A 56,127-nucleotide genomic window follows, 5' to 3' on the forward strand; every position below is an offset into this window, starting at 1 on the left:
GTCCATGTAAGCTCGGTCGCCGCATCCATGCGGCTCACGCCCCCGCAACCGGACCCACCCCGCCTTCGACAGTTTTCTGAGATCTGTCGGAACGGCAAGGCCTGCCCTTGGTGGGTGTCGACCTTGGTCGACACGGATCTGACTCCAGAATTTCATTCGATATCTGACAGATTTCATCCACGCATGGCGTGGATCTACTGGCCACCGGCCAACTGTCAGAGGTGGGGCGGTGTCGGATTGCGGGGTGTCAGCCGCATTGATGCGGCTGCCAAGCCCCCATGGATGGGTTCACGGCGTCCCCGCAATCCGACACCGCCCCGCCATCCCACGGAATGCCGCTGTTGCTGTTGCTTCGGCCGTTGCCGTTGTTCGGCAGGTGCAGGGCGCAGCCCTGCCGAAAAACCCTTACTTCACTCGACGACCGGAACGATCGATGCGGAACCACTCGCCGCCTTCCATCGGCGTATGCCCGTCGCCATCGGGCGTGCCGCGGCGGCAGCCGTTGCAGACCTCGGCCACGCCATCCTGGAACGGCCAGGCAAAATCGAACGTGGCCGCAATCACCTGCTCGAAGGCAGCGTTGAAATAACCCACGCGATCGCCGATGCGGCCGCGGAACAGGCCTTCCTGCAGGGGGTCTGCGCCGTTGTCCCAGGCGATCACCGCCTGGCTGCGGCCGCGACGGTCGACGTAGTGGAAGCCATCGGCGGTCTGTACCAGCGCCAGGCCATCGCCGTCGTAGGGGAGATCCTGCAGGGTCTCCGCGCTGATCTGCGGCTTGTCATCGACGACCTCGCAGCCGGGCAGCATCCACAACCCGTGCTCTTCGGTCATGACCTTGCAGGCCGGGCCCTGCGCCGACGCCCAGGGGCTGGCCAGCACGCCCAGCAGGGCCAGCCAGCGCGCACGGCGGAGGCTGCCCAGCGCAGAGCGTGCCGGCCGCGCCATCACTTGGCCTCGGCCTTGCGTTCGAAGGTGGCCGGTGCCGGCAGTTCCACCGGTACGCCCTTGTCGTCGCAGGTGCCGGCCTGGCACAGGCGATCGCGCAGGGCCGGGGTGGCCTGCACGATCATGTGGTAGATCGCGTTCTGCTCCAGGGTGCCGCGGATCGCCTTGCTGCCCGGGCCGCGTGCCCAGATGCCGACGTCCTCGCCACCATGCGATTCGGACTTCATCGGTACCAGCGCTTCCTGCATGTAGTCGGGATGCTCGGTATCGACGTCGTGCAGGTTCGGGCGGCCGTTGGCCGGCTCGAAGCTGCTGGGGTTGTGCGGGTAACGCTTCGGACCGGCCGGTTGCTGGTTGCTGGTGCCGGTATGGCCGGGGCCGTTGGCGTAGCTCAGGGTGGTGTACGGCTGGCCGTTGCCATCCAGCGCGTAGTCGAGCTTGCCGGCACCATCTTCGCCACCCTTGTCCTTCACCTTGCCCAGGATCGGATTGCCGCGGGCCGGGTAGCCGACGAAATTCAGGGTGTGCGAATGATCGGCAGTGACGATGATCAGGGTGTCATCGGCCGAGGTCAGCTCGTTGGCCACGCGCACGGCATCGGACAGGGCCACGGTTTCGGTCAGCGCACGGTAGGCGTTGCCGCTGTGGTTGGCGTGGTCGATGCGCGCGCCTTCGATCATCAGCACGTAGCCTTCCTGATGGCGCGACAGGTTCTTGATCGCCGCAGCGGTCAGCTCGGCCAGGCTCGGCTCACCGGCCGGGTCCTGCGGACGTTCGTACTCGTAGCGCATGTGGTCAGGCTCGAACAGGCCGAGGATCGCCGGAGCGTTGGCGGCGGCCTGCAGCTGCTTGCTGTTCCAGACGTAGGCGCCCTGCGGGTGCGCCTGCTGCCATTCCTGCACCAGGCTGCGGCCGTCCAGGCGCTGGCCGACCTTGTCGTCGTACTCGGGGTCGCGCTCTTCCACGGTGGTGAACTCACCGCGACCACCGCCCAGGGCGACCAGCGGGCCGCGGCCGTAACGCGAGGTCGACAGCAGCTGCTGGGCGATGTCCTTGCAGCCGGCGGCCTTGGCCGCCTCGGTCAGGTCGGTGTCGTTTTCCCAGTTGCGCTCAGGCGAGTGCGCATAGGTCGCGGCCGGCGTGGCGTGGGTCAGGCGCGCAGTGGAGACCACGCCAGTGGCCAGGCCGGCGCTGTCGGCCAGCTGCAGCCAGGTCAGCAGGCCCTTGGACAGGCTGTCGGCGCAGTCGGTGCGGCTGCCGGCACTGACGCCGATCGCACCCATGTGGGTCTTCACGCCGGTGGTGATGGCGGTCATGGTGCCGGCCGAATCCGGGGTCTGCGAATCGGTGTTGTAGGTCTTGCTGAACGCGGTGGCGGGGAAGCGTTCCCACGACAGCAGGTTCTCTTCGCCCGAGCCGCCCTTCTGCTGGCCTTCGTAGATGCGCGAGGCGGCGACGGTGGTCAGGCTCATGCCGTCACCGAGGAACAGGATGACGTTTCTGGCCTTGCCAGCCATCGCGCCGTTCGCCGCTGCCTGCGCAGCGCCGCTGCGGTACCACCACTGCGGGGTTTCACCGGCCGGGTGGGCGACGGGGGCAACGGTGACCTTCAGGCCGGCCGGGGCGGACGCGGGAGCGGTGCTGGCGCAGGCGCCGAGCAGCAGGGTCGTGGCGCAGGCGGCCAACAGGGAGACGGAACGGCGCATGGACGCTGGGATCTCACAAAGTGTAACGGGACGTTCATTATGCCCGGCCTCGCAAGGCACGCCGATGACACACTGATTTGCCACGCGGGCGGTCGTTCTGCGGGCCGCCTTGGGCTATCGTGCCAGCATCCCTTCCTACCCCCTTGGATTGCCTATGAAGCTGGTCTCTGCCTGGCTGCGGATTCCATTCTGGCAGCGCGTGGTCGGTGGCTTCGTGCTCGGTGCGCTGGCCGGCTGGGCGCTTGGCCCGGCTGCTGAAACCTGGTTCGGCCCGCTCGGCGAGCTGTACGTCACGCTGATCAAGATGATCGCGGTGCCGCTGGTGTTCTTCGCGGTCATCAACGCGATCTCTTCGCTGCACGGCCAGAAATCGGTCGCCGCGCTCAGCGGGCGCACGTTCCTGTGGTTCGTGATCACTGCCGCGCTGGCGGTATGCGTGGGTCTGGGCGTGGGTACGGTGCTGCAGCCCGGCGCCGGTGGCCTGCAGCTGTCGATGGCCAGCAACTATGTGCCGCGCGAAGTGCCCAGCGTGGTGCAGGTGCTGCTGGATGTGGTGCCGTCCAACGTGTTCTACGCGCTGTCGGGTATCGGCACCAAGGTCAACGCCGCCGGCGAGACCGTGCTGGCGGCGGGCCGTGGTTCGATCCTGCCGGTGATCTTCTTCGCTGGCCTGGTCGGCTTTGCCATCGTCAAGCTTGGCGAGAAGGTGACCGAGGCGCGCAAGCTGGTCGGGCAGATGAGCGACATCATGATCCAGGTGACCCGCTTCGTGCTGGAAGTCACCCCGATCGGCACCTTCGGCCTGATTGCCGGCCTGGTCGGCAGCTACGGCTTCGAGAAGCTGCTGCCGCTGGGCCACTTCGTGCTGGCGCTGTACGTGGCCTGCGCGCTGCACATCGTGGTGGTGTACAGCGCGCTGCTGCTGGCGCATGGCCTGAACCCGCTGAAGTTCTTCCGTGGCGCGGCGCCGGGCATGCAGGTGGCCTTCGTCAGTTCCTCCAGCTTCGCGGCGATGCCGGTCGCGCTGCGCTCGATCACCCACAACCTGGGCGTGAACAAGGACTACGGTTCGTTCGCGGTGCCGCTGGGCGCGAGCATCAAGATGGACGGCTGCGGTGCGATCTATCCGGCGCTGTGCGCGGTGTTCATCGCCCAGTACAGCGGTGTGCCGCTGACGCCGGAGCAGTACGTGGTGGTGCTGATCGCTTCGGTGCTGGGCAGCTTCGGCACCGCCGGCGTGCCGGGTACGGCGGTGATCATGGCAACGGTGGTGCTGAGCGCGGCCAACCTGCCGCTGGAAACCATCGGTTACCTGTATGCGATCGACCGCATCCTGGACATGATGCGCACGATGACCAACGTGACCGGACAGATGCTGGTGCCGGTGCTGGTGGCCAAGGAAACCGGCCTGCTCGACCAGACGGTGTACGACAACCCGTCCACCAACGTCGGCATCGATGATCCCGACCCGAGTCCGCCGCGCGCCTGAAGCGGCACTGCAACGGGCTGTATCAGTACCTGTAACACTACTGATACAGCCCCGATGGCGCCTTGCGCAGTGGTGTTTCCTGCGCGTTAAGGCGAACGGAATCCGAACGAAGTTGTAACACTGTGGCGTCATGCCGCCGCGGTGTTACCCGTCAAACCCCCGCTGCGACGGACTTCCGGTGTTGGCACGAAAGCTGCTCTCTCCCTGCGCATATGCAACGGGAGAGCGGCATGGACGGCAGCACCACCCTTTTCACTGTTTCTGGCCGGCGGCTTGCGCTGCTGCTGGTGCTGGCCGTTCCGCTGGCGGCTGCGGCTTCGGGTGCCCGTCAAGGGGTGAAGGCGCAGCCGGGTGAGATCGTCCTGCTGCGCGACGTGTCTACGCGCCCGGCCTACCGCATGGCGCCGCCCGGCGTGGCGTTGATCGCCGATCCGAAACCGCAGCATGAGATCGCCGCCGCACTCGGCAGCAGCGGCGCTGCCAGCGGCATGGATGAACTCAGCGATGACGACTACGCCGGCCTCGGCGCTGGCCAGACCGGCAGCGTGCGCGCGCACGGCGTCACCACTGTCGAGCGGGTGACGCAGCAGGCCCTGGGCGGAACCCTTGGACGCTCGGGCGAGGGGATGATGAGCGGCAGCAGCCTCAGCGGTGCGATGAGCGGCCCGCTGGGGGCGGTCGGCAATACCACGCGCGGCATCGGCGATACCGTGCGTGGCGCACTGTCGCAGTTCCCGCTGGGCGCTCCGGCGCAGGCGGGTGGCAAGTGAAGCGCGCAGTGCTGCTGGCGGCCTGGCTGGCATTGCCCGCCACAGCGCTGGCCGACGACTACAGCGGGATGCTGGCCTACCTCGACGTAACCCGCATCGACGGTCGCGCGCTGGCCGGTGCCAGTGGTGCCATCGCCATCAACCAGGCGGCGGGCGATCTCAACATCCAGGCCAATCTGCATGGCATGGCCAGCGGCGACCGCGCCGACGTGGCCATCGCTGCGCGCCAGCAGCACAGCAACGACGTCGTGCTTTCGGCACCACTGGAAGCCAGCGCGCACATCGCCGGACAGGCATTGGCAGGCGCCAGCGGCATTGCATCGATCAACCAGGCCAGCGGCATCGCCAACACGACGCTCAACGTCGTCAGCGCGACGCTGGCCCGGCAAGGAATACGCGAGTCCGATGACACGGCGTTGGCCGCCTCGGACATCGCGTCAGCAGGGGGGCAGGGCGATACCGGTGACGGTGTTGCGGCGGGTATCCGCAGTGTCGGCGTTTCGTCGACGGCACTGCGGGGCTTCGACGGTGTCCTGCAACTCAATCAGATCGCGGGAGCGCGAAACGATACGGCCAATGTTCTGGGCCTGGTCGTGCAGGGCAACCCGTGAGTACCACCCACCCGAACCAATCACCTGATGAGAGAGAGGGCACCATGAAAGCGACTGTCAAAAAGACCGTACTCGCCATGGCAATTGCCACTGCCTCGACCGCTGCTGCGGCCAATGGCTGGGACAACCAGAATGCCAATGCGAACATCAACCACAACCATGTCGTGACCGAAACCCGCAACGACACGCACAACCATACCGACAACGAAGTCCGCAACTGGACCCGCACCAACACCACGGTACGCAACAACACCGACACCTCGAACGTGAGCCGTACCCGTACGGTGAACGTCAACGAGCAGGTGCAGAAGAACAGCAACATCCAGGCCGACGAGCGCAAGGAAAAGAACAACCACGGCGTCGACGTGAACCTGGAGAAGGATCTGCGGCTGAGCTCGGACATCAACTTCTCCGGCGATCCGACCATCACCGGTGACATCGACCTGGATTCGGCAGCCATCGCCGTGATCGACAACCGCCAGTCGATCAGCAACAACCTCACCGGCAACAGCCTGGTCACCAACAGTGCATCGATCGCCGATGATGTCGGTGCGGGTGCCTCCGGCAACCTCGGCTTCAACGTGGTGGCCGGCGACAACAACGCGCAGGACAATGCTGCGTCGCTGTCCGCTGCGGATGCTTCCTTCAGCTTCGGCATGGCCGACGCCGAGGTGTTCGTCAACCAGGCCGGCTTCGGCAACACCACCATGAACTCCGGCGTCACCAACGCCGCCGGCCTCGGTGGCAATGCCTTCGGCGGTGCCTCGGGCAACATCGGCGTGAACATCGCCTCGGGCAACAACAACGAGCAGAAGAACGCGCTCGCAGCCTCGGTGGCAACCAGTGCGATGGCACAGTCGAGCATCAGCTCCAACCAGGTGTCCACCGGCAACACCGTGTCCAACGCCGGCTTCGTGCAGTCCTACACCGATACGGTGCAGGTCGGCCTGAGCGGTCGCGTGGCAGGCGGTACCCTGGCCGTGGGTGCCGGTACCTATCGCGGCACCGGCAATGCCTACCAGATGGCCAACTACTACCTCGATTCGTGGAGTGGCGATCTGCCGCATCCGGGTGGCAATGCGACCGGGCACATCGATCTGGACAACGAGATCCAGAATGCAACGATGAACCCGAACCGGCCGGGAGTGGGTGGCCTGGGCTTCGATACGCGTGAAAGCGGCACCAGCCAGTTCGTCGAGCTGGGCGTGGCCGACCTGTATGCCAGCCTCAGCGGCACGGTCAGCACCACCCGCTGGGTGAACGTCAATGCGACCAACACCTCGGCACTGTCCGGCAGCGCGTTCTCCGGCGCGTCCGGCAACATCGGCGTGAACGTGGCATCGGGTACCGGCAACCTGCAGGCCAACAGCCTGGCATTGGCCGTGGCGCAGCCGAGCACCGGCGGTGGGACCGGCGGCGGCGAGTGATCCACGGTGTGACCGCTTTCGCAGCGAACCTGCGTTGAGCGCAACAAGCCCGGCCATCCGCCAATGGCCGGGTTCCCCCGGGGGCCCCTGTCCCTCCTCCCCCTTGGGGCAGGGGCTCCTTCCTTCTCGTGGAGAACGGCATGGCCGGTCATCGCTGGTGGTTGCGTCTGCTGCCCTGCCTGCTGCTGCTGACCAGCGCATGTGGCTGGGCAGGCGAGGTGGTGTTCAGCGGGGTGCTGCCCAATGGCGCGCTGCTGCAGCAGAAGGTGGAAAGCATGCAGGAGCGCCGTTATCGCAACCTGGTGCGGCAGCACACCGACTACAGCTGCGGGGCGGCCGCTCTGGCCACCATCCTGCGTTATGCCTACCACCTGGACACCACCGAGGCGACGGTGATCGAGGGAATGATGGGGGTATCGGATCCACAGCTGGTCAAGGAACGCGGTTTTTCACTGCTGGACATCAAACGCTATGTCGAATCGCTGGGCATGCGTGGACGTGGTTATCGCATCGATGAATCGCGCCTGCGCACGTTGCGGGTTCCTGGACTGGTGCTGATGGATGTACGCGGCTTCCGGCATTTCGTCGTGCTCAAGCAGGTGCGCGACGGGGTGGTGGAAGTGGCCGATCCGATCCTGGGCAACCGCAGCCTGTCACTGGCCGAGTTCAGTGCCGCCTGGCCGTCACGCGCCGTTTTCGTCGTGATCGGCAGCGACTTCGATCGCAATACGGTGCTGCTGCAACCCAGCGAACGGCCCAGTGCCCGCGCGTTGTATGCGCGGCAGGGACCGATCACCGATGCCGAACTGGTCGACTTCGGCTTCAGCCACGCCGACCTGTTCTGAAGGAGGCACGATCATGCAATGCCAACGTGTAGTACTCGCTCTGCTGCTGATGTTGCCGGTGTCGCCGTTGATGGCGGCAGACGGTGCACCGGGGCGAGGCCTGAAGGAAATACCCGATCCCGAACTGAACCTGATGCGCGGCCGCTACACCGTTGGCGGCAACAACGTGGCCTGGTTCGGGGTGACGATGATTTCGCAGTGGCAGGGACCCAACGGTGCAGTGGTGCAGGGCGCGCTGACCCTGGGCATGGATTTCCGCAATGGCGGCACCCCCAAGCTGAGCTTCCAGCCGAGCGTGCAGGTTACCGCCGCTGACGCACCGTTGCCGGCAACGGCAGGGCGCAGCATCGACAGTACCGGCCTGGCCAATGCCAGCGGACTGGTGCAGAGCGTGCAGGTGGCCGGCGATGGCAACACCGCACGCAACGTGACCACCCTGACCGTGCGTGACGGCGCGGTGCCGACCGCACTGGGCGATGACGGCAGCCGCATGGCACAGGCACAGCAGGGCGGGGCTACTGCCACCGCCATGCTCGATGGCAACCAGGCGCGCCTGCTGCTGCAGGTTGATGGGCAGAGCCTGGTACAGCAGTGGATCCGCAATGGCAGCGTGGGGCAGGGCATTGCCCTGGCCGGCGATGGACAGACCGCCAGCAACCGGCTGCAGCTGGAGCTGGTACGCAATACCGCGGCCAACAACCTGCCCTTGAGCCAGAACGTGGCCCAGGCGATCGGGATGAACCGCGGCATGGGCCCAGGCCAGTAACACGGCCTGGTCGGGGGGAACCGACGTACAACGCAGGTCACCGACATGCACACTTTCTACCGGCTTACTCCGCTGGCGCTGGCGGCGCTGGCGGCCACTGCCTTCGCCCAGCAGCCTGCGCCCAGTGATGGCGCCGACATGCAGGCATTGATCGCGCAACTGGAACAGCTCAAGGCCAATTACGCACAGGAGGTACGACGCCTGCGCGAACTGGACATGCAGGTGCAGGCGATGCAGGCGCGGCTGAGTGGTCGCGCAGGCCCCGGTGCGACGCCCGCTGCGCCGTTGGCGCCGGCTGCGGCATCCGCGGTACCGCCCAGCAGCGAAGGCTATGCCAGCAGCGCGGCCGAGGCACAGCAGGCCAAGCAGGAGGCCCGGCGCAGCGTGGATGACGTCAAGCAGCAGCAGGCGGCATTGTTCTCGCGCCGGTTCACCATCGAGAACGGCCTGACCTATGCGCGCTACGACCGCAAGCAGCTCACGCTCAACGGGTTCCTCGCCCTGGATGCGATCTTCCTTGGCAACATCGCGATCGAGAACGTCGAATCCGATTCGTTGACCTACAACCTGGCCGCGCGCTGGGGCGTCAGCCCCAATCTCACCTTGAACATGGACGTGCCATACCTGGCACGGCGCACGGTCTACCAGAAAGGCGGTGCCGGCGGTGCCGCGGCGGCGATCGCGCAGGAAGAAACCAACGGCAGCGGCATCGGCGATGTCAGCCTGAGTGCCAACTACCGGTTGTTCGCCGAACGCGGCTGGCGCCCGGAGACGGTGCTGACCGGTGGCGTTACCGCACCAACGGGCCGCGCGCCCTATGGGCTGGACTGGAAAGTAATCGAGCGCGATGACGATGACTACATCCGCTTCGCGGTGCCGCAGGAACAGCCGACCGGCAACGGCGTGTGGCAGGCCAACCTGGGCGTATCGATGGTGAAGACCGCCGATCCGGCGATCCTGTTCGCCAACGCCGGCTACATCCATTCGTTCCCGCGCGGTTTCAGCGATATCGACAGCAACCCGGATACGGTCAATCCCGGCGATGTGAAACTGGGCGGTTCGGTGTACTTCGGTGCCGGCGTGGCCTTCGCGTTCAATGAGCGCACCAGCCTGAGCATTTCCTTCAGCGACAAGATCAGCACGCGCGCCTCGACCCGGTTCAAGGGCGGTGAATGGGTGAAGGTGATCGGCAGCGATGCCAATGCGGCCTCGCTCAATCTCGGCGTGACCTACGCGTTGAACCAGCACACCACGCTGGTGACGCTGCTGGGGATCGGCCTTACCCCGGATGCGCCGGACTTCACGCTGGCATTCAAGGTGCCGTACATGTTGTAAGCGCGGCAGCCCGGCATGGCGCGGCGCTGCATGGCCGCGCTTTGCCGGTGTCGGTGCATGCCCGGCTGCGCAGGGGCCTGCGTTGTCAGCGCTGCGCCGGCAGTTCCAGATGATGCTTGCGGCACAACCGGTATATCGTGACCCGCGAGATCTGCATGTGCCGCGCACACGCCGACACGTTGTAGCCATGCTGGCGCAGGGCCTGCAGCAGTACATCGCGCTCCACCTGGCCACGCGCATCCTGCAGCAGCGCGCGCCGCGCAGGGGCGTCCGGCTCTGCCAGGTCCAGGTCAGCGGCGTTGATCAGCTCGCCTTCGGCCACGATCGCTGCCCGCTGCACGCGGTTCAACAACTCACGTACGTTGCCGGGCCAGTCGAACCCGCGCATGGCCTGGCGTGCGCCGGGATCAAACCCGCGTGCGCGGCCGGGGTGGCGTTGGCGGAAACCACGCAGGAAGTGCTCGGCCAACAGCAGGACATCGCTGCCGCGTTCGCGTAGCGCGGGCATCGGCAAGCGCAGGACATTGAGGCGGTAGTAAAGGTCCCGGCGGAAGTGGCCCTGGGCCACCGCCTGTTCCAGTTCGACGTGGGTGGCTGCCAGTACGCGCACGTCCACACGCAGCGGCTGGTTGCTGCCGACCCGTTCCAGCGTCCCCTCCTGCAGCACCCGCAGCAGGCTGGTCTGTGCGTCGGCGGGCAGGTCGCCGACTTCATCGAGGAACACGGTGCCGCCGTGGGCACTTTCAAACAGTCCGATGCGGCGTTGGGCGGCACCGGTGAAGGCCCCACGCTCGTGGCCGAACAGTTCGGACTGCACCAGATTGGCAGGGATCGCGCCGCAGTTGATCGCCAGGAACGGTTTGCCGGCTCGGCCGGACAAGGCATGCAGCGCCTGTGCGGCCAGCTCCTTGCCGGTGCCGGTCTCGCCGGTGACCAGCACCGGCAGGTCGACCGGAGCGAATTTATGCAGGGAGGCGCGCACCGACAGCAGGGCGGTGCTGTCGCCGATCAGCGCCGGCAGGTTGCCGGACTCGCGGACCATGTGCGGCAACGCGTCGTCGCCCTCGGATTGCCGCTGCATTGCCGACAGCAGATCGTGCAGTTCCAGCGGCAGCGCGAACTGGTCGCGGCACGCGCGCAGCAGCGGTCCCCACGCGGGCGGAGCGCTGCCCAGTCCAGGGGGCAGCACGGCGAGCCAGGGCAGGTGGTGATGCCGCTCGATCCACGGCAGCAGCAGCTGCACGGCGTCGGCATCAAGGTGACGCAGATCGACGATGGCCACCAAGTGGTCGCGGCTGCGCAGGCCGATGGCCATGGCAGGGGCAGGGCTGACGCAGCGCAGTTGCCAACCGGCCGCCGCCAGCGCACCCCGCTCGGCTGCCTGCGGTTGGCCGAACCAGATTGCGCAACGTGATGGAATCTCCAGGCTTGCCGCCATTCCTTTCCCCCAGGCAACACGGGCGGCCCAGCCGGGCACCCGGCGCGCCGCCCCGCGCCGGGATGCTGTGGCCGAACACGGTCGGCCTGTCGCGGTCACTGCAACCTTGACATCAAGGACCAACGCAGCAAGCGGCGGCCAGCGGCCAGCGGCCCCGGTTACGGCCAGCCGCCCAATGAAAAAGCCGCTGCAGGGCAGCGGCTTTTCAGGCAATGCGCAGATGACCCCGGATCAGAGGTCGACCCGGCGGGCCTGCATGAACTTGTTGCCCCAGTAGCCACTGAGCAGGGTGTCGACGCGGACGTCCTTGCCGGTGCTCGGAGCGTGCAGGAAGCGGCCATCGCCCACATAGATGCCGACGTGGTCGACCCGGCCCTTGCGGCCGAAGAACACCAGATCGCCTGCAGCCAGGGCGGCGCGGTCGTTGATCAGTTCGGCATTGGCGTCATGCGCCATTTCGCGCGAGACGCGCGGCAGCTCGATGCCCAGGGCCGAGCGGAACACGTAACCGACCAGGCCACTGCAGTCGAAGCCGCTGTCCGGATTGCTGCCGCCCCAACGGTACGGGGTGCCGAGCAGGGTCATGGCCCGGCGCAGCAACGACTGTACCTTGCCGTTGTCGGCAGCGTTGCCGACCACGACGCTGCCATTGGCGGCGCTGCTGGTGTCGTAATTGGCGAGGAGGCGGCTGAGGTCACCGGCCACCATGGCCGAGCGGTCCATCAGGGGAATGGTGTCATTGGCGGCCAGGTGCGGCAGCAGGGCGGCCAGGGTGGCGCTGGCGGCGGCATCGGCGCGGCTGCGCTGCGGAGCGGTGGCGTCGGCCTTGGCGGCTGCGCGGGGGGCGGTCTCGGCGGTGGCAGCCGGGGTCGCATCGGTACGGGTGGGAGCGGACTGCGACCAGGCGGGAAGGCTGGTCAGACACAATGCCAGGCCCAGCAGAAGCGGGCGGACACTACGCGAAGAAGCGGCGGTCTGGCCTTGGCACGTCGGGTCGTTTGTCGTCACGCGTCGGTCACAAGGAAAAAAACGATGGGGCATCATGCCCTGTAAAAGCAGTAATAAGTTAAAAATTCCGTTAATAAATCGTTAGTTCCGCCGTGATGATTGTCACAGTTTTAAACATATCGCCTGTTCATTTTAGCGAAGGACGCGTTTCGCCCCTGTGTAGTGGTCCTTCCAATAGGGGCCACTGAGGGAATCCAGGCGGACCGTTCCGCCGGTGCTCGGGGCGTGCACGAATCGACCTTCGCCCACGTAGATACCGACGTGGCTGACACTGCCGCGACTGCCAAAAAAGACCAGATCGCCGGTTGCCAGGCGCTTCGGGTCGATCTTCGGCCCCTGTACCGTCGCCAGGTCGCGTGAGGTCCGCGGCAGCTTCAGGTCCAGCATTTCACGGTAGACGTAAGCGACCAGGCCGCTGCAGTCGAAGCCGGATTCGGGCGTGTTGCCGCCGTAGCGATAGGGCGTGCCGACCAGGCTGATGGCGCGCATCAGCACTGAATTGGCGGCCTCCGGGTTGTCCGGCGTGGTGCTGGGCCAGCTTGCCGCAGGCGGCGGCGGTGCGGAACGGACGGCCTTGCCGCCGCCGCAGGCGGTCAGCAGCAGGGGCAGGGCCAGCAGCAGGGCGGGCGCGAGGAGCCGGCGCGTGCCGGACGAAACTGGCGTGATGTGCATGTTCTCCGGATAATGCGCGACCTTGGATTGGCCGTCATGATGGCGGCGTCCCCGCCGGGCGACAACCCGCCCCAACCCGCCTGCCTCCGGCAGATCCAGACAGAGTTGCGCATGAAGATCGAAAAAGACCGCGTTGTCCGCTTCCACTACACCGTCTCCGAGGCCGGCCAGGAGCCGATCGAATCGTCCAAGGACCGCGGCGAGCCGCTGGCGATCCTGATCGGCCACGGCAACATCATTCCGGGCCTGGAAAACGCCATGATGGACAAGGAAGCCGGCGCGACCTTCGACGTCGACGTCAAGGCGGCCGATGCCTACGGCGAGCGCCGTGATGGCCTGTCCCAGCGCGTGCCGAAGAAGCACTTCGGTACCGCCAAGCTGGTCCCGGGCCAGCAGGTCGTGCTGCAGACCAACTTCGGCCCGCGTGCCGTGACCGTGCAGAAGGTCGGCATGAGCGTGGTCGACGTCGACCTGAACCATCCGATGGCCGGCAAGGACCTGCATTTCGACGTCGAGATCGTCGACGTGCGCGAAGCCGGCAAGGAAGAGCTCGAACACGGCCACGTCCACGGTGACGGTGGTCACCAGCACTGATCGCACCGCGATCGTGATGGCAGCAACGGCCCGCTTCGGCGGGCCGTTGCGTATCTGGAACAGGGCGGGGTCGTCCATGGCCCGCAGGCCGGCGGCATAATGACGGACCTGCACGCCGGATGCCCCGTGAACACCGCTTCCCCTTCCCTGCAACCGGTGGCTTCCGGCGAACGCATCGCCGTGCTGGACATACTGCGTGGCTTCGCCCTGCTGGGCATCCTGCTGATGAACATAGAGGCCCTCAGTGGGCCGCTGGACCTGGCCTTTACGGGCATCGACGCGCATTGGCAGGGCATCGACTACTGGGCCGATGCCTTCGTCTATGTGTTCGTGCAGGGAAAATTCTTCACCCTGTTCTCGCTGCTGTTCGGGGCGGGCTTTGCGGTGATGGCCCAGCGCGCCGAGGCAGCGGGCCGCCAGTTCACTCCGTTCTACCTGCGCCGCAGCGCCGGGCTGCTGCTGATCGGCCTGTGCCATGCACTGCTGGTCTGGTCGGGTGACATCCTGGTGCTGTATGCGCTGGCCTCGCTGCCATTGCTGGCCTGCCGTGAGGCACCGCGCAGCTGGCTGCCCTGGATGGGGTTGCTGGTGTATGCGCTGGGTGTTGCGCTGATGCTGCTGGTCGGCGCGATGGTGTCAATGGCCACCCCGCAGGACCTGCAGAAGATGCTGGTCGACGCGCAGCAGGGCATCGACCAGCAACGCCTTGTGTACGGCCAGGGTGACTGGATGCAGGCCAACGTGCAGCGCCTGCATGAGTTCGGCGCGTCGCTGGGTGGCATGTTCATTTCCGGGCCCGAAGTGCTGGGCATGTTCCTGCTGGGTGCCTGGTTCGCCGGCAGCGGCGCATTGACCGCGCCGGAGCGTTTCCCGCGGTTGTATGCCGGCCTGCGCTGGATCGCATTGCCGCTGGGCCTGCTGGCCACCCTGGCAGGTGTGTTGTGGAAGCCGTATCTGGCGCCGGGTGTCTATGACCTGCCGACCACCACGGCAATGGCACTGGTGGCCGTGGGCGGTGTGCCGATGTGCCTGGGCTACCTGGCCTGGATCGTGCACTGGCGCGCGCGCATGGGGTGGCTGGCGCCGGTCGGTCGGATGGCGTTGACCCACTACCTTGCCCAATCGGTAGTCTGCACGCTGCTGTTCTATCACTACGGGCTGGGATGGTTCGACGTGCTGCCGCGTGCCTGGCAGCTGCTGTTGGCACTGCTGCTGTTTGCAGCGCAGGTGATCTTCAGCCATCTGTGGCTGCGCTGTTTCCGCTTTGGTCCGATGGAATGGCTGTGGCGTGCGATGACGTACCGGCAGTGGCCAGCACTGCGCCGTGGGGCCGGGCAGGCGTGATCGATGCCGGCCGCGCGCGTTTCGACCTGCGTGGCTGCATGCCCTCACGTCTGGCCTGCAGCGGGCCGTGGCATGCTCGCAGCAGCATGGGTGACGGCGCCAACCCGCTGCCTGCCGATCTTCGTTGCGGGCGCTCGCCCGCCATCTTCCCTGTCGACTCGAGCGATTGCGATGAATACTCCCTCTTATGATTACGATCTGATCGTCCTTGGCGGCGGTTCCGCTGGCCTGGCCGGTGCCATCCGCGCTGCGCAGCATGGCAAGCGGGTTGCCCTGCTGGAGCCGGGTGAACTGGGGGGCACCTGCGTGAATGTCGGGTGCGTGCCGAAGAAGGCGATGTGGCTGGCCGCCGATCTGGCAGAGCGCATCGGCCTGGCCAGCGCGATGGGCTTCGACGTGGCGCCGCGTCCGGCGCTGTCGTGGAAGGAACTGGTGATCCATCGCCAGGCCTACATCAGCAACATCCACACCAGCTATCACAAGCGCCTGGATGAAACCGGCGTGGTGCGCATCCCGGCCCGCGGCCATCTGCTGGACGCGCACACGGTGGCGTGCAGTGATGGCGTGCGTTACAGCGCTGCGCAGATCCTCATCGCCACCGGCGCCCATCCGCAGCGGCCGGACATTCCCGGCGCCGAACTGGGCCTGGTATCCGACGATTTCTTCGACCTGCGTGCGGCACCGGCCGAGGTCGCCATCATCGGCGGCGGCTACATCGCCGTGGAACTTGCCGGGCTGTTGCAGGCGCTGGGCAGCAAGGTGAGCCTGCTGGTACGTGGCAGCCGCCTGCTGGAGCGCTTCGACTACGAGCTGACCGCGCAGCTGGCCGAGAACCTGCGCCAGCAGGGCGTGCGCATCCACTTCGATTACCGTCTGCGTGAGTTGAAGCGCGACGGCGAACGCGTGCGCGCGTTCGGCCATGACGGCCCGATCGACAGTGTGTTCGACGCGGTGTTCTTCGCTACCGGCCGGCGCGGCAACAGCAAGGATCTCGGCCTGGAAGCACTGGGCATCGGCATCGGCGAACACCAGCAGGTGGAGGTGGACGAGTGGCAGACCACGGCGGTGCCAAGCGTGCATGCGGTCGGTGACATCGCAGGCAAGGTCGGCCTGACGCCGGTCGCCGTGGCTGCAGCGCGACGCCTGATGGATCGTCTGTTTGGTGGTCGCCCGGATGCGAAGATGGATTACGACAACGTGGCCAGCGTGGTGTTCTCGCACCCGCCGCTGGGCGCGGTAGGCATGAGCGAGGAAGATGCACGTGCGCGCTTCGAGCAGGTGACCGTGTACCACAGCCGGTTCCGGCCGATGCTGCAGGCGCTGGCCAACGGCACCCAGCGCAGCCTGTTCAAGATGGTCTGCGCTGGTCCGGAGGAGCGTGTGGTGGGTGTGCATCTGCTCGGTGAAGCGGCCGACGAGATCCTGCAGGGTTTCGCGGTGGCGGTGAAGATGGGTGCGACCAAGGCCCAGTTCGACGACACGGTGGCGATTCACCCGACGTCTGCTGAAGAAGTTGTGTTGATGCGCTGAGCCGACACTCACGGTAGTGCCGGCCGCTGGCCGGCAACCTCGACAGCAACGGCAACGGCAACGGCAACAGCAACAGCAACAGCAACAGCAACAGCAACAGCAACAGCAACAGCAACGGCAACAGCAAAAAGCTGGGTTCTTGTGGGATGGCGGGGTGGGTGTCGACCTTGGTCGACACGTAGATCCACGCCATGCGTGGATCAGGAGTTGCAATGAGCATGAACGGACATCGGATCGTTCGCCCGGAAATGCCATGAGACAATTGAAAGCAATCCGGCTGCTTCCAGCCGCCCATGCGCCCCGTTTTTTTCCTGATGTCCACTTCTTCCCCCCGTATCGCCACCACGTCCCCGCGCATCGCTCTGGGCGGCATCGGCCTGGCTGCGATCGGCGCCATCGCCGCCTCTGGCAAGGCGATCATCGTCAAGCTGGGGCTGCGCCATGGCGTGGACGCGACCACGCTGCTGGCGCTGCGCATGCTGATGGCGCTGCCGCTGTTCGCGTTGATGGCGGTGTGGGCCTCGCACCGTGCCGAGCGACTGTCCTGGGCCGACCGCGCGCGCGTGCTGTGGCTTGGCTTCACCGGTTACTACCTGTCCAGCCTGCTGGATTTCCAGGGCCTGCAGTACATCAGCGTGACCCTGGAACGGTTGATCCTGTACTTGAACCCGACCCTGGTGCTGCTGATCAACGTGCTGCTGGCGCGGCAGCGGCCGGGTCGGTGGCAGGTCGGCGCGCTGGTGCTCAGCTATCTCGGCGTGCTGATCGCGTTCGGCCATGACCTGCAGCGGGAGGGTGGGCAGATCATCCTCGGCAGCCTGCTGGTGCTGGGCAGTGCGCTCAGCTATGCGCTGTATCTGTTCGGCAGCGGCCAGGTGGTCGCCCGTATCGGCGCGGTGCGTCTGACCGCCTACGCCAGCTGCGTGGCCAGCGTACTGGTGCTGCTGCATTTCACCATTACCCATCCGCTGCCGTTGCTGTGGCAGGCCCCCGCTGCCGTGCAGTGGCTGTCGCTGATCAACGCGACGGTCTGCACCGTGCTGCCGGTGCTGGCGATCATGCTGGCGGTGCAGCGCGTCGGCTCGTCGCTGGCTGCGCAGGTGGGTATGCTGGGCCCGGTTTCCACCATCGTGATGAGCCTATGGCTGCTCGACGAACCGATGGGGCCGGCGCAGATCGCCGGCACCGTGCTGGTCCTGATCGGCGTGCTGCTGGTGACGCGGCTGCGCCGCTGACGCCGGAGCAGGCGCGTGCCCGCATCCTGGCGGTGATCCATGCGATCCCGCCAGGGCAGGTGATGGGCTACGGGCAGGTCGCGATGCGCGCCGGCCTGCCCGGACGCGCCCGGCTGACCGCACGCATCCTCGGCCAGAATGACGATCCCTCGCTGCCCTGGCACCGGGTGCTGCGCTCGGATGGGCGCATCGCCATGGCTGAAGGTTCGGCCGGCTGGCGCGAACAATCGCAGCGGCTGCGCGCCGAGGGTGTCATCGTCGAAAACGGCCGGGTGCGGATGCCCGCGACCGACCCGGCGGCGGCGCTGGATGCGGCCGTATGGGGGCCGGGCTGATCGCTGCCTGCGACTGAACGGGCGACCGTCCGCTCTGGTCAAAAAGGGCCGGTGCTGCGGCTATGATGGAGGCCGTTCCATGCCGGTGTCCCCATGTTCCCGCGACTGCCAACCGTCACCAAGGCCCTGTTGATCGCCAACGCGATCCTGTTCCTGCTGCAGCAGCCGTTCCTGCTCGGCATGCAGACCTTCGAGCCGTTCATGCTGCAGCCGCTGCAGCAGGGCTTCGATGCGTTCTCGCCGGGCGGCAATTTCCAGCCCTGGCAGCTGCTGACCTACGGCTTCCTGCATGGCAGTTTCTTCCATCTGTTCTTCAACATGCTGGCCGTCTTCATGTTCGGCGCGCCGCTGGAACAGACCTGGGGTGAGAAGCGCTTCCTGACCTATTACCTGGTGTGCGTGGTCGGCGCCGGCCTGTGCCAGTTGCTGGTCGGTACGATGCTCGACAATCCGGCCACGGTGCTGGGTGCGTCCGGTGGTGTGTTCGGCCTGCTGCTGGCCTACGGCATGCTGTTCCCCAACCAGCGGGTGATGCTGCTGTTCCCGCCGATTCCGATGAAGGCGCGTACGTTCGTGATCCTGTTCGGCGTGGGCGAGCTGGTGCTGGGCATGACCGGCTGGCAGCCGGGCGTGGCCCATTTCGCGCACCTGGGCGGCATGCTGTTCGGCTGGCTGCTGATCCGTTACTGGCGTGGCCAACCGCCGTTCAACAAGCGTCGTCCCCCGGGCCCGCCGAAGCGCCCGAACCACCTGCGCAGCGTGAAGTGAGGCGCAGGTGGGTGCCGACCGTTGGTCGGCACACCTTGTCCCACGCAGGTAGATGCCAATCTTGATTGGCACGCCTTGACGCCGGTAGGTGCCAACCTTGGTTGGCACGCATTTCATGCATCGGCCAGCACCACCTGCGCCGCGTTGTGCCCGGGCGCGCCGGTGACCCCGCCGCCCGGATGCGTACCCGCACCGCACAGGTACAGGCCGGGCAGGGCGCCGCGATAGCCGGCCTGGCCGACCATCGGCCGCGCCGAGAACAGCTGGTTGGCGCTGAGCGCACCGTGGAAGATGTCGCCACCGATCAGCCCGAACGTCCGCTCCAGATCCAAGGGTGACAGTGCCTGTCGACCAAGCACGCTGTCGGCGAAGCCGGGGGCGAAGTGATCGACGGTGGCGATCATCAGGTCGGCGACGGTATCGTGGTGATCATCCCAGTGTCGGCCATCGGGCAATTCCGGCGCCACGTGCTGGCAGAACAGGCTGGCCACATGCTGCCCGGGTGGCGCCAGCGAATCATCCAGCGTGCTCGGAATCAGCATCTCCACGATCGGCTCGCGCGACCAGCCCTCGCGACGTGCATCCAGCCAGGCACGGTCCATGTAATCCAGGCTGGGCGCCATGATGATGCCGGCACTGAGGTGATCGCCGGGGCCGGGCAGGGCACGGAAATCCGGCAGCCGCGACAGCGCCACGTTCATCCGGAACGTGCCCGAGCCGCAGCGCCAGTTCGCCATGCGTTCACGGGTGGTGGCGGGAATCTGGGCGGGCTGCAGCAGTTGTTCGTACAGCAGCTTCGGGTTGACGTTGGCCACCACGGCACGTGCGCGCAGGCTCTCGCCGCCGGACAGCGCGACGCCGACCACGCGCCCGTCCTCAACCAGCAGGCGCTGCACGCCGGCATCGACGCGCAGCTCGGCGCCGGCCGCACGCGCGGAGGCGGCGATGGCCTGGCTGATCGCGCCCATGCCACCGATGGCGTGGCCCCACGCGCCCTTGACCCCGTTGCACTGGCCGAACACGTGATGCAGCAGTACGTAGGCGCTGCCTGGCGTGTACGGGCTGGCGTAGTTGCCAACAATGCCATCGAAACCAAACAGGGCCTTGATCGGCTCGCTTTCGAACCAGCGATCCAGGTACTCGGCGGCCGACAGCGTGAACAGGTCCAGCAGTTCCTGGCGCAGTGCAGGGTCGAGTGCGGCCAGCTCCCGTCCCAACCGGCCCATCTGCCACAACGCCGGCAACGCACGCCAGCCGGCCATCACCCCGAGGTCGGGCGGCGGACGCAGCGCCCAGTCGCGCAGCACATCGGCAAATACCTCCAGGCGCGCTTCATAGGCGGGCAGCGCCTGCGCATCGCGTTCGGAGAACTTCGCCACCTCGGCTTGGGTGCGGCCAGGTGCGGACAGCAGGTAGCGGCCATCAGGCAATGGCAGGAAGTTGTTGGCTGGCCGCGCGACGATGCGCAGCCCGTGCGCATGCAACTGCAGCTCCTCGATCACCTTCGGCTGCAGCAGCGACACCGTGTACGAGGCCACCGAGTTGCGGAAGCCCGGGTGGAACTCCTCGGTGACAGCCGCACCGCCAAGGATGCCGCGACGCTCCAGCACCAGCACCCGTTGCCCCGCGCGCGCCAGATACGCCGCGCACACCAGCCCGTTGTGGCCGCCGCCAACGATGATCGTGTCCAACGTCGTCATGCGTTGCGGATCGCCGCTTCGATGGTGGCGATGTCGATCTTCTTCATCGGCATCATCGCGTTGAAGGCGCGCTTGGCCAGGGCCTTGTCCTTGCTGGTCACCGCTTCGATCAGCATGCGCGGGCTGATCTGCCAGGACACGCCCCATCGGTCCTTGCACCAGCCGCATTGGCTTTCCTGGCCACCGTTGCCGACGATGGCATTCCACAGGCGATCGGTCTCGGCCTGGTCCTCGGTGGAAATCTGGAACGAGAACGCTTCGCTGTGCTTGAAGGTCGGGCCACCATTGAGACCGACGCAGGGAATGCCGCAGACCGTGAATTCGACGGTGAGCACGTCCCCCTGTTTGCCGTCGGGGAAGTCGCCGGGCGCGTGATGCACAGCGGTTACTTCGCTGTCGGGAAAGGTCTTCGCATAGAACGTGGCGGCCTCGAGCGCGCCGTTGTCATACCAGACGCAGATCGTGTTCTTGTGAGCCATGGCGGGGCTCCGCAGTGGACGAAGGCGCAGCGATAGCATGGGCGGTGTTAATGCCGGATCGTGCTGCACTGCGGGAGCTGTCGGCGCCGCGCTACCATGGCCGGACGACACGACAGGGATGAAGCGTGAAGATCCTGATTCTGGGTGGATATGGGGTGTTCGGGGGGCGTCTGGTCCGCTTGCTGGCCGACCTGCCGATGCTGGAACTGCTGATCGGTGGCCGCAACCTGGCGGCGGCACAGGCCTTCTGCGCAAGCTATGTGGGGCAATCGACGCTGCGTCCACTGCAGGTCGACCGGCAACGGCTGGCCACGGCCCTGCAGGCCGAGCGACCGGACCTGGTGGTGGATGCCTCCGGTCCTTTCCAGGACTATGGCGAACACCGCTATGGCGCGATCGAAGCCTGTATCGCCGCCGGCATTGATTATCTGGACTTCGCCGACGCGGCAGACTTCGTATTCGGCGTTTCGCAGTACGACGCGCAGGCCAGGGCGGCTGGCATCTACGCACTGTCAGGCGTCAGCAGTTTCCCGGTATTGACCGCGGCAGTGCTGCGCGAGATGGCCACGCACATGGACATCGTCAGCGTGGAAGGCGGCATCGCGCCATCGCCGTATGCCGGCATCGGCCTGAACGTGATGCGGGCGGTGGTCGGCTATGCCGGTGCGCCGGTGAAGCTGCGCCGCAACGGTCGCGATGGGCACGGCATCGGCCTGGCCGAGAGTCGCCGCTTCACCGTCGCGGTGCCGGGGCGGCTGCCGCTGCGCAACCTGCATTTCTCGCTGGTGGATGTGCCCGATCTGCAGGTGCTGCCACCCGAACATCCGACGATGACCGACATCTGGATGGGGGCTGGCCCGGTGCCGGAGATCCTGCATCGCGTGCTCAATCTGCTGGCCAAGGCGCGCCTGCACCTGAAACTGCCATCGCTGGAGCCATGCTCGCGGTTGTTCTATACCGTGTTGAACCTGATGAAGTTCGGCGAGCATCGCGGCGGCATGATCGTGCGCGCCGTGGGCACCCGCGATGGTGAGCGTATGGAACAGAGCTGGCACCTGCTGGCCGAGGCCGATGACGGCCCGTACATCCCGTCGATGGCGATCGAAGCGGTGATCCGCAAGCAGCTGGCCGGTGATCGGCCGTCACCGGGTGCACGCCCGGCCACGCATGCGCTGGAACTGTCCGACTACGACCGGCTGTTCGACGGACGCACGATCCATACCGGTTTCCGCCGCGACATGCCCGGTGCCAGCCTGTACCAGCGCCTGCTGGGCAGCGCGTACGCGCAGCTGCCGGCCAGCGTGCAGGCGTTGCATGCACCGTCCGCCGCCAAGCGCTGGAGCGGGACGGCATCGGTCGAACGCGGTGGTGGGGTGTTGTCGCGGTTGCTGGGGAACGTGTTCGGTTTTCCGGCAGCGGGCGAGGCAGTGCCGGTCAGCGTGGAGTTCACCGCAGAGGCGGGTGGTGAGCGCTGGACACGGACCTTTGCCGGCCGTCGTTTCTCTTCGTTGCAGACGCAGGGGCAGGGGCGCAACGAAGCGCTGCTGGTCGAACGGTTCGGTGCGGTATCGGTAGCGTTGGCACTTCTGGTCAACAACGGGCGGCTGCAACTGGTGCCGCGACGCTGGTCGATCCTGGGCCTGCCGTTGCCGCAGTGGCTGTTGCCCGGGGAGAACAGTTTCGAGGGTGATGAGGATGGGCGCTTCGTCTTCGACGTGGAGATCGGCGCGCCGGTGGTGGGGCGGATCGTGCATTACCGGGGAACGTTGAAGCCCGCGTGATGTCCACCGACGAAAAAGGGCGCCACGAAGGCGCCCTTTCCGTTACCGCTGTTGCATGAACCTCAGCGCCAGACCTTGATCTGCTCGCCGTCGGTGCGCTGCATCGGCTGGCCCGGCTTGCAGCTGAAGCTGGCGCCGAACGCCGGCAGGTTCGACAGCGGGCCGTTGGTGCGCCAGCGGCCCGGTGCACGGATGTCGGCGGTCAGGCGGCGTGCGGCCTCGTTCGGCGACAGCTGCTGCGGCCACAGCGCAGCCCAGGCGCGGAAGAAGCCCTGCTGCTGTGCCGGCTTGGCCTTCGGCTCCTGCGCGGTGTACGCGGCCCAGGCCAGCTCCAGACCGGCGATGTCGGCCAGGTTCTCTTCCTGGGTCAGCGTGCCGTTGACCTTGGCCCCCTTCACGCCAGGGAACTCGTAGGCGCCGTACTGGCTGGCGACACGGGTGCCGAGCAGGGTCCAGGCGGTCTTGTCGGCCGGGGTCCACCAGCTGCGCAGTTCGCCCTTGGCATCGACCAGCGCACCCTTGGCATCGATCGCACGGGTCAGCTCGTGGCCGACCAGGCCGCCGAAGCTGCCGAACTTGTCGGCGGCATCGGCCTTGGCGTTGAACACCGGACCCTGCAGGATCGCCGCAGTGACGATCAGCCGGTTCTGCGCAAGGTCATAGGCCAGCGACGGCTGCTGCGGCAGCACGTCCCAGCGGCGGTCGGCGTTGCCCTTGCCGATGCGCTTCATTTCCTCGCGGTGGCGCCAGGTGGACGCGATCAGCATGTTGCCGCCGAACGAACCACGGCCCATCGGCTGCACGCTGTAGTCCAGGTCACGCAGCGGGGTGCCGATCTCGATCTTCAGCGCGGCCAGCTTGGCCTGCGCTTCGGTCTTGGCCTCGGCGCTCATCCAGCTGTTGTTCTTGACCGCTTCGATCTGCACTTCACGCACCTTGTCGACGATCCACGCCGCCTGGCGGCGGTCTTCGGCGGACAGGTAACGGGCTGCGTATTCGCGGCCGACCATCGGGCCAGCGGCCACGTTGATCGCGTCCAGCACGCTTTCCCAGCGCTGCGGCGGCAGGGTTTCACCACGCAGCACGCGGCCACGGAATTCGAACTCCGCATCGCGGTACGCCTTGGACAGGTACGGCGCCATCGAGTCGCCCACGCGCCAGCGCAGGTAGGCCTTCCACTGGTCCGGCTTGAGCTTGGTGACCATGCCGTCGAGCTGCTTGAACAGCGCCGGATCGGCCAGCGACACCAGGTCATCGTTGACGCCCTGCGCCTTCAGGAACGCATCCAGCTGCAGGTTGCGGTAGCGGCTGTTGAGGTCCTTGGTGGAGATCGGCGCGTAGTTGTTGAACGGGTTGTTGATGCCCGCCAGCGACTGCGCATTGCGGGCCAGTTCGGTTTCCAGCGCGATCACCGCCTGCGACTCGGCGTCCAGCTTGGCCGCCGGGGTGCCGGTCAGTGCGAGGATCTGCTTGACGTAGTTGCGGTAGCGGCCCATCAACGCGACGGTGTCGGCGTCGGTGCGGGTATAGAAGGCCGGATCAGGCAGGCCCATGCCGCCCTGCATGAAGTAACCGATGTGGCGGTCCAGCGCCTTCAGGTCCACGTCCGGACCGAAGTTGAAGGCCACCGGGATGCCGACCTGGTGCAGCGCGGCGATCGAGGCCGGGACATCCTTGGCCTTCTTGATCGCGTTGATGCGGGTCAGCAGCGGTGCGATCGGGTTGGAGCCGTCGGCTTCCACGGCCGCTTCGTCCAGGCCGCTGGCCCAGAAGTCGCCCAGCAGCTTCTGCACGTTGCCCTGCGGCGCCTTCATCGAGGCGTCCAGCAGTTCACGCTGTTGCTGCCGGCTGCGGTCGACCAGCTGGCCCAGTGCGGTGGCGGCGCCGGTCTGCGGCACCGGGTTGGCCTTCAGCCAGCCTGCGTTGGTGGCGTCGTAGAAATCGCTGCACTGCGCACTGACGGCCGGGGCGCGTGCGGCCTTCTTCTTGGCGGCGAACGCATCGTGGGTCGGAACCAGGGTCGCCAGGCTGATGCCCAGGGCGATGGCAAGCGGACGGAAGTTGGGCATGTAGAACGAATCCGTGATGGATTGAGGGCGGGCGAACTATAGCAAGCCGCGCATGGGCACGGGATGCACGCATCACGGTGGTTCCGCCGGGCATGGCCCGGCGCTACCGGGTGGGTGGCATGGGCAGGGGATGCACGCATCACGGTGCATCCACCGGGCATGGCCCGGCGCTACCGGGCGGGTGGGATGGCCACGCCATGCGTGGCTGCGGCCACCGCGCGGAAAAACAAAGGCCCGGGAAATCCCGGGCCTCTGCAGGCAAGCCGTGGCCTCAGCCGTGGCTTACCAGATCACCACCTGCGAGTCGCCGGTGCGCGACATCGGCGTACCCGGCTTGCACTGGAAGGCGGCAGTGAAGGTCGGCAGGTTCGACGGCGCACCGACGGCGCGGAACTGCGCCGGCGCGTGCGGGTCGGTTGCCAGGCGGACCTTGGCGTTCTCCGGGGTGTACTTGGTGCGCCACACGGTGGCCCAGTTGAAGAAGAAGCGCTGATCGCGGGTGAAGCCATCGATCTTCGCGTCTTCCTTGCCGGCCGACGCCTTCTGCAATGCGTCGTAGGCGGTGGCCAGGCCACCCAGGTCGGCGATGTTCTCGCCCAGGGTCAGATGGCCGTTCACGGCCTGGCCGTCGACCTTGTACTGGTCGAACTGCTTGACCAGCTTGCCGGTCAGGCCAGCGAAATTCTTCGAGTCGGCTTCGGTCCACCAGTTCTCGAAGTTGCCGGTCGGCCCGAAGCGGCTGCCCTGGTCGTCGTAACCGTGGGTCATTTCGTGGCCGATGACCGCACCGATACCGCCGTAGTTCAGCGCGTCGTCGGCCTTCGGGTCGAAGAACGGCGGCTGCAGGATGGCGGCCGGGAACACGATCTCGTTCTGCAGCGGGTTGTAGTAGGCGTTGACCGTCTGCGGGGTCATGCCCCACTCGGTCTTGTCCACCGGCTTGCCGATCTTGGCCAGGTTGTACTGGTAGTTGAACGCGGTGGCCGCGCGCACGTTGCCCAGGTAGCTGTCACGGTTGGTCTGCAGGCCCGACCAGTCACGCCACTTGTCCGGGTAACCGATCTTCGGAGTGAAGGTTTCCCACTTGGCGATGGCCTTGGCCTTGGTCTCTTCGCTCATCCAGGACAGGCCCTGGATGCGTTCCTTCAGCGAAGCGGCCAGGTTCTTCACCAGCTCTTCCATCTTCGCCTTGGCTTCCGGCGAGAAGGCGACCTTCACGTACAGCTGGCCGAAGGCTTCGCCGGCATCGCTCTCGATGGTGCCCAGCACACGCTTCCAGCGCGGCTTCTGTTCCTTCTGGCCATTGAGGGTCTTGCCGTAGAACTCGTAGTTTTCCTGCACGAACGCATCAGCCAGGTACGGCGAGGCGCCGTCCACGGTGTGGAAGCGCAGGTAGGCACGCCACACCGACGGATCGGTATCGCCCAGCGCCTTGCTCACTTCCTGGTGGAAGGCCGGGATGGCCAGCGAGAACTTCTCCGGCGCGGCCACGTTCTGCGACTTGAAGAACTCGGTCCAGCTGAAGTTCGGGGTCAGCGCATCGGCCTCGGCCAGGCTGACCGGGTGGTAGTACAGCGAGACATCGCGCGACAGCTCGACGCTGGACTTGGATGCCTTGGCCAGGCGGGTCTCGAACTTGACGACTTCTTCAGCCTGCTTTGCGGCATCGGCAGCGGCCACGCCGGACAGCTCCAGCACCTTGGCCACGTGGGCCTGGTAAGCCTTCAGCTTGTCGGCCTTGGACGCATCGGTATAGAAGGTCTTGTCCGGCAGGCCCAGGCCGCCCTGGCTGGCGTAGGCCATGTTCACGGCCGAGTTCTTGAAGTCGGCTTCGGCGCCGAAGCCGAACAGCACGTTCTCGCCCTTGGCAGCGCTGGTGCGCAGGTAGTTGGCGATGGCGGCCTTGTCCTGCAGGCCGTCGATCGCGGCCAGGTCGGCCTTCAGCGGCTCGATGCCCTGGGCGTTGACCTTGGCTTCGTCCATGCCGGTGGCCCACAGGTCGCCGACGATCTTCTCGATGCCGGCCGGGTTCTTGACCTGCGCGACCTGCTCGGCCAGCTGGTGCTGCACGGCCACCGAACGCTCGTCGAGGATGGTGAAGGCGCCCCAGCTGGTGCGGTCGCCCGGAATCTCGTTGGCGGCCAGCCACTTGCCGTTGACGTAGTCGCCGAAGGCGGTGCAGGCGTCAAGGTTGCTGTCCAGATCGCTGGCCTGGAAGGCGTTGTAGGCCGGCAGCTTGCTCTCGTCGAGCTTGTAGGTGGTGGCGGCGTCGGCCGCGGCCGGCGTGGAGGCGGTGGCATCCTTTGCCGGGGTTTCGTTCTTGCCGCAGCCGACCAGCGCGGCCGAAACGGCCAGGGTCAGCAGCACGATCTTGGGAGTACGGGTCACTTGAATGGCCTCCAGGCCGAGTGAGTCAGGGAAGGGCCGGGGGAACGGCCGTGGGCCGAACGATACGCCGCCGGCCCACACTGCAAGGGTGTCGAAGGTCATGGCCAGGCGCAAGGGGGCCTTGCCGGCACCGGAAAAGACAGACCCGGCAAAAGCCGGGTCTGTCGGGGTACTGCCTGTTTTGCTGGATCAGAACTTGTAGGTAGCGCCCATATACATGTAACGGCCGATGTTGTCGTACATCGCCGAACCGACGTCGGAGCCGAAGTAGTTCACCGGCGGATCCTTGTCGAAGGCGTTGTCCACGCCCAGGTAGACGTCGATCTTGTCGCCCGGGAAGCGGTAGCCGAACTGGAAGTTGTGGTAGACGTACGAACCGTTGCGGATCGGGCTGCTCTGGCCCGGGTTGGCCTGGTAGCTCTTGGGCTGCACGCGCAGGTTGCTGCTCACGTAGTTCAGGTCCCACGACGCGCGCCACTGACCCAGCGAGTACTTGGTCTGCAGCGAACCGCGCCAGCGCGGGTCGGTCACCCAGGTGACGTTCTCGTCGTACTCGTTCGGGAAGTCCTGGAAGGCCCATTCACGCGACTGCAGCAGGCGGGTACCGACCAGGCGGATCACCGTGTCGCCCTCGGCGAGCTTGAAGCGGTAGTCCATTTCCAGATCGACGCCGACGCGACGCGAGCGCGCCAGGTTTTCGTTCAGTGCAACCCAACGGCTGATCGAGTGTTCCGGGAAGGTGCGGCCGCCCGCATCGGTCTTGCCACCGACCGGTGCGCGCTCGATGAAGCCGCAGAAGCTGTTGTTGATGCCTCCCGGAGAATCCACGCAGCGGGTGGCATTGGTCTGCGCGGTCACTGCGCCGATTGCATCCTTCAGGCTGATCCACCAGTAATCCACCGACATGCCGAAGCCCTGCAGGAAATCAGGCTGCCAGACCAGGCCATAGGTGAAGCTGCGCGCGCGCTCCGGCTTCAGGTTCGGGTTGCCGCCGCTGACACCCGGGCGGGTTGCGGTGTAGGTATCGACCCAACCCACCGGCACGCCCAGCGCCGAGCAGTTGGCCTGGCGCAGGGCCGGATCCGCTGCCGTATTGGGGCGATTGGAATTGGTGGCCAGGTAGTTGCAGGGATCGTTGACGGTGGCGAAGTTCTCGCTCTGCGGGTTGTACAGTTCGCCGATGCTCGGCGCACGCACCGCCTGCGACAGGGTGCCGCGGGCACGCAGGGACGGAATGATGGTCCAGTCCAGGCCGACCTTCCAGGTGGTGGTCTTGCCGATGCTGCTGTAGTCGGACCAGCGACCGGCAGCGTCCATGGTCAGGTTGTAGATGCCCGGGATGTCGGCCAGCAACGGCACGGTGGCTTCGACGAACGCTTCGCGCACGTCGTACTTGCCCATCCGGTTGGGGATCGCGTTGAGGAAGGTCAGGCCCTGCGCTGCCAGCGGATCAGTGATTTCGCGGCTCTTCTCGCGGCGGTATTCCACGCCACCGGCCACGCCGACGTCACCTGCCGGCAGGCTGAACAGCGAGGCGTTGGCCAGCGAGGCGCTGAACACCGACTGCTGCAGGCGCGAATAGTTGAACGAATCGACGTTCATCCAGTCGCGTGCCGCCTGGGTCACCGCGCCATTGCCGAACACCGAGAACGGCACGCAGCCTTCGCGGGCGAACTGCGAGTACACGCGGTTGCCGTTGTTGGGGTTGGTGGCGTTCGGGTTCAGCGTGGTGCGGCAGACGATCTGGCCGGTGGACGGATCGACCACGGTGTCCAGGCCAGCCTGCCAACGCTCGTTGATGCGGTTGTTGAGGTTCCAGCGCTTGACTTCGCTCTGGCCCCAGTTGCCGTACACGTCGTAGGTCCAGTTCTCGGTCAGGTTGCCTTCCACGCCGAGCACGAAGCGCTGGGTGTTGCGCTCCACGTGCTCGCCGCGCTGGCCGGCATCGACGTTGAAGCGGCTCAGGGTCAACTGGCTGGCGCCGTTGGCGGCCATCAGCGCGCGCAGCTGCGGCGAAACGTAGGCATTGTCACGCTGGATGCGCAGGGTCTGGTCGAACGACGGCTGGGCCAGGAAGTCCGAGACGGTCTCGGTGTACTTGCCTTCGAAGTACAGGCGGTGGTTGTCGGTCAGGTCGAAGTTGACGACCGCATTGACGCTCTTGCGGTCGAAGCCGGGCTGCAGATCGGCGACCGAATTGAGGTCGGCGAAGTCGCAGTTGACGCAGCTGGTGGTGCTCGGCATCACCCCGTCATAGCGCTGCGGGCGGTAGGTGCCATCCGGATTGAACTGGTAGCGGTTACCCCAGGTCGCCTTGTTGGTGGGCGAGAACGCACCCAGCGTGAAGGTGCCGCCGAAGGAGATCGAGTGGTTGCCACCCGGACCGCTGAGCACGGTCTGCGGATTGCTTTCGTTGGAGGGCTTGGTCGGGTCGTAGTTGGGGTTCGGCACCGACACCAGGAATTCATTGCCGATCGCGCGGTCGCTGCGGACGAAGCGGTCCTGCTTGCTGTATTCCAGTGCGATCGCGGCGTTGCCGCGGCCGTTGGCGAAATCGGTGCCGGCCGAGGCACTGATGAAGGAGCGGTTGAAGCCGCCTTCACTGGCCATGCCGGTCTGGCCACGCACTTCGGCGCCATCGAACGACTTCTTCATGATGAAGTTGACGACACCGGCCACGGCATCGGCACCGTACACAGCCGAGGCGCCACCGGTGATGACTTCAACGCGCTCGATCCACTCGACCGGAATCGTGTTGACGTCGACTGCCGAGGAGCCGGAGGTCGCGCCGACATGGCGGCGACCATTGACCAGCACCAGCGTACGCGAGGTGCCCATGCCGCGCAGATCCATCAGGCCCACGCCGGCGGTACCGATGAAGCGGGTGGAATTGCCCAGCGTATAGGTCGGGCTCAGCGCCGGCATGCGCGCCATCAGGTCGCCGATGTTGTTGGCGCCGGTGGCACGGATTTCTTCGGCCGTGATGGCGGTGACCGGCGAGGGGGTCACGAAGCCGGTACGCGCGATGCGCGAGCCGGTCACGCTGACGCGGTCCAGGTCGATCGGGTTGTTGCCGGAGCTGGCTTCCTGGGCCAGGGCCGGGGCTGCGGCAGCCATCATCAGGCCGGCGAGCAGGGCGTTGGTCAGCGGGTGGCGACCAGGCGTGCGGTGGTGCGTCATGTGGTGAATCCCCCTAGTGGATGAAGATCGTCCGCATCCCTGCGGTTGTTACGGTCATGTTCATGGTTTGTCCTGACCTTGATCGAACCTAACACGCACTTAACGGGAAATGCATGGTTTCGTCACACTTTGTCACTCGGAATGTCAACGGCGTACATGAAATTGCAACAAATACAGATGCTTAGTCTCATTTGTGATGTGCCGAATCTGGCGGCACGGGCAATATATGAATGGCCTGTTAAGTCGTACTTTGCGCAAAAAGGTGTCTCGCCAGGACATCGCTTGCCTCCTGCGTGGCGACGGGGGAGTGGTGGGCGGTGAGCGCATTCAGGAGCCATTTGTGTGCCGCGGGGCGTGCTGTCAGCGCTGGCGGTGATCGGCGGTCACGGTGCGCCGCCCGCTTGCCGCAGGCAAAAGAAAAGGGCGGCCGGAGCCGCCCTTTTCATGTGCTGCAATGCTGCGATCAGAACTTGTAGGACACGCGCGCGAAGAACGTGCGGCCGTACCAGTCGTACTGGGATGCGTACAACGGCGTGTTGCCATAACGGGTGCCGGCGGTGTTGGAGATCAGGTCCGGCTCCTTGTCGAACAGGTTGCGCACGCCGACCATGATGTTCCAGTCATCCATGTCGTAGCCGACAGAGACACTGTGGCGGAACTGCCAGCCGGCCTTGATGTCGCGGGTCGCGTTCTGGTAGCCGGAATAGGTGAAGTTCCGGTCCAGGTCCTTGTTCTGGGTGCTGCTGACGTACGTGCCCTGCCAGTTGAACGTCCAGTCACCCCGTTCCAGGCTGACGCTGGCCAGGCCGACGGTCTTCGGCCGGCCGATGTAGCCGACCTGGTCGGAGGTGGTGATACCACTGTCAGAAGCCGAGTCGAACAGCTGGTACGTATCTTCGATGGTGTAGGTGACCTGCGCTTCAGCGGAAATCTTGCCGAAGGAGAAGTCGTTGTCGTAGTTGACCTGGAGGTCGTAGCCGCGGGTGCGCTCGCGGTTGATATTCACGTATTTGTTGTAGATCGTGGTGATGTTGTTCGGCGCCGACGCGTTGGTCGGGCTGTTGCGCACAATCTGGTCACAGAATGCGTTGGGGAACACCGCCGAGCCGTAGCAGCCGAACACGATGTCGTACTCGTCGAGCTGAGTGATTTCACCGCGCACGTCATAGTCGAAGTAATCCAGCGCCACGTTGAGGTTGGCGAAGGTCGGGCTCCAGACCAGGCCAAGGGTCTTGGCCTTGGACGTTTCCGGCTGCAGGTTGTTCTTGCCGCCGCCACCGGAATAGATGGTGGCGCTACTGCCGCCGCCGCCGGTATAGGTGTCCGGAATGCCGGCCGCTCCGCAGTTGGCACGGATGAAGGTGTTGTTGCTGTCGCCCCACTGGATGCAGGGGTCGATCTGGGTCTGCGGCAGGAAGCCAGTCTGATCGCCCAGGTACAGCTCGTACAGGCCCGGCGCACGGAACGAGGTACCCATGGTGCCGCGCACGCGCAGTGACGGGATGATCTGCCAGTTCACGCCGGTCTTCCAGACGTGATCCGAGCCCGGCACCGAGTCGTATTCGAACACGCGGCCGGACAGGTTGACCGACAACGATTCAATGCCCGGGATGCCCTTCAGCAGCGGTACGTCGACTTCGGCGAACGCTTCCTTGACCTTGTCGGTGCCACGGGTCGGGCCGGCAGAGGTGGAATTCCAGGAGCGGTCCGCGAGTGCGAAATCCGACGGCGTGTCATCGATCTTGTACCTGCGGAACTCGACACCGAATGCCGAGGCGACATCGCCGGCGGGCAGGGTGAACAGGTTGCCGCTGAAGATCGCGTTGGCACTGGTCTGATCGTAAGTGGTCTTGCCGGTGTGGTACTGGCCCACGGCGGCAATCAGCTCATTCATGCGGGTGCCGTTGAGGAAGCCCGGATCGAAGTAGTTCACCGGCATGTCGTCGTCGGTATAGACGAGGTCGCCGGCGCGGTCGACATCGATCGACAGCGCGCCGTACTTGCCGGTGGAGCGGCTGAAGCCAGCGTTGACTTCCCAGGTCCAGCTGTCGGTCGACTTGAACTGGCCATCGAACTTGGTGGTGCCGTAGAAGTAGTCGACCGTGATCTTCTGGTCACTCGGGAACGGCATGATGACCTGGAAGTAGTCATCGGCCGCCTCGCTGTAGACCGTTGGGTAGAACTGGCGCCAACTGTGCGCCTTGGTCTCACGGCGGTTGTACAGGAACTGCGTCTTCCAGTTGAAACTGTCGAAGCTGAAGTCAGTGGCGGCGTACAGCGAGGCACGCTCACGCTGATTGATCACTTCCTGGTCGTGGTAGAACGGGAAGTTCAGAACATCCTGGTAGTACGCGGTGCCGCCGTTGGCGTAGGTCGGAGTCGGGCGCGGGCGCGGACGATAGCCCGGGAACGGGCCCACCGTGCTGCCATCGGGCGAGGGCACGTAGCGGATTGCCGGGTTGTTGTAGTTGATGATGGTATTGGCGTACAGGTTGCCGGTGCTGCAGCCTGCCAGGTTGCTGCCGGCCAGGATCGAGCGATCCTCACGGTCGATCCGCTTGCCGTCAGTGCCCCAGACCATGTCTTCGGCGCAGCGGAAGTAATCGCGATCACCCACGGTCAGTGCGTTCAGACGGTCCCACTGCGCAGCCGCCACGACACTGCCCTTGTCGAAGTTCCAGCCGTTGGCGATCGAGGCAGAGAACTGCTCGCCGCCACCATGCTGCGGCACGCTCATGGAGTAGGTCATCTCCGGACGGTCGATGCTCTTCTTGGTGATCAGGTTGACCACGCCGGCAAGCGCATCGGAGCCGTAGATGGAGGAGGAGCCGTCCTTGACGATTTCCAGCCGCTGCAGGATGGCCTGCGGAATGACGTTCAGATCGAACGCGGCGACCTGGCCACGGGTACCGGCCGGGCCGGGACGCTGGCCGTCGAGCAGGATCAGCGTGCGGTTCGCGCCCAGACCACGCAGCGAGACCGTCTGCACACCGGTGCCGCCTTCGACGACGAAGCCGCCGAACTGGTTGTTCATCTGCGTGGAGCCTGCAGCGATCGAAGACGTCTGCAGGAAGTCGGCGGTATCGAACTGACCGGCAGAGATCGCCTTGTCGATCGAGATGACCTGCACCGGCGACGTGGTCTCGTACTCCGGACGCTTGATCAGCGAACCGGTGACGACGACGGTGTCAAGTTCGGTGGCGCGCTTGGATGCGGGGGTGGTACTTGACGAAGCAGCTTCCTGCTGTGGTGTTTCCTGGGCAAAGGCAGGAGCGACATGTAGACAGGCCAGAACCGCCAAGGTCAGCGGGACGCGGCTCGGCTTGGAGAGGCGAATGACGTTGCGCATTTCGGTAATTTCCCTATTTGTTACGCTTCGGTTAACGGAGTGTATGTTTGCCGTAAAGTAAATGCAAGATGAACGAAGCGTGCCTGTAATGCTTTGATGTTTAAGGGAAATTCATCGTGTGGATGCGAAACGCCCCCGCTGGCGGATGCCAGGCGGGGGCGCTCAGCGACACGATCTAGGGGTCAGAGGCCGCCCGGGCCGCAATCCTTCTTCAGGAAGCCTTCGATGAGGCCCAGCGTTTCCCGCTGCTGGCGTGGGTACCACGGCATGCTGTGCTGCTGGTCGGCAATCAGGTGGTACTGCGCAGGCACCTTGTCCTTCACCGCTTCGTAGAAGCCCTGGGCGTGGAAGGAGGGTGTACGCACATCGCGGTCACCCACGAACAGCATCACCGGAATGTTGGCGCTGGCGGTGTTGCGCATCGGATCCATGCCCTTGACCGTCTGCCCTTGCAGGATGCGCTGCAGGCGGTTGTCGCTCCAGCTGGTGCCCAAGCGTGCGAGATCGGTGACCGGAGCGCCGGCAATCGCGCACTGATACGGGCTGCCTGGGCGAACGGTGGCTGCGGCAGCAGCGAAGCCGCCGTAGGAGTAGCCGAAGATCGCGATGCGGTCCTTCGCAGCGAAACCCTGCGACACCAGCCACGCCGCACCGTCATCATTGTCGTCGGACATCTTCTGGCCCCATTCGCGGTCGCCGGCAATCCACAGGTCCCGGCCCAGGCCAGAGGAGCCACGGTACTGCGGGCGAAGCACGGCATATCCGCGAGACGTCAGCAGCGCGACCCAGCCGGAGGCATCCCATTGCACGTAGTCACGCGCCCAAGGGCCGCCGTGTGGATGGACAATGGCCGGCGCCGCGGCATCGCCTTCCTTCCAGCCCGCAGGGAGATCCAGGATGGCAGGAATGACCCGTCCGTCGCGTGCCTTGTAGTTCACCCAGCGTTGTTCGCCCACCGTGCCCTTGCTGATCCACGGACGCTCGCTGCCCAGGCTCACCACCTTTTTCCGATCCAGCAGCAGGAAATGGGAGGGCGGTGCATCCGGACCGGTAGCGCGGAACAGGATCCTCGAGAAATCATCGTTGTAGCGGCTGATCTCGATCTGCCTTCCCGGTGCAGCTTGCTTCAGCGTGTCCTGGATCGATTTCAGCGTCGGGTCGACGTAGACCGTCTGTTGCGAAGGGCCATCGATGGTGAATCCGACCACTTGATTGAAGGTGCTCGGCTGGGTGCTGAAGACAAGGCTTGCGATGGAGAAGTTCGGATTGGCCAGCACCGGTTCGGGATCGAACTTCTGCGCCTTGGCGTCGTACAGATGTGCCTGCACCTTGTCCGAGAAGAGGTCGGTCAGGACGTAGTACTTGCCGGTGGCATCGTCCACACCAGCCAACTCGACCGTATGCCGGTTGGACAGGCGTGTCAGCAGCGGCTTCTGCAGTACGAACTGCCCGGAGCTCGGATCAAGGATCTGAATCTGCTGGTCGTAATCGCCGCTGACCGGTTCGATCTGGCTCTTGGCGAGCACCTTGCCGCTGCGCGGGTCGAACAACGCAGGCTGGGCGCGGGTGCCGCCGCGGAACAGCAGTTCGGTTTCCTTGGTCTTGAGGTTGTACAGGTAGTAATTGGCGGTCAGCGTTATCTCGCTGAGCTGGCGGATGATGACCCGGTCCGGATCCAGCGGCAGCATGTTGACCAGCGATGCGCTGCCACCCAGTTCCAGGCAGCGCTGGGTCTGTTCGCTCACGCCCAGCTTGCGCGTGTTGTCGGTGAATGCTTCGTTGAAGGTCTTCTGGCTCTGGTCGGTCAGGTAGGTCTTGACCACGAATGTCTTGGTCGCACCCGATACGCTGCCCTCGCCGCACCCCCCAAGCTGCCCGGTCCACTCCTGGCGGCCGACCGCCAGGATCTGGTCGGACTTGAGAGCGCCCACGGCAATGAACTTCATCCGGTCGCCCGAGGGCGTAACCACCTTCGGGGCGCCTCCCATTGCGTCGGTATCCCAGCTGGCCAGCGCAGTTTCTTCCGGGTTGCCCGGAGAGGGGATCAACGCGACCAGATGCTTGCCGTCCGGACTCATCGAGACCGACTGCAACGCTGGCATGCGTGCCAGGTCTTCGATCGGGATGGGAGCGGCGTGTGCCGTGGCGCCGGCCAGGGCCATGGAGAGGGCACCGCACAGGGTGCGAGCGGAAATCACGTGCATGTCTTGTCCTTTTGCTGCGCGTTGATCGGCTGAAGCTGACTGGATTGTGAACAAGGTCGAAAGGTAGCAGATCGATGACCTTCCTTGGCAGTGCCAGCGCCGCTCCCCCTCCCTTGCCGCACCGGTGCCACCCAAAGCAGAAGACCCCGCCGGAGCGGGGTCTTCTGCTGTACGGGAACGCGCTGACGGATCAGTTGTTGCCGAACTCGTACTTGGCCTGCACGTAGATGGCACGGCCATAAGCGTTGTACAGGTAGTTGTTGTACGGCTGGCCGCTGGTGCCGGCGAAGCTGTACCGCTGGTTGTCAGGCATCTTGTTGAACACGTTGTTGACCATCAGCGACAGGGTCAGGTTGTCCATCGCCCGATAGTTCACGCTCAGGTTGTAGGTGGTGTACGAACCCCACTTGCCGGCCTTGTAGCCGGAGCTGTGGACGTAGTCGTAGCCATTGCCCAGGTAGGCCATGTAGTTCGGCGTCTTGCCGATGTAGTTGGCATACAGGGTGGTGGTCCACTTGTCCTTGGCCCAGCCGATCGAACCGTCGGCGCGCACCTTGGCGTACGAGTCGTACACCCACATCGCATACGGGTCGCGCAGCAGGTCCAGGTACTCATCGCCCGGCTGCGGTTGCAGTTCGCGCTTGAGCATGTCGGTGTAGTTGCCGGAGAACTGCAGCGAACCGAAGCGGCCGATGTCCTGTACGTACTTGAAGCTGGCCGTCAGCGCCTGCAGGTTCTGGCTGGCTACGTTCATCTTCGGCGTATAGATCTCATCGAGTACGCCGGAGGCGTCGCGGGTGATCCAGTCGCTGACGTTCTGGCAGCTGGCCGAGGTGTTGTTGGTCTGGCCGTTGCGGCAGTAATACTCGGCCAGCAGCAACTGGTCGGAACTGAGGGTGTTGACCTCGTTCTTGATCTTCCAGTTGTAGTAGTCCACCGACACCGACAGGTTGTTGATGGGCGCCCACACGATGCCGGCGTTCCAGACATCGGCGGTGATCGGCTCCAGGTCCGGGTTGCCGGATTGGGTGCCGAACACCGACACGCTGTCATACGGGCAGCCGGTGGTGTTGGCCGGGTCGTAGCCCAGCTGGCCGCAACGGTAGTAGTCGGTGGAGCCGTTGGCGTAGTAGCCGCTGACACCCTGGAAGGCATCGGACAGGGTGGGCGCGCGGAACGCGGTGCCGTACTTGCCACGGAACAGCAGGCTGTCGATCGGCCGGAATTCCAGGCCGACGCTGTAGGTCGCCTTGTCGATGGTGTTGCCACCGATCTTGAAGGCGTCGTAGCGGCCGGAGCCGGTCACCGTCAGTGATTCCAGCAACGGCATGCGCAGTTCGCTGGTCACCGCGTAGCTGCTGCGATGGCCGGCGCCGGAAACCGCAGTGGTACCCCACACGCTGCCATCCACCAGGCGGGTATCGGGCGTGTAATCCCAGCCTTCGCTGCCGCCTTCAACCACCACAGCGAAGCCGGCGTCGCCGCCGGGCAGCTTGAACAGCGAACCATTGGTGACCTGCGCACGCAGCAGGTTCTGCCAGGTGCGGCTCTGGCTGTAGGTGTAGCCGGTGAAGCTCTGGAAATCACCGCTCGGCAATGGCGAGTAGAACGCTTCCCAGTCCGGGCTGTAGATGTTGTACCCGGTGCTGGTGGTGCCCAGCACCGGCCCCAGCACGCGCTGCTCGAAGTAGTCGTTGATCGGATCGTTCCAGCGCACGAAGTTGCGCTCGGTCAACTTGTATTCGCCGCGGGTGAAGCTGGCACTGTAATCCCAGCTACCGGCCGTGCCGCGGCCGCCGAGCGTGACCTGGTAAGCCTTGTTGCGATCGGTGTTCATGATGTCGCGATAGCCGCCGGCGCCGATGTCCTCCGGCGCGAACACGCGCTGCAGGTTCATGTACTGGCCGCTGTCCTGATCGTAGAAGCGGCCCCAGCCGGAGGAGGTGCCCCACCAGGTGTAGTTCGAGCCTGTGGCGTACTTCACTTCTTCCAGGCTGTAGAGCGCGTCGCCGAACAACTGGAAGTTGTCGTTCACATCGAAGGTCATCGAGCTGTAGATCTGCCCGCTTTCCTTGCCGTTCTTGATGGTCTTGTAGCCGGTGCCATAGACCGAACCGCAGGCCTGGCCGGTCGGCCGGGTGCCGAGCACGGTGGTGCCGTCGAACTGGCCCGCCACGTTGGCGCACAGGTTCGGGTCCATCATGGCGTAGCGGTTGCTGTTGGCCGGCAGCAGCACCAGGAAGTCGTTGGAGACGTACTGGGGGCTGTAGCCGTCGGGATTGTTGACCTTGGTCAGGTCACGCTGATAGCCCCAGATCGGGCTGGTCTTTTCGTACTGCACGTTGACCAGCGCATGGAATCGATCGTCGACACCGTTGAAGCCGCGCGCCGCACTGACGCGTACGCTGTTGCCGCCGCCTTCGGAGTAGGCACCGCCACGGACGTTGAGCACACCGCCATCCATGCGCTCCTTGAGGATGATGTTGACCACGCCGGCGATCGCATCCGAACCGTACAGCGAAGACTGGCCGCCGGGCAGGATCTCGATGCGCTCGACGATGTCGATCGGAATGCCGCTGATGTTGTTGAAACTGTCGCTGCCGTTGTACAGCGCCGGATACGAGAGCATCGGGCGGCCGTTGATCAGGTACTTGGTGTAGCCGGGGCTGAGCCCGAACATGCCGGCGGCCTCGGCACCCTGGGTGAACGAAGCGGAGGTCTGCCCGCCCTGCAGGCCGCCGGTCGACAGCGAGGACTGCTGCAGGACGTCGGCGACGCTGGTGAAGCCGCGGGTCTGGATGTCCTCGGCGGTGACGGTCAGGACCGGCGTGTGGTTCTCGATCTGCGTCTGCGGGATCAGTGAACCGGTGACGGTGACGCGGTCAAGCTGGGTCGGGCCGGTGTCCTGCGCGTGGGCTGCGCCGGAGGCGAGCAGGGTGCCGATCAGGGCAAGGGTCAGGGGGTGACGCGAAGGCGTGGAGCGATGGCGAGACATGATGGATCCCCGTAATGAGCGATGTCGTCTGGCTGATGTCCTCCCTGACATCTTCATGATGTGTTCAGTTGCAATCCATTCAGCCGGACCGTAACACGACGTTCACGTTGTCAAAACGGTCCCGTCACACGGATGTGCTGCTCATCGGAAGAAAAGTCCTTTGAAATCAGTGCGTAAACGCGATTGTCTGGGAATGTTTCAAAATGTTGCGTTGCGGGACAGAATTGATCGAAGCCGATGTTTCGTATGTAGATCAAGGGCTTGCTGCCTTCGCGGATGCTTTTCTCATTATTTAATTTATGAGACTGGTTTTGATCTTCCGTCTCAATTGACGGGCATGAAAAAGGCCCCGCCGAAGCGGGGCCTTTCCGGGCAGTGCGGGCGCGGCGCTTACTTCCCGCCGAACTCGTACTTGGCCTGCACGTAGACCGCACGGCCGTAGGGGTTGTAGATGCTGCTGTTGTACGGTGCGCCGATGTTGCCGGCGTAGCTGTGGGCCTGGCCGTCGGGCATCTTGTTGAACACGTTGTTGACCATCATCGACAGCGTCAGGTTGTCCATCGCCTGGTAATTCACGCTCAGGTTGTAGGTGGTGTACGAGCCCCACTTGCCTGCCTCGTAGCCGGACGGATGCACGTAGTCGTAGCCCTTGCCCAGGTATGCCATGCGGTTGGGCGTCTTGCCGATGTAGTTGAAGTACACGGTGGTGGTCCACTTGTCCTTCGCCCAGCCCACCGCACCGTCGGCACGCACCTTGGCGTACTGGTCGTAGTTCCACATCGCGTACGGGTCGCGCAGCAGGTCCAGGTACTCGTCGCCCGGCTGCGGCTGCAGTTCGCGCTTGATCATGTTGGTGTAGTTGCTGGAGAACTGCAGCGCACCGAAGCGGCCGATGTCCTGCACGTACTTGAAGCTGGCCGTGACCGCCTGCAGGTTCTGGCTGGCGATGTTCATCTTCGGCGTATAGATCTGCTCCAGCTTGCCGGTGCCATCGCGGGTGATCCAGTCGCTCACGTTCTGGCAGCTGGCCGAGGTGTTGTTGGTCTGGCCGTTGCGGCAGTAGTACTCGGCCAGCAGCAACTGGTCGGAACTGAGGGTGTTGACCTCGTTCTTGATCTTCCAGTTGTAGTAGTCCACCGACAGCGAGAGGTTGTTGATGGGCGCCCACACGATGCCGGCGTTCCAGACGTCGGCGGTGATCGCTTCCAGCTCGGGGTTGCCGGACTGCTCACCGAACACTGATTCGTTGGCATACGGGCAGCCAACCGTGTCGCTCGGGTTGAAGCCGAGCTGGCCACAGCGGTAGTAGTCGACCGAGCCGTTGGCGTAGTACCCGCTGCGGCCCTGGAAGGCATCGGACAGGCTGGGGGCGCGGAAGGCGGTGCCGTACTTGCCGCGGAACAGCAGGCTTTCAATGGGACGGAATTCCACGCCGATGCTGTAGGTCGACTTGTCGACGGTCTTGTCGGCGATCTTGAATGCGTCGTAGCGACCCGAGGCGGTCACGGTCAACGACTCCAGCAGCGGCATGCGCAGTTCGCTGGTCAGCGCATAGTTGCTGCGATGGCCGGCGCCGGCCACCGAGGTGGTGCCCCAGACGCTGCCATCAAGCAGGCGCTGGTCGGGGGTATAGGACCAGCCTTCGCTGCCCGCTTCGGCCACCACTGCCAGGCCCGCATCGCCACCGGGCAGCTTGAACAGCGAACCATTGGTGATCTGCGCGCGGCCCAGGTTCTGCCAGGTGCGGCTCTTGTTGTAGGTGAAGCCGGTGAAGGTCTGGAAATCGCCGGCCGGCAGCGGCGAATAGAACGCGCCCCAGTTCGGGTTGTAGATGTTGTAGCCGTCGTCGGTGACGCCCAGCACCGGACCCAGCACGCGGTCTTCGAAGTAGCTGTCGATCTCATTGGCCCAGCGCGCGAAGCTGCGCTCGGTCAGCTTGTACTCGCCACGGCTGAAGCTGGCGCTGTAATCCCAGTTGCCGACGTTGCCGCGCCCGCCCAGCGTGATCTGGTAGGCCTTGTTGCGATCGGTGCTCATGGTGTCGCGGTAGCCGGCCGGGCTGATGTCCTCCGGCGCGAACGCGCGCTGCAGGTTCATGTATTCGCCACTGGCCTGGTCGACGAACGCACCGAAGCCGACATCGCTGCCCCAGAAGGCGTAGCCCGAACCCGAGTTGTACTGCACTTCTTCCAGGCTGTAGAGCGCGTCTGCGAACAGCTGGAAGTTGTCGTTGACGTCAAAGGACATCGACGAATAGATCTGGCTGCTTTCCTTGCCGTTCTTCAGCGTCTTGTAGCCGGCACTGAAGGGTGAACCGCAGGATTCGCCGGTGGCACGGGTGCCCAGCACGGTGGTGCCGCCGAACTGGCCGGCCACGTTGGCGCAGCGGCTCGGGTCCATCATCACGTAGGCGTTCTGCTGGTCCGGCAGGTACACCAGGAAGTCGTTGGTCGGAACCTGCGGCGTATAGCCCCGGGTGTTGTTCTGCTTGGTCAGGTCGCGCTGGTAACCCCAGATCGGGCTGCTTTTCTCGTACTGCACGTTGACCAGTGCGTGGAAGCGGTCATCAAAGGCGTTGAAGCCATGCGCGCCGCTGACGCGGAAATCGTTGCCGCCACCCTCGGTGTAGGCGCCGCCGCGCACGTTCAGCACGCCGCCGTCCATGCGGTCCTTGAGGATGATGTTGACCACGCCGGCGATTGCATCCGAGCCGTACAGCGACGACTGGCCGCCGGGCAGGATCTCGATGCGCTCGACGATGTCGATCGGGATGCCGCTGAGGTTGTTGAAGGTATCGCTGCCGTTGTAGAGGGCAGGGTAGGACAGCATCGGCCGTCCGTTGATCAGGTACTTGGTGTAGCTCGGGCTGAGGCCGAACATGCCCGAGGCTTCGGCGCCCTGGGTGAACGACGCGGAGGTCTGGCCGCCCTGCAGGCCGCCGGTGGTCAACGAGTTCTGCTGCAGCACCTCGGCAACGCTGGTGAAGCCACGGGTCTGGATGTCCTCGGCGGTGACGGTCAGGACCGGCGTGTGGTTCTCGATCTGCGTCTGCGGGATCAGTGAGCCGGTGACGGTCACGCGTCCAAGATCGGTGGGAGTGTTGTCCTGGGCGAGCGCGATCGCGCTGCTGCTGGCCAGGATCAGGCCGCTGAGAACGGCGCGGGTGAGCGGGTGACGCGGGAAGCCATTGCGAGACATGCGGTACTCCGTGTGGTCGTGAGAAACGCGTTTTCCCTTTCCTGGGAACTCATGGATGGTTCAGCAGCCGGTGGACGCAGAAAGGCGGCGTTTTTCGAACGTAACACACGCTTAACTTGTTTTTCGCGGGCTTGTCGCGCTCTCGCAATGGCTCGTTGGGAGTTAATAAAAATTTCTTTAAAAACAATTGATTGCAATATTGGTACGAATTTGCCGAGTTTGGCTTAATGAATATCCAGTAAATGTTCGGATATTTAACAATCGAGATGTTCCCCCGGCGATCGCCGCACATGCCTCGCCAAAAAAAAGGCCCCGCCGAAGCGGGGCCTGGTCCGGAATCAAATCCGGAAATCGACGGGATTACTTGCCGAAGTCGTACTTGGCCTGCACGTACACGGTGCGGCCGTAGACGTTGTACAGGTAGTTGTTGAACGGCGTGCCGGAGGTGCCCTGGTAGCTGTGAGCCTGCTGCTCGGGCATCTTGTTGAACACGTTGTTGACCATCAGCGACAGGGTCAGGTCATCCTGCACGCGGTAGTTCACGCTCAGGTTGTAAGTGGTGTACGAAGCCCACTTGCCTGCCTTGTAACCCGACGCACCATGGGTGTACTCGTAGCCGTTCAGGCCCGCCAGGTAGTTCGGGGTGTGGCCGATGTAGTTCGCGTACAGCGTGGTGGTCCACTTGTCCAGCGACCAGGCCACCGACGCGTCGGAACGGACCTTGGCGTAGCTGTCGTAGTTCCACATCGACTTCGGGTTGCCCAGCAGGTCCTGGAAGTCCTCGCCCGGCTGCGCCTGCACTTCACGCTTCAGCATGTTGGTGTAGTTGCCCGAGAACTGCAGCGAACCGAAGCGGCCGATGTCCTGCAGGTACTTGAAGCCGACGGTCACGGCCTGCAGGTTCTGGCGGGCCACGTTCATCTTCGGGGTGTACAGCGAGCTCAGGTTGCCGGCCGAATCGCGCACGACCCAGTCAGCCACGTTCTGGCAGGTGGCCGAGGAGCCGTTCGGCAGGCCGTTGCGGCAGTAGTACTCGGCCAGCAGCAGCTGGTCGGTGCTGGCCGTATCGACTTCGTTCTCGATCTTCCAGTTGTAGTAGTCGGCCGAGATCGACAGGTTCGCCATCGGCGCCCAGACGATGCCCGCGTTCCAGACGTCGGCAGTGATCGGCTCCAGGTCCGGGTTGCCGGCACGTTCGGAGTACACCGAGACGCTGTCTGCGTAGCGGCAGGCGTCGGTGTTGCCCGGCACGTAGCCCAGCTCACCGCAACGGTAGTAATCGGTGGAGTTGGCAGCGTAATAGCCGCTGCGGCCCTGGAATGCGTCGGGCAGGGTCGGCGCGCGGAAGGCGGTGCCGTACTTGCCGCGGAACAGCAGGCTTTCGATCGGACGGAACTCGACGCCCACGCTGTAGGTGGCCTTGTCGACGGTGTTGTCGGCGATCTTGAAGGCGTCATAGCGACCGGAAGCGGTCACCGTCAGCGACTCCAGCAGCGGCATGCGCAGCTCGCTGGTCACCGCGTAGTTGCTGCGATGACCGTTGCCGGCAACAGCCGACGAGCCCCACACGTCGCCGTCCAGCAGGCGCTGGTCGGGGCTGTAGTCCCAACCTTCGCTGCCGCCTTCGACGACCACGGCCAGGCCGGCATCACCGCCCGGCAGCGAGAACAGCGAGCCGTTGGTGACCTGCGCGCGTGCCAGGTTCTGCCAGGTGCGGCTGTGGTTGGTGGTGTAACCGGTGAAGCCAGCGAAATCTTCCGGCGAGATCGGCGAGTAGAACGCGCCCCAGTTGGTGTTGTAGATGCCGAAGCCATCCTGGGTGCCCAGCTGTGGGCCCAGCACCTTGTCGGCGAAGTAGCTGTTGATGGCATTGCCGAAGCGCTGGAACTTGCTCTCATCCAGGCGGTATTCGCCACGGGTGAAGCTCAGGCTGTAGTCCCAGTTGCCGACCGCACCCTTGCCGCCCAGGGTGACCTGGTAGGCACGGCTCTTGTCGTTGTTCAGGATGCCCTTGTAGCCTTCGCCACCGATGTCTTCCGGAGCGAACGCGCGCTGCAGGTTGACCAGCTTGCCGGAGGCCTGGTCATAGAAGCCACCCATGGTGCTCTTGGTGCCCCACCAGAGGTAGTTCGAGCCCGAGGTGTATTCGGTCTTTTCCTTGCTGTACAGCACGTCGGCGAACAGCTGGAAGTTGTCGTTCACGTCGAAGGTCATCGACGAGTAGAACTGGCCGCTGTCCTTGCCGTTCTTCAGGGTCTTGTAGCCGGCGCCGAAGACCGAGCCGCAGGACTGGCCCGTCGGGCGGTTCGCCAGCACGGTGGTGCCGTCGAACTGGCCGGCAACGTTGGCGCAGTTGCTCGGGTCCATCATGTACAGCGCATTGGTCTTGGCGTCGATGACGGCGAAGTCGTTCGACGGCAGCTGCGCGGTGTAGCCGTTCGCGTTGTTCTGCTTGGTCAGGTCACGCTGGTAGCCCCAGATCGGGTTGCTGCTTTCGATCTGCACGTTGACCAGTGCATTGAAGCGATCGTCCAGTGCCGAGAAGCCGTGTGCACCGCTGACGCGGAAGCTGCTGCCACCGCCTTCAGTGGAAGTGCCGCCACGCACGGACAGGCTGCCGCCTTCCATGTGGTCCTTCAGGATGATGTTGACCACGCCGGCGATCGCATCCGAACCGTACAGGGAGGACTGGCCACCCGGCAGGACTTCGATGCGCTCGACGATGTCGATCGGAATGCCGCTGATGTTGTTGAACGCGTCGCCGCCGTTGTACAGCGCCGGGTAGGACATCATCGGGCGGCCGTTGATCAGGTACTTGGTGTAACCCGGATTCAGGCCGAACATGCCAGCGGCTTCAGCGCCCTGGGTGAACGAAGCGGAGGTCTGGCCGCCCTGGATGCCGCCGGTGGTCAGCGAGGACTGCTGCAGCACCTCGGCGACGCTGTTGAAGCCGCGCGACTGGATGGCTTCAGCGCTGATGGTCATGACCGGGGTCTGGGTCTCGACCTGGGTCTGCGGGATCAGCGAGCCGGTGACGGTGATCTTGTCCAGATTGGTGGCCTTGTCCTGGGCCATTGCCGGCGAGGCGGCAACCAGGGCGGAGATCAAGGCGACAGCGAGGGTGTTGCGACGTGCAGAATTGCGAAGGTCTTTCATGTAGTTCCGTTCAGAGAGCAAATACGAGTACGGCACTGCGCATGCGCCATCGTGCGTGCCGTAGATCCAGCAACGCAGCCCAAAACCAGTGCTTAGCGAACGTAACATGAACTTAACAATCTGTGCACGAATCTGTAGCAATCCTGAATTTCAGTCAGCGTACGTCCAGCTAGTATGATGTTGGGTTCTTCTTGTCGATTCACCCGGAGCCCGCAGTGAACAGTTCTTCCCGTCGTCCGCATGCCAGCCAGGTGCAGAAGGGACTGGCGCCGCATGCGCGCATCCGCAACGTGATCGCGGTGGGCTCGGGAAAGGGTGGCGTGGGCAAGTCGACCACGGCGGTCAACCTGGCCGTCGCACTGCAGCAGCTGGGGGCGCGCGTAGGCGTGCTTGATGCCGATATCTACGGCCCCAGCGTGCCGGCGATGCTCGGCCTGTCCGGTCGCCCGGAAAGCCCGGACAACAAGAGCATCGAGCCGATGCGGGCCTTCGGCGTGGACACCATGTCGATCGGTTATCTGGTCGAGGACGAAACGCCGCTGATCATGCGCGCACCGCGCGCGACGGCGGCGTTGACCCAGCTGTTCGAAGACACGCTGTGGGACGATCTGGACTATCTGCTGATCGATCTGCCGCCGGGCACCGGCGACATCCAGCTGACCCTGGTGCAGAAGATCCCGCTGGCCGGCGCGGTGATCGTCACCACGCCGCAGGACATCGCTACGCTGGATGCGAAGAAGGCGCTGAAGATGTTCGAGAAGGTCGAGGTGCCGGTGCTGGGCGTGGTCGAAAACATGGCCGTGCATACCTGCAGCAACTGCGGGCATGTGGAGCACCTGTTCGGCGAAGGTGGTGGCGAGCGCATGGCGGCGCAGTACGGCGTGCCGCTGCTGGGGTCGCTGCCGCTGCAGATCGGCATCCGCGAGCAGGGCGATGCCGGTACCCCGATCACCGCCGCGCAGCCGGAATCGGCGGCGGCCCAGGCCTACCACCGTGCCGCCCAGCGTCTGGTCGAGGAAGTGGGCAAGCGCCCGCGCGCTTCGATCCCGATCCTGTCCTCGCTGCTGTAAGGGCCCGCTGGGGGCTGCGGCGGCGACGCCCGGCCCCCTGCTAGAATCCTCGCGCCCCCTCGCACCCAGGACAGAGCATGAGCATCAAGAGTGACCGTTGGATCCGCCGGATGTCCGAACAGCACGGCATGATCGAGCCGTATGAGGCCGGGCAGGTCAAGCAGGCCAACGGCGAGCGCATCGTCAGCTACGGCACTTCCAGCTACGGCTACGACGTGCGCTGCTCGCGCGAGTTCAAGGTGTTCACCAACATCAACTCGACGATCGTGGACCCCAAGCATTTCGATCCGGGCAGCTTCGTCGATATCGTCGGTGACGAGTGCATCATTCCGCCGAACAGCTTCGCGCTGGCACGCACGGTCGAGTATTTCCGCATTCCGCGCGACACCCTGGTGGTGTGCCTGGGCAAGAGCACCTATGCGCGCTGCGGCATCATCGTCAACGTGACCCCGCTGGAGCCGGAGTGGGAAGGCCACGTGACCCTGGAATTCAGCAACACCACGCCGCTGCCGGCGCGCATCTACGCCAACGAAGGCGTGGCGCAGATGCTGTTCTTCCAGTCCGATGAAGTGTGCGAGACCTCGTACAAGGACCGCGGCGGCAAGTACCAGGGCCAGACCGGCGTGACCCTGCCGCGCACCTGACAGCTTGCGTCAGCGCGTATCGGTAGCGCCGGGCCATGCCCGGCGTTTCCGTTTGTGGGTCCGCGCGCTGCGTTCGCCGGGCATGGCCCGGCGCTACCTTATTTGCCGCGACCGAACAGGATCGCGATGCCTACGGCCACCAGGCCGAGCGGCCACCAGGTCAACAGCAGGCGCGACAGGTTCAGGTTGGTCCAGCCCAGGTTGCTGGCCAGCATGAACAGGCCGATCAGGATCAGCAGGATGGCGGCGACGATATTGAATCGCATCGGGTCGGCACTGGCTCAGGAATGGGCTGGATATCCTAGCCGTTCCTTCCAGTAGGCGACATGCTGGTCCAGCGCGGCCGGCTCATAGCGGTGCGCCGGGCCACTGCCCCAGACCGGTCCCGGCCACGCCGGATCGCCGTCGTGGCGGCCGATCACGTGGAAATGCAGCTGGCGCACGATGTTGCCCAGCGCGCCGATGTTGATCTTCTCCACCCCGTCCGAACCGTGCAGGGCCTTGCAGGCGCGGTTGAGCTCGGTGCGCAGCTTGTCCTGCTGCTCGCCGTCCAGCTCGATCCACTCGGTCACCCCGGCCAGACGCGGCACCAGGACCAGCCAGGGGAATCGTTCGTCGTTCATCAGTCGCACTTGCGACAACGGGCCTTCGGCCACCAGTACGCTATCGGTGGCCAGGCGTGAATCGAGTTCGAAATCGCTCATCCAAGATGCTCCGAGAAGAAGTCCAGGGTGCGTTGCAGCGCCAGGGCGGCGCTGTCTGGATCATACGCATGTCCGACCTCGCGGTTGAAGGCATGGTCGGCCGGATAGACGTAGGTCGCCATCTGCGGCAGCTTCTCACGGTGCGCCTGGATCGCCTCCGGCGGGATGCTCTTGTCCTGCGCGCCGAAGTGGAACATCACCGGGGCCTTCGGCGTCTCGTCCAGGAACTGCACGTTGCGCGCGCCGTAGTAGCTCACCGAGGGCAGGCCCAGGCGCAGCGCGGACAGCAGGGCGACGCTGCCACCCCAGCAGTAACCAACCGTGCCGACCTTGCCGTGCGGGGCCAGCCGGGTTGCCGCGGCGCGGACCACTTCCAGTGCCTTTTCCATGCCCAGCGCGGTGACCCGTTCCAGCCCATCCTTCACGCCCTCGGGGCTGTAGGGCAGGGCATCCGGGTCGGCCTCGGGGCCGTCGACCAGGTCGAAGAACGAGGGGGCCAACACGGCGTAGCCCTCGGCGGCGAAGCGTTCGGCGACGCTGCGGATGTGCGGATTGGCGCCGAAGATTTCCTGCACTACCACCAGCGCGCCGCGGGGTTTGCCCTCGGGCAGTGCCTGCCAGGCGCGGACCGGGCCGTAATGCGTATCCAGGGTGATCCATTCGGACATCGGGGGTACCTCGTTGCAGGGGCCAGGCCTGCATTGTCGGTGCTGGGCGGGTTAGCGCGATGTCAGCGGCTGTGCGGGATCGGGTGGCTGGGTGTTCAGGGGCGGGCGCATGGTCGCCATGTCAGTTGAGTGGGCTCCGGATTTTCTGACTGCAGAATCGGCTGCCTCTGACGATGATTTCATTAAAGCGTCCGGTGGAATGGAAAAGGTCAACGAATATGATTTGAAGGCTGATTTTATGGGGCGGTGGCGCCGCCGGGAGGCGCAGGGGCTGTTTCAGGTCGGTGTTCCATATGTCCTTCGGATCATGGATGGGAACGATTTTGATGAATACTAAACGGATTATTGGAGGAGTTTGGATGGCTGCTCTCGCACTGGCGTCTGCTTCAGCGCACGCGAGTGACAGGTCCTATACGGATCATGAGCTGGCGTCACGTGATGGAAAGAAGTGGATAACAAGGACTGCTGCTCTGACCGACTTCGATGGAGGTCAGGTTGTTGTCGAGTTGCGGTTGTTCGAAGATGGCAAGGGCGGGCTTGTCTATCGCTATGACGATCAAACCGAGGCTACCAAGCTCTATCATCAGGCTTCGTGTGAGGAAACCGGCGCTGAAGTCAGGCGCGGTGATACGGTTCTTGGAGGTGAGTCTGTGGCCGCGTGGTCATGCATGGGGGTTGCTGACAAGCAGGCGGAGTCAGAGAAATCGACGGAGAGAACGGATGCCCCGCGAGCGGCCTATTACGTGCATGCTTTGGCGCCCAGCGGCAGCGCGCCTTTGGGGGTCAACTTCCACTCGGTAGGAATTGCCCGTTATCAAAGTTCCATTGCAGGGGAGTCCAATGGCAATGTCTCGATTGACAATGGTCGTTGTACTGCATCTGCTGTCGATCATCATACCGGCCCATTTGTTGGCAACTACGAGCTCAAGGTGGTTTGTATTGGCACTCAGCGAGGACGGCTCAATACCTCCATGTCAGCATGTATTCCGAGGGTATGTTCGACAGATGTCGGGGCCGTGGACGTGATTTAAGGTGTCCTGCGGGAGTTGGCGGAGGCATTTCAAGGGCTGGGCGGGCCGGGGGAGGGGCGATTCAGTTCCACCCACCAAGACCATCCGCCAACCCCGGTATACTGGCGCCCTTTCAGGCCCCGGCCCCCAGGTCCCCCTGCCATGCCGGCAGGGGCCCAGGCCCCCAGAGTCCCGCGATTCCATGTCCCAGCTGAACCCCAAAGTCGGCTTCGTCAGCCTTGGCTGCCCGAAGGCCCTCGTCGATTCCGAGCGCATCCTCACCCAGCTGCGGTCGGAAGGCTACGACATCGTCCCATCCTACGATTCGGCCGACGTGGTGGTGGTCAACACCTGTGGCTTCATCGATTCGGCGGTGACCGAATCGCTGGATGCCATCGGCGAGGCGATGAACCAGAACGGCAAGGTCATCGTCACCGGCTGCCTGGGCAAGCGCCCGGAGCAGATCCGCGAGGCGTACCCGAATGTACTGGCGGTGTCCGGGCCGCAGGATTACCAGAGCGTGATGGAAGCGGTGCATGCGGCGCTGCCGCCCAAGCACGATCCGTTCGTGGATCTGGTGCCGGACTACGGCATCAAGCTGACCCCGCGCCACTACGCATACCTGAAGATTTCCGAAGGCTGCAACCACCACTGCAGCTTCTGCATCATTCCGTCGATGCGCGGCAAGCTGGTCTCGCGTCCCGTGGACGAGGTGCTGCGCGAAGCCGAGCGCCTGGTGCGCGGCGGTGTGCGCGAACTGCTGGTGGTTTCGCAGGACACCTCTGCCTACGGCGTGGATGTGAAGTACGCCGAGAAGATGTGGCGCGACAAGGCCTACCAGACCCGCCTGAAGGCACTGTGCGAAGGCCTGTCCGAACTGGATACGTGGGTGCGCATGCACTACGTCTATCCGTATCCGCACGTCGATGACGTGGTGCCGCTGATGGCCGAGAACCGGATCCTGCCGTACCTGGACATCCCGTTCCAGCACGCCAGCCCGCGCATCCTGCGCCTGATGAAGCGCCCCGGCGCGGTCGAGAAGACCCTGGAGCGGGTGCAGAACTGGCGCCGCATCGCGCCGGACATCACCGTGCGTTCGACCTTCATCGTCGGTTTCCCGGGCGAGACCGAGGCCGAGTTCGAAGAGCTGCTGTCCTTCCTGGACGAAGCGCAGCTGGACCGCGTCGGTGCGTTCGCCTACTCGCCGGTGGAGGGCGCTACGGCCAACAACCTGCCGGACCCGGTGCCGGAAGAAGTGAAGCAGGAACGACTGGCGCGCTTCATGGAGAAGCAGGCGCAGATTTCGGCTTCGCGTCTGGAAGCCAAGATCGGCACGGTGCAGCAATGCCTGGTCGATGCCATCGAAGGCGATATCGCGGTGGCCCGTTCCAAGGCCGATGCGCCGGAGATCGACGGCCTGGTGCATATCCAGAACGCAGACCAGGTGGCGTTGCGCGTGGGTGAGTTCGTCGACGTGGAAATCACTGAAAGCGACGAGCACGATCTCTACGGCGACGCACTGCCGCCGACCACGCGCCCGGCATTCGACCTCAAGGTGCTGTGACCGGGGCGGAGGCTGCTGATGGCGGCCCCCGCCGCTTCGTGCCGCCGCTGCGTGCGGCGGTGGACAGGGCTGCGTTCGATCATCCGCTGTTTGCCGGTATCGCCGGGTTCGGTGATCTGCTGACGGCAGCGGACTGGCCACGCGTGGTCGATCTGGACGCGCGCCTGGCGCTGCCGGGCAAGCGCTTTGTTGAACAGGATGCGGCGTTGCTGGCCGACGGCCTGCACTACGAAACGCGCATTGCCGAAGGGCGCATCGCAACCCGCGCGGGCAACTGGCACGACCTGTTCAACGCCCTGGTCTGGGCACGCTACCTGCCGATCAAGTGCGCACTCAACGCGCAGCAGTGCCGGCACATCGAGGGCATGGCTGCAGGACAGCGCAACCGCGCGCAGGCCGCGCTGACCCAGTTCGATGAAACCGGCGTGGTGGTACGCGTGCGCGACCCGGCATTGCTTGCAGCCTGGGATGCTCACCAGTGGCGCGTGCTGTTCGAGCCGATCCATTGGCAGTCAGGACGGATCGCCATCGCCGCGGTATTCGGTCATGCCTTGATGGAACAGGCGCTGCTGCCGGGCCGGCTGCTGGTCGGCAAATGCGTGGTGCTGCAGGGCGATGACGATGCGGGCTGCATCGACACGGTCGCGCGCGCCATCGAGGAGGGCAGGGTGCTGCTCGATCCCTTGGAACTGCGTCCGCTGCCATTGGCGGGTATTCCCGGCTGGCACACCGACCAGGCGCCAGCCTTTTACGCGAACGACGATTATTTCCGTCCGCTGCGCGAAGGGCGCCGCTATCCGCCGCCGCTTCTGTAGAACCGGGCCCATGCCCGGCTGAGCGCCGCTGCCCGCCACAGGCTCAGCCGTTGGCCGCGGTCTCGTACTCCACACCGATCACCGCAAAGGTGTGGTTGCCACTGGGCAGTTCCACTGAAAACTCATCATCCAGGCGCTTCTTCAACAAGGCCCGCGCCAAGGGTGAATCGATGCTGATCCAGCCCAGCCCCGCATCGGTCTCATCCGGCCCGACGATGCGGTAGCGGCTGGTCTGCCCGCTGTCCACGTTCTCCAGCTCAACCCACGCACCGAAGAACACCGCTTGCGGATCAGTCGGCGTGGTGTCGACCACGCGCAGAGATTCCAGGCGCTTGGTCAGGTAGCGCACGCGACGATCGATCTCGCCCAGCTGCTTCTTGCGGTAGGTGTATTCGGCATTCTCCGAGCGATCGCCTTCGGCCGCGGCCGCCGCCAGTGCCTTGACCACCTCGGGTCGACGCACCCGCCACAACTCATCCAGCTCGGCCTTCAAACGTGCATGGCCGGCGGCGGTGATCAGCGCGGTGCTCTTTTCTGCGGGGGGACGCCAACGCGACATGTAATGCGGCTTCTCGTGCGGAATGAAACAACTACGGCGCGCCGTCGCCGGCGCGCCGCAAAGGAACTGCCGGGGCTCTCAGCGCTTGCCGCCGAAGATGCCACCGAGGATGCCGCGCACGATCTGGTTGCCCAGCTTGGTGCCGACCGTACGCGTGGTCTGCTTGGCCATCGTCTCGATCATGCCCTGGCGGCGCTTGGTGCCGAAAATAGCGTCCTTGATCGACTGCCCGAAACCGCCTTCCTGCGCCTCGTCCTGCTCACGGCTGCGTGCGGCCGGCGCATCGGTTTTCTCGACGGCCTTCTGCGCGCGCTGCGCCAGCAGTTCGGCTGCCGATTCGCGGTTGACGGCAGTGTCGTAGCGCGTGCCGACCGGGCTGCCGGCACGCACCTGCGTACGTTCGGTGTCGGTGACCGGTCCCATGCGGCAGCGGGGTGGCGCGATCATCGTCTGCTGCACCGGCATCGGCACGCCCTTGTCCTGCAGCGTGGAGACCAGCGCTTCGCCGGTACCGAGCTGGCTGAGCACCTTCACCACATCCAGCTTCGGGTTCGGCACGAAGGTCTCGGCGGCGGTCTTCACCGCCTTCTGGTCGCGCGGGGTGAATGCGCGCAGCGCGTGCTGTACACGGTTGCCGAGCTGGCCGAGGATGTTGGCCGGCACGTCGTCCGGGAACTGCGAGCAGAAGTACACGCCCACGCCCTTGGAACGGATCAGCCGCACCACCTGTTCGATGCGCTGTACCAGAGCGGGCGGTGCATCGTCGAACAGCAGGTGCGCTTCGTCGAAAATGAAGACCAGCTTCGGCTTGTCGAGGTCGCCCACTTCGGGCAGCTGCTCGAACAGCTCCGACAACAGCCACAGCAGGAACGTGGAGTACAGCTTGGGCTTGAGCACCAGCTGGTCGGCGGCAAGGATGCCGATGACACCGCGGCCGTCATGGTTGACCCGCATGATGTCGGCCAGTTCCAGCGCCGGTTCGCCGAAGAAATGCTCGCCGCCGTCCTGCGCCAGCCGCAGCAGGGCGCGCTGGATGGCGGCCACCGACTGCGCGCTGACCAGGCCGTACTCGGTGGAGATGTCCTTGCGCTCCTCTGCCACCAGGCCGAGCAGGGCGCGCAGGTCGTCCATGTCCAGCAGCAGCAGGCCGCGGTCGTCGGCCAGCTTGAACACGATGTCGAGCACGCCGGCCTGGGTGTCGTTCAATTCCAGGATGCGCGCCAGCAGGGTCGGGCCCATCTCGCTCACGGTGGTGCGAACCGGGTGGCCGAGCTTGCCGTACAGGTCCCAGAACACGGTGGGGCTGGCGGCCGGGGCATAGTCGCTCACGCCGATCTCGGCCGCGCGCTTGAGCAGGTTCTCGGCGCCGGTGCCCGGCACGGCCAGGCCGGAGACATCGCCCTTCACATCGGCCAGGAACACCGGTACCCCGATCCGCGAGAAGCCCTCGGCCAGGGTCATCAGGGTCACGGTCTTGCCGGTGCCGGTGGCGCCGGCGACCAGCCCATGGCGGTTGCCGAGTCTCGGCAGCAGGGTGACAGCCACATCGTCGGTGATGCCTTTGCCGAGCAGAATCGGATCCATGGTCCAGCCCTTGTGATGAATGTGCCAATGTTAACCGCCGACGGTGACGGGCCGAAGGTCGGCTTGCCCCGACCTTGGCAGCGCCGCTACTCTGCCTGCCTGTTTCACACACAGTGCCACCAATGCCCGTTCCTGTCCTGATTTCCCGCACCTGGCCGCTGCTGGCCCTGGCTGGCCTGGTTTCCCTGGCACCGGAGGCCCACGCACAGCGGGTTTCGGCCCGGGACAAGGTGAAGGTGGATGCCCTGCAGCAGCGCATGACTGCAGCCGAGAAGCGCTACAGCGATGCCATTCTGCTGGTGGCCAACGCCGATCCGAAGGGGCGCAACGAGGCCGATGCCGCGCTGGAGGACATGGAAGATGTCATCAGCGAATGCGTGAAGCAGAAGGGCTGCCAGATGAGCAACATGCTGGCGACCTACAAGCGCCTGCTCAAGCACGATGCCGATGCCGCCGCCGATGATGACGTGGCCGATGAAGCCGGCGACCGCCTGGAAGCCGACCCGGACCATGTTGGCCCGCTGGCTGCCGACGTGCCCGAGGCGGCCCGCGCAGCGGCGCTGCTGAACGACAAGCGCCATGCCTTCGACAACATGGTCGAGTACAACCCCGCCGTGCAGGCCGGCATCCGCCGCTGGCTGACCGACATGCGCCCGGCGCTGATGACCACCTACGAGAACTACCAGAACCTGCGCGCGGTGATGTGGCCGGAATGGGAGAAGCGCGGCCTGCCCGAGGCGCTGCTGTTCGGCATCATGGCCAAGGAATCCAACGGCCGTGTACATGCGTCCTCGCGTGCGGGCGCCGCGGGCCTGATGCAGTTCATGCCGGCCACCGGCCGCCGCTTCGGCCTCGGCCCGGACGGTACCGGTTTCGATACCCGCTTCGATGCGCGCAGCGCCGCTGAAGCCAGCGCGACGTACCTCAACGAGCGGATGCGTGAGCTCAACAACAACGTCGAACTGTCGCTGGCCGGCTACAACGGCGGTGAGGGCCGCGCAGCGCGCGTCTACAAGCAGTACCCGGGCCAGAGCTTCTGGGTGGACAGCGTCTACAACCAGTTCCCGGGCGAAACCAAGGACTACGTGCCGATGGTGATCGCCGCGTCCTGGATCTTCCTGCACCCCCAGCAGTACGGCGTGGAGTTCCCGAAGATCAACGCGCAGCCGGCCACCATCCGCCTGGCCCGCTCGACCACGATCTACGAACTGACCATCTGCCTGGGCAGCCATGGCACCCGCGATGGCTACATGCGCGCATTGCGCAACCTCAACCCGCGCTATGAGGCCGACGGCTGGATTCCGGCAGGAACCCTCATCAACGCCACCAACCGCATTGCTGGCCTGTACGCGCGCAACTGCGTCAGCGGCCCGCGTGCCGATCTGGCCCGCACCCTGATCACCGCCGACCTCAATGCCGCGATCGTGCGCCCGAGCGCTGCCAGCTACACCGGCAGCGTGGCCGTGGGCGGGGTGGTGCCGGTGGTCGATCCCAATGCCGCCAGCAGCGTGCCGACCACGCCCGCCGCGCCGGTGGCTGCGCCGCGCCCGGCGCCGGCCCCCCGTGCCAAGCCGGCCCGCAGCTACAAGGTCGGCAAGGGCGAGACCCTGGGCCGGATCGCCGCGAAGTTCCAGTGCGATGTGCCGGTGCTGGCCCGCGCCAATGGCCTCAAGGCCCCCGGCTACAGCCTGCGCCACGGCCAGGTGCTGAAGCTGCAGGGCTGCGACAAATAATCTTTCCGCAATCTGGATATCGCATGGACCTTGAAGACACCCGCAACCTGTTCACCAACCTTCGCGAGAACACCGACTGGGACCTGGACGCCCCGCTGCTGTGGGGGTACTTCTTCGTGCACTCCACCGCCGAGCCGCTGCACGCACTGGCCACCCACCTGCAGGCACAGGGTTATGTGCTGGTGGAAGTGTTCGAGCAGGAGCCGGAGGACGGTGAGGCTGCATTCCACGTGCTGCATGTGGAGCGCGTGGAAGTGCACGACGAAACCTCGCTGGACAAGCGCAACCAGGAACTGAGCGCGCTGGCCACGCAGATGGGCGTGGAAGACTACGACGGCATGGACGTCGGCCCGGCGCCGACCCTGCAGTAACGCACCTGTCCGGTAGTGGGGGGGGGGGGGGGGGGGGGGGGGGGGGGGGGGGGGGGGGGGGGGGGGGGGGGGGGGGGGGGGGGGG

The 56,127-nt window shown here is 65.1% G+C and carries 42 protein-coding genes; 22 read left to right on the forward strand and 20 right to left on the reverse strand.

Features of this window, described 5'->3' with window-relative positions; genetic code table 11:
* Nucleotides 1-405 precede the first annotated feature (405 nt).
* Together AC3WTC_RS15020 and AC3WTC_RS15025 are read right to left on the reverse strand one after the other, a co-directional pair.
* Nucleotides 406-951, reverse strand: a complete 546-nt coding sequence (locus AC3WTC_RS15020) for a WG repeat-containing protein (RefSeq protein ID WP_033831688.1) — start codon at nt 949-951, stop codon at nt 406-408.
* Nucleotides 948-2,654, reverse strand: coding sequence for an alkaline phosphatase (locus AC3WTC_RS15025; protein ID WP_134832895.1), 1,707 nt, complete (start codon nt 2,652-2,654; stop codon nt 948-950). Before AC3WTC_RS15025 ends, AC3WTC_RS15020 begins: the two co-directional genes overlap by 4 nt.
* Before the next feature lie 154 nt (nt 2,655-2,808).
* Here AC3WTC_RS15025 and AC3WTC_RS15030 point away from each other — a divergent pair, with 154 nt between their 5' ends.
* From AC3WTC_RS15030 to AC3WTC_RS15060, 7 genes are all read left to right on the forward strand, one after another.
* Entirely contained in the window at nt 2,809-4,143 is a 1,335-nt protein-coding gene (locus AC3WTC_RS15030; RefSeq protein ID WP_025876066.1) for a dicarboxylate/amino acid:cation symporter, read from the forward strand.
* 230 nt (nt 4,144-4,373) lie between these two features.
* A complete protein-coding gene (locus AC3WTC_RS15035; protein ID WP_099843219.1) occupies nt 4,374-4,913 on the forward strand; it encodes a FapA family amyloid fibril periplasmic chaperone in 540 nt (179 codons plus the stop codon).
* Entirely contained in the window at nt 4,910-5,524 is a 615-nt protein-coding gene (locus AC3WTC_RS15040; RefSeq protein ID WP_049466254.1) for a FapB/FapC family functional amyloid domain-containing protein, read from the forward strand. The genes AC3WTC_RS15035 and AC3WTC_RS15040 overlap by 4 nt, the downstream gene beginning before the upstream one ends.
* A 44-nt stretch (nt 5,525-5,568) precedes the next feature.
* Nucleotides 5,569-6,951 carry a FapB/FapC family functional amyloid domain-containing protein gene (locus AC3WTC_RS15045; protein WP_025876071.1) on the forward strand — a complete coding sequence of 461 codons (1,383 nt, stop codon included), beginning with the start codon at nt 5,569-5,571 and terminating at the stop codon, nt 6,949-6,951.
* A 140-nt stretch (nt 6,952-7,091) separates the two neighbouring features.
* Nucleotides 7,092-7,796, forward strand: a complete 705-nt coding sequence (locus tag AC3WTC_RS15050; RefSeq protein ID WP_025876073.1) for a C39 family peptidase — start codon at nt 7,092-7,094, stop codon at nt 7,794-7,796.
* A gap of 13 nt (nt 7,797-7,809) precedes the next feature.
* Nucleotides 7,810-8,562 carry a hypothetical protein gene (locus tag AC3WTC_RS15055; RefSeq protein ID WP_032975046.1) on the forward strand — a complete coding sequence of 251 codons (753 nt, stop codon included), beginning with the start codon at nt 7,810-7,812 and terminating at the stop codon, nt 8,560-8,562.
* Between the two features lie 45 nt (nt 8,563-8,607).
* Nucleotides 8,608-9,897 (forward strand): transporter, encoded by a 1,290-nt coding sequence (locus tag AC3WTC_RS15060; RefSeq protein WP_492711794.1) that lies wholly within the window; start codon nt 8,608-8,610, stop codon nt 9,895-9,897.
* Nucleotides 9,898-9,982: 85 nt separating this feature from the next.
* Here AC3WTC_RS15060 and AC3WTC_RS15065 read toward each other — a convergent pair whose 3' ends face one another.
* The 3 genes from AC3WTC_RS15065 to AC3WTC_RS15075 all read right to left on the reverse strand — a co-directional run bounded on the left by AC3WTC_RS15065 (nt 9,983) and on the right by AC3WTC_RS15075 (nt 13,015).
* Complete coding sequence (locus tag AC3WTC_RS15065) at nt 9,983-11,335, reverse strand: sigma-54 interaction domain-containing protein (RefSeq protein WP_059064753.1); 1,353 nt, start codon at nt 11,333-11,335, stop codon at nt 9,983-9,985.
* A 231-nt stretch (nt 11,336-11,566) separates the two neighbouring features.
* On the reverse strand, nt 11,567-12,343 hold the full coding sequence (locus AC3WTC_RS15070; RefSeq protein ID WP_025876080.1) for a C40 family peptidase: 777 nt from the start codon (nt 12,341-12,343) through the stop codon (nt 11,567-11,569).
* 132 nt (nt 12,344-12,475) lie between these two features.
* Nucleotides 12,476-13,015: a C40 family peptidase gene (locus AC3WTC_RS15075; RefSeq protein ID WP_492711811.1), complete on the reverse strand. Its 540-nt coding sequence runs from the start codon at nt 13,013-13,015 to the stop codon at nt 12,476-12,478.
* Between the two features lie 111 nt (nt 13,016-13,126).
* Between AC3WTC_RS15075 and AC3WTC_RS15080 the strand changes: the two genes are divergently transcribed.
* The 6 genes from AC3WTC_RS15080 (at nt 13,127) to AC3WTC_RS15105 (ending at nt 18,821) form a co-directional block, all read left to right on the forward strand.
* The gene (locus AC3WTC_RS15080) at nt 13,127-13,609 is read left to right on the forward strand and encodes an FKBP-type peptidyl-prolyl cis-trans isomerase (protein WP_025876084.1); all 483 of its coding nucleotides are present in this window, start codon (nt 13,127-13,129) and stop codon (nt 13,607-13,609) included.
* A gap of 99 nt (nt 13,610-13,708) precedes the next feature.
* Entirely contained in the window at nt 13,709-14,953 is a 1,245-nt protein-coding gene (locus AC3WTC_RS15085) for a DUF418 domain-containing protein (RefSeq protein ID WP_492711795.1), read from the forward strand.
* 171 nt (nt 14,954-15,124) lie between these two features.
* Nucleotides 15,125-16,483, forward strand: a complete 1,359-nt coding sequence (gorA, locus tag AC3WTC_RS15090) for a glutathione-disulfide reductase (protein ID WP_032975041.1) — start codon at nt 15,125-15,127, stop codon at nt 16,481-16,483.
* Nucleotides 16,484-16,797: 314 nt separating this feature from the next.
* Entirely contained in the window at nt 16,798-17,718 is a 921-nt protein-coding gene (locus tag AC3WTC_RS15095; RefSeq protein WP_263929172.1) for a DMT family transporter, read from the forward strand.
* Nucleotides 17,625-18,053, forward strand: a complete 429-nt coding sequence (locus AC3WTC_RS15100; protein ID WP_394122484.1) for an MGMT family protein — start codon at nt 17,625-17,627, stop codon at nt 18,051-18,053. Before AC3WTC_RS15095 ends, AC3WTC_RS15100 begins: the two co-directional genes overlap by 94 nt.
* Before the next feature lie 93 nt (nt 18,054-18,146).
* Entirely contained in the window at nt 18,147-18,821 is a 675-nt protein-coding gene (locus AC3WTC_RS15105) for a rhomboid family intramembrane serine protease (RefSeq protein ID WP_025876091.1), read from the forward strand.
* A gap of 113 nt (nt 18,822-18,934) precedes the next feature.
* Here the strand turns inward: AC3WTC_RS15105 and AC3WTC_RS15110 are convergent, their stop codons facing one another.
* Nucleotides 18,935-20,521 carry a phytoene desaturase family protein gene (locus AC3WTC_RS15110; protein ID WP_492711796.1) on the reverse strand — a complete coding sequence of 529 codons (1,587 nt, stop codon included), beginning with the start codon at nt 20,519-20,521 and terminating at the stop codon, nt 18,935-18,937.
* On the reverse strand, nt 20,518-21,000 hold the full coding sequence (locus AC3WTC_RS15115) for a VOC family protein (RefSeq protein ID WP_025876095.1): 483 nt from the start codon (nt 20,998-21,000) through the stop codon (nt 20,518-20,520). Before AC3WTC_RS15115 ends, AC3WTC_RS15110 begins: the two co-directional genes overlap by 4 nt.
* A gap of 125 nt (nt 21,001-21,125) precedes the next feature.
* On the opposite strand from AC3WTC_RS15115, the gene AC3WTC_RS15120 reads away from it, so the two are divergent.
* The gene (locus AC3WTC_RS15120; RefSeq protein ID WP_492711797.1) at nt 21,126-22,781 is read left to right on the forward strand and encodes a saccharopine dehydrogenase family protein; all 1,656 of its coding nucleotides are present in this window, start codon (nt 21,126-21,128) and stop codon (nt 22,779-22,781) included.
* Nucleotides 22,782-22,843: 62 nt separating this feature from the next.
* Here AC3WTC_RS15120 and AC3WTC_RS15125 read toward each other — a convergent pair whose 3' ends face one another.
* From AC3WTC_RS15125 to AC3WTC_RS15160, 8 genes are all read right to left on the reverse strand, one after another.
* On the reverse strand, nt 22,844-24,850 hold the full coding sequence (locus AC3WTC_RS15125) for a M13 family metallopeptidase (RefSeq protein ID WP_025876099.1): 2,007 nt from the start codon (nt 24,848-24,850) through the stop codon (nt 22,844-22,846).
* Nucleotides 24,851-25,132: 282 nt separating this feature from the next.
* Nucleotides 25,133-27,238 (reverse strand): M13 family metallopeptidase, encoded by a 2,106-nt coding sequence (locus tag AC3WTC_RS15130; RefSeq protein WP_080148338.1) that lies wholly within the window; start codon nt 27,236-27,238, stop codon nt 25,133-25,135.
* A gap of 189 nt (nt 27,239-27,427) precedes the next feature.
* Nucleotides 27,428-30,358, reverse strand: a complete 2,931-nt coding sequence (locus AC3WTC_RS15135; RefSeq protein WP_425513052.1) for a TonB-dependent receptor domain-containing protein — start codon at nt 30,356-30,358, stop codon at nt 27,428-27,430.
* 523 nt (nt 30,359-30,881) lie between these two features.
* Nucleotides 30,882-33,767, reverse strand: a complete 2,886-nt coding sequence (locus tag AC3WTC_RS15140) for a TonB-dependent receptor domain-containing protein (protein ID WP_025876105.1) — start codon at nt 33,765-33,767, stop codon at nt 30,882-30,884.
* A 182-nt stretch (nt 33,768-33,949) separates the two neighbouring features.
* Nucleotides 33,950-35,971, reverse strand: a complete 2,022-nt coding sequence (locus AC3WTC_RS15145; RefSeq protein WP_492711799.1) for an alpha/beta hydrolase family protein — start codon at nt 35,969-35,971, stop codon at nt 33,950-33,952.
* A 190-nt stretch (nt 35,972-36,161) separates the two neighbouring features.
* Nucleotides 36,162-38,966 carry a TonB-dependent receptor domain-containing protein gene (locus tag AC3WTC_RS15150; RefSeq protein ID WP_025876109.1) on the reverse strand — a complete coding sequence of 935 codons (2,805 nt, stop codon included), beginning with the start codon at nt 38,964-38,966 and terminating at the stop codon, nt 36,162-36,164.
* 390 nt (nt 38,967-39,356) lie between these two features.
* Nucleotides 39,357-42,164 (reverse strand): TonB-dependent receptor domain-containing protein, encoded by a 2,808-nt coding sequence (locus AC3WTC_RS15155; RefSeq protein WP_025876111.1) that lies wholly within the window; start codon nt 42,162-42,164, stop codon nt 39,357-39,359.
* 360 nt (nt 42,165-42,524) lie between these two features.
* Complete coding sequence (locus tag AC3WTC_RS15160; protein ID WP_025876113.1) at nt 42,525-45,320, reverse strand: TonB-dependent receptor plug domain-containing protein; 2,796 nt, start codon at nt 45,318-45,320, stop codon at nt 42,525-42,527.
* 215 nt (nt 45,321-45,535) lie between these two features.
* Between AC3WTC_RS15160 and apbC the strand changes: the two genes are divergently transcribed.
* On the forward strand, nt 45,536-46,390 hold the full coding sequence (gene apbC / locus AC3WTC_RS15165; RefSeq protein ID WP_025876115.1) for an iron-sulfur cluster carrier protein ApbC: 855 nt from the start codon (nt 45,536-45,538) through the stop codon (nt 46,388-46,390).
* A gap of 77 nt (nt 46,391-46,467) precedes the next feature.
* Nucleotides 46,468-47,034, forward strand: coding sequence for a dCTP deaminase (gene dcd, locus AC3WTC_RS15170; RefSeq protein ID WP_025876117.1), 567 nt, complete (start codon nt 46,468-46,470; stop codon nt 47,032-47,034).
* A gap of 98 nt (nt 47,035-47,132) precedes the next feature.
* Here the strand turns inward: dcd and AC3WTC_RS15175 are convergent, their stop codons facing one another.
* The 3 genes from AC3WTC_RS15175 to AC3WTC_RS15185 are packed head-to-tail and all read right to left on the reverse strand — an operon-like array spanning nt 47,133 to nt 48,406.
* Nucleotides 47,133-47,300, reverse strand: coding sequence for a LiaI-LiaF-like domain-containing protein (locus AC3WTC_RS15175; protein WP_025876120.1), 168 nt, complete (start codon nt 47,298-47,300; stop codon nt 47,133-47,135).
* A gap of 15 nt (nt 47,301-47,315) precedes the next feature.
* Nucleotides 47,316-47,738, reverse strand: a complete 423-nt coding sequence (locus AC3WTC_RS15180; protein WP_032975033.1) for an HIT domain-containing protein — start codon at nt 47,736-47,738, stop codon at nt 47,316-47,318.
* The gene (locus AC3WTC_RS15185) at nt 47,735-48,406 is read right to left on the reverse strand and encodes a dienelactone hydrolase family protein (RefSeq protein ID WP_301866627.1); all 672 of its coding nucleotides are present in this window, start codon (nt 48,404-48,406) and stop codon (nt 47,735-47,737) included. Before AC3WTC_RS15185 ends, AC3WTC_RS15180 begins: the two co-directional genes overlap by 4 nt.
* Before the next feature lie 109 nt (nt 48,407-48,515).
* On the opposite strand from AC3WTC_RS15185, the gene AC3WTC_RS15190 reads away from it, so the two are divergent.
* The 4 genes from AC3WTC_RS15190 to AC3WTC_RS15205 all read left to right on the forward strand — a co-directional run bounded on the left by AC3WTC_RS15190 (nt 48,516) and on the right by AC3WTC_RS15205 (nt 51,795).
* The gene (locus tag AC3WTC_RS15190) at nt 48,516-48,743 is read left to right on the forward strand and encodes a hypothetical protein (protein ID WP_492711804.1); all 228 of its coding nucleotides are present in this window, start codon (nt 48,516-48,518) and stop codon (nt 48,741-48,743) included.
* Between the two features lie 22 nt (nt 48,744-48,765).
* Complete coding sequence (locus AC3WTC_RS15195) at nt 48,766-49,437, forward strand: hypothetical protein (RefSeq protein ID WP_248149308.1); 672 nt, start codon at nt 48,766-48,768, stop codon at nt 49,435-49,437.
* Between the two features lie 181 nt (nt 49,438-49,618).
* On the forward strand, nt 49,619-50,980 hold the full coding sequence (rimO, locus tag AC3WTC_RS15200; protein ID WP_492711806.1) for a 30S ribosomal protein S12 methylthiotransferase RimO: 1,362 nt from the start codon (nt 49,619-49,621) through the stop codon (nt 50,978-50,980).
* Nucleotides 50,977-51,795 (forward strand): DUF3025 domain-containing protein, encoded by an 819-nt coding sequence (locus AC3WTC_RS15205; RefSeq protein ID WP_354275591.1) that lies wholly within the window; start codon nt 50,977-50,979, stop codon nt 51,793-51,795. The genes rimO and AC3WTC_RS15205 overlap by 4 nt, the downstream gene beginning before the upstream one ends.
* Nucleotides 51,796-51,838: 43 nt before the next feature.
* On the opposite strand, the gene greB is transcribed toward AC3WTC_RS15205, so the two are convergent.
* Together greB and AC3WTC_RS15215 are read right to left on the reverse strand one after the other, a co-directional pair.
* The gene (greB, locus tag AC3WTC_RS15210) at nt 51,839-52,354 is read right to left on the reverse strand and encodes a transcription elongation factor GreB (RefSeq protein WP_025876131.1); all 516 of its coding nucleotides are present in this window, start codon (nt 52,352-52,354) and stop codon (nt 51,839-51,841) included.
* A gap of 78 nt (nt 52,355-52,432) precedes the next feature.
* Nucleotides 52,433-53,938, reverse strand: coding sequence for a helicase HerA-like domain-containing protein (locus AC3WTC_RS15215; protein WP_105164435.1), 1,506 nt, complete (start codon nt 53,936-53,938; stop codon nt 52,433-52,435).
* 122 nt (nt 53,939-54,060) lie between these two features.
* Between AC3WTC_RS15215 and AC3WTC_RS15220 the strand changes: the two genes are divergently transcribed.
* Nucleotides 54,061-55,671 (forward strand): transglycosylase SLT domain-containing protein, encoded by a 1,611-nt coding sequence (locus AC3WTC_RS15220; protein ID WP_492711809.1) that lies wholly within the window; start codon nt 54,061-54,063, stop codon nt 55,669-55,671.
* A 23-nt stretch (nt 55,672-55,694) separates the two neighbouring features.
* Nucleotides 55,695-56,042, forward strand: coding sequence for a ribonuclease E inhibitor RraB (locus AC3WTC_RS15225; RefSeq protein ID WP_025876137.1), 348 nt, complete (start codon nt 55,695-55,697; stop codon nt 56,040-56,042).
* Nucleotides 56,043-56,127: the final 85 nt, after the last annotated feature.

It is taken from the genome of Stenotrophomonas sp. FW305-C-20-S1, assembly GCF_058783335.1.

Excerpts from the sequence above, each read along its gene's own strand:
- AC3WTC_RS15025 (WP_134832895.1), bottom strand. The coding sequence starts at position 2,654 with ATGCGCCGTTCCGTCTCCCTGTTGGCCGCCTGCGCCACGACCCTGCTG.
- AC3WTC_RS15030 (WP_025876066.1), top strand. The coding sequence starts at position 2,809 with ATGAAGCTGGTCTCTGCCTGGCTGCGGATTCCATTCTGGCAGCGCGTG.
- AC3WTC_RS15035 (WP_099843219.1), top strand. The coding sequence starts at position 4,374 with ATGGACGGCAGCACCACCCTTTTCACTGTTTCTGGCCGGCGGCTTGCG.
- AC3WTC_RS15045 (WP_025876071.1), top strand. The coding sequence starts at position 5,569 with ATGAAAGCGACTGTCAAAAAGACCGTACTCGCCATGGCAATTGCCACT.
- AC3WTC_RS15050 (WP_025876073.1), top strand. The coding sequence starts at position 7,092 with ATGGCCGGTCATCGCTGGTGGTTGCGTCTGCTGCCCTGCCTGCTGCTG.
- AC3WTC_RS15055 (WP_032975046.1), top strand. The coding sequence starts at position 7,810 with ATGCAATGCCAACGTGTAGTACTCGCTCTGCTGCTGATGTTGCCGGTG.
- AC3WTC_RS15060 (WP_492711794.1), top strand. The coding sequence starts at position 8,608 with ATGCACACTTTCTACCGGCTTACTCCGCTGGCGCTGGCGGCGCTGGCG.
- AC3WTC_RS15065 (WP_059064753.1), bottom strand. The coding sequence starts at position 11,335 with ATGGCGGCAAGCCTGGAGATTCCATCACGTTGCGCAATCTGGTTCGGC.
- AC3WTC_RS15075 (WP_492711811.1), bottom strand. The coding sequence starts at position 13,015 with ATGCACATCACGCCAGTTTCGTCCGGCACGCGCCGGCTCCTCGCGCCC.
- AC3WTC_RS15080 (WP_025876084.1), top strand. The coding sequence starts at position 13,127 with ATGAAGATCGAAAAAGACCGCGTTGTCCGCTTCCACTACACCGTCTCC.
- AC3WTC_RS15085 (WP_492711795.1), top strand. The coding sequence starts at position 13,709 with ATGACGGACCTGCACGCCGGATGCCCCGTGAACACCGCTTCCCCTTCC.
- gorA (WP_032975041.1), top strand. The coding sequence starts at position 15,125 with ATGAATACTCCCTCTTATGATTACGATCTGATCGTCCTTGGCGGCGGT.
- AC3WTC_RS15095 (WP_263929172.1), top strand. The coding sequence starts at position 16,798 with ATGTCCACTTCTTCCCCCCGTATCGCCACCACGTCCCCGCGCATCGCT.
- AC3WTC_RS15100 (WP_394122484.1), top strand. The coding sequence starts at position 17,625 with ATGGCTGCTCGACGAACCGATGGGGCCGGCGCAGATCGCCGGCACCGT.
- AC3WTC_RS15105 (WP_025876091.1), top strand. The coding sequence starts at position 18,147 with ATGTTCCCGCGACTGCCAACCGTCACCAAGGCCCTGTTGATCGCCAAC.
- AC3WTC_RS15110 (WP_492711796.1), bottom strand. The coding sequence starts at position 20,521 with ATGACGACGTTGGACACGATCATCGTTGGCGGCGGCCACAACGGGCTG.
- AC3WTC_RS15115 (WP_025876095.1), bottom strand. The coding sequence starts at position 21,000 with ATGGCTCACAAGAACACGATCTGCGTCTGGTATGACAACGGCGCGCTC.
- AC3WTC_RS15125 (WP_025876099.1), bottom strand. The coding sequence starts at position 24,850 with ATGCCCAACTTCCGTCCGCTTGCCATCGCCCTGGGCATCAGCCTGGCG.
- AC3WTC_RS15135 (WP_425513052.1), bottom strand. The coding sequence starts at position 30,358 with ATGATGGCTGCCGCAGCCCCGGCCCTGGCCCAGGAAGCCAGCTCCGGC.
- AC3WTC_RS15140 (WP_025876105.1), bottom strand. The coding sequence starts at position 33,767 with ATGCGCAACGTCATTCGCCTCTCCAAGCCGAGCCGCGTCCCGCTGACC.
- AC3WTC_RS15145 (WP_492711799.1), bottom strand. The coding sequence starts at position 35,971 with ATGCACGTGATTTCCGCTCGCACCCTGTGCGGTGCCCTCTCCATGGCC.
- AC3WTC_RS15150 (WP_025876109.1), bottom strand. The coding sequence starts at position 38,966 with ATGTCTCGCCATCGCTCCACGCCTTCGCGTCACCCCCTGACCCTTGCC.
- AC3WTC_RS15155 (WP_025876111.1), bottom strand. The coding sequence starts at position 42,164 with ATGTCTCGCAATGGCTTCCCGCGTCACCCGCTCACCCGCGCCGTTCTC.
- AC3WTC_RS15160 (WP_025876113.1), bottom strand. The coding sequence starts at position 45,320 with ATGAAAGACCTTCGCAATTCTGCACGTCGCAACACCCTCGCTGTCGCC.
- dcd (WP_025876117.1), top strand. The coding sequence starts at position 46,468 with ATGAGCATCAAGAGTGACCGTTGGATCCGCCGGATGTCCGAACAGCAC.
- AC3WTC_RS15175 (WP_025876120.1), bottom strand. The coding sequence starts at position 47,300 with ATGCGATTCAATATCGTCGCCGCCATCCTGCTGATCCTGATCGGCCTG.
- AC3WTC_RS15180 (WP_032975033.1), bottom strand. The coding sequence starts at position 47,738 with ATGAGCGATTTCGAACTCGATTCACGCCTGGCCACCGATAGCGTACTG.
- AC3WTC_RS15185 (WP_301866627.1), bottom strand. The coding sequence starts at position 48,406 with ATGTCCGAATGGATCACCCTGGATACGCATTACGGCCCGGTCCGCGCC.
- AC3WTC_RS15190 (WP_492711804.1), top strand. The coding sequence starts at position 48,516 with ATGGTCGCCATGTCAGTTGAGTGGGCTCCGGATTTTCTGACTGCAGAA.
- AC3WTC_RS15195 (WP_248149308.1), top strand. The coding sequence starts at position 48,766 with ATGGCTGCTCTCGCACTGGCGTCTGCTTCAGCGCACGCGAGTGACAGG.
- rimO (WP_492711806.1), top strand. The coding sequence starts at position 49,619 with ATGTCCCAGCTGAACCCCAAAGTCGGCTTCGTCAGCCTTGGCTGCCCG.
- greB (WP_025876131.1), bottom strand. The coding sequence starts at position 52,354 with ATGTCGCGTTGGCGTCCCCCCGCAGAAAAGAGCACCGCGCTGATCACC.
- AC3WTC_RS15215 (WP_105164435.1), bottom strand. The coding sequence starts at position 53,938 with ATGGATCCGATTCTGCTCGGCAAAGGCATCACCGACGATGTGGCTGTC.
- AC3WTC_RS15220 (WP_492711809.1), top strand. The coding sequence starts at position 54,061 with ATGCCCGTTCCTGTCCTGATTTCCCGCACCTGGCCGCTGCTGGCCCTG.
- AC3WTC_RS15225 (WP_025876137.1), top strand. The coding sequence starts at position 55,695 with ATGGACCTTGAAGACACCCGCAACCTGTTCACCAACCTTCGCGAGAAC.